This window comes from Kitasatospora sp. NPDC088351 (assembly GCF_040685575.1).
Lineage (GTDB): Bacteria > Actinomycetota > Actinomycetes > Streptomycetales > Streptomycetaceae > Kitasatospora.
On the sequence record NZ_JBFBIL010000062.1, the window covers coordinates 1 to 44,684 of the forward strand.

Sequence of the window (44,684 nt, forward strand, 5' to 3'; positions counted from 1 at the left end):
GTTGACTTTTGGCACGCTGTTGAGTTCTCAAGGAACGGACACTTCCTTCAGGCCGCCTTCCAGCGGGCCCTCCGGGCGCTTCGTTCTTTCGTGTTCCCAGCCTATCAGATCCGCGCTGCCGGTTTGACCGGCGTTTGTTTCCCTGAATTCCCGCTGGGGGGATTTCCTTCACTTCGCTCCGAAGCTTATCAAAGCTTTCGGTGTGCTCAGTTCCGGAATTTACCTCGTCGGAGGGAGCGCATTCGTAAAACACGCTGGCCTCGTTCGGCGGTGTCGTAGACACTAGCGCCCGAGCCCGACCGTTGTCCAGTCGGTCTCAACCGTTCAAACCTACTAGCCCACCGCCACCACGTCAATGGTTTTGCTGGGATGTGAGAACAGTACCAGGTCAGAGGCCTGTGGATCACATCGGCTCAGGCCGCGACCGGCTGCAGGTCCGCCCGGTCGGCCGCGTCCAGATCGCCGGTTTCGCCGGCCGCGGCGGCCTTCCGGCCCAGGACGAGGGCGTACAACAGGAACGCCACCTCCGCGGCGGCTCCGATCGCGATACGCGCCCAGGTGGGAAGGCCGGACGGGGTCACAAAGGCTTCCAGGACACCGGAGACGGCCAGAACGGTCGTCAGGCCGATGGCCATCCCGATGATGGACCGGCCCTGTTCGGCCAGCGCCGTCCCGCGGGTGCGCGGGCCCGGGTCGATGATCGTCCAGCCGAGGCGCAGGCCCAGGCCGCCGGCCACGAAGACGGCGGTCAGCTCCAGCAGGCCGTGTGGAATCAGCAGGCCGAGGAAGACGTCGAGCCGGCCCGCCGAGGCCATCAGGCCGATGCCGAGGCCGAGATTGAGGACGTTGGTCCACAGCACGAAGAGCACGGGGATGCCGAGCGCGATGCCGTAGAGCAGGCACTGCACCGCGATCCAGGCGTTGTTCGTCCAGACCTGCGCCGCGAAGGAACCGGCCGGGCGGTCCGAGTAGTACGCCTCGTACTCGCCGCCGGGCCTGGTCATCTCCCGCAGCGTCTCCGGCGTGGCCAGGCTGTTGCGGACCTCCGGGTGCGCGGCCACCCACCAGGCGACCACGGCGGTGGCGAGCAGAGAGAGCACGGCGACCGGCAGCCACCAGCGGCGCGAGCGGTAGAGCGCGGCCGGGAAGCTCACCGTGTAGTACCGCGCGACGTCCCGCCAGCCGCTGCTGCGGCTGCCCGTGACCGCGTCGCGGGCCCGGGAGACCAGGCTGGTGAGCCGGCCTTCGAGGGTGGGGTCGGGCGCGGCGGCCTGGACCTTGGCCAGGTGGCCGGTGGCGCGTTGGTAGAGGGTGACGAGCTCGTCGGCCTCCTCACCACTGAGCCGGCGGTTCCTGGCGAGGGCGTCCAGCCGGGCCCACTCCCCCTGGTGGGTGGCGACGAAGACGTCCAGGTCCATTCGGCGGCTCCAGGGTCGGCGCGGGGCGCGCGGGGCAGTCGGGTGCGGGTGCGGCCCAGCATGCCAGCCGACGGGGCCGCCCCGGCCGCCGGGACCTCACTTCCCGCACGGGTGCGCGGCCCCGTATGTTGACGACTGCAGATCGGGGTCGTGGGGGACGATCCGACGGACGTCCCCTCCCCCACGGACCACCAATGGGAACGGACGGGTGTCTTGAGCGACCTGGTGACGGGTGAGGCGGTCGTCCTCGGCCTGCGCACGGCGAAGCTTCCCAGCAGGGCGCTGGCCATCGCACTGGACCTGATCGTGCAGTCGGCCGCACTGGTGCTGTCGTCCCTGATCCTGGGCATCGTCCTCACCGGGCTCGACAGCGCGGCCTTCGCCGCCCTCACGCTCGGGCTGCTGGTGTTCTTCATGGTCGCCCTGCCCGTCATGGTCGAGACCCTCACCCGCGGACGTTCGCTCGGCAAGGCCGCCCTGGGCCTGCGGGTGGTACGCAGCGACGGCGGGCCGGTGCGGTTCCGGCACTCGCTGGTGCGCGGCCTGGTCGGCTTCTTCGAGATCGTCGCGCTGAGCGGGGTGCCGGCCGCGATCTGCTCGGCGGTGTCCTCGGACGGCAAGCGACTGGGCGACATCTTCGCGGGGACGCTGGTGGTCCGCGAGCGGGTGCCGGGCGGCGGCGCCGCGACCGCCCTGCCGGTGGTGCACCCGCAGCTGTTGCAGGCGATGGGCGCCGAGCTGGTCGCGATGGATCTCTCCGCCGTGCCGGAGCCGCTCTGGCTGGCGGTCCGCCAGCTGCTCGGGCGGATCGGCGAGCTGGACCCGGCGGTGGCGCACCAGATGTCCGCCCGGCTCGCCGACGACCTCTCCGCCCGCACCGGGCACCCGGTCCCGTACGGGCTGCACCCGGCGGCCTACCTCGGTGCGGTGCTGACCGAGCGGCAGCGCCGGGAGTGGACCAGGGCGCAGGGCCACGCGTCGTACCGGCAGCCGGCCCCGGCCGCCCCCGCGACACCCACCGCCGCTGCGGCTCCCACGGTGCCCAGCGCGACCGGGGCCCCTGCGGCGCCCGCCCCCGCCACCCCGGCGCCCGCCCCCGCCCCGCCGCAGTCCCCCGGCACGGGCTTCGCCCCGCCGGCCTGACGCCCCAGGCTCAACCGCTCAGCCCCCGAACTCGGCCGGCCAGGCGTTCGGCGGCGACGCCAGCTCCTCCAGCTCGACCCCGGCGGCCGCCAGCACCACGTCCCCCGCGAGGTGGACCACCTGCTGCTCGCCCGTCTCCAGGTCGGCCACCTGGTACCGCTCGACCAGCAGCGGCCCCGAGTCGGTCCGGTGCGTCTCCACCCCCTCCAGCAGCCACCCCTGGTCGAAGGTGCGCGGCGCCAGCACCGGTTCGGAGAACGCGACCAGCCGCACCCGCGCACTGGCCCCCTCCCCCAGCCGTAGCAGCCGGGCGGTCGCGACCAGGAAGGCCGGCGAGCGCCCGGTGAAGCCGTGCGCTCGGTCGTGGCCCTCCGTCGCGTGCTCCCCGGCCGGGTCCGCCGCGTCGGTGCGCACCCACGCCACCCCGTCGACGGCCCCGCCGCGCACCTGCCAGCCGCCCGCCCGCAGCTCCATCCGCAGCGGACGGCTGCGCGAGTCCAGCGTCAGGTCGACGGTGCCGACGACCTGGCCGTCCGGCCCGTACGTCTTGGAGACGTACCGCCAGCCGGCCGGCCCGGGCGCGCAGCTGAAGCGCTCCTCCCCGAGCAGCACGTGGTCATGGGTGTCGTGGAGCGAGTACCGGCCGTTGGGCATGGTCCGAAGCCTACGTGGGCGGTCCGGCCCGGTCGGCATGCAACGTTTACGGCGGGTGCCCGCATTAGGGGGGTGGGCGGCGCGGATCCGCGCCTCCGATCCGGAGGAAGGGGGGCGGGGATGGCGGGGCAGGCACGCGAAACGGAGTTCACCGAGTACGTGGCGACCAGGAGCGGCTGGCTGCGCAAGGTCGCCTATCTGCTGTGCGGGGACTGGCACCGCGCGGACGACCTGGTCCAGGAGAGCGTGACCAGGCTCTACATCAACTGGCCACGGGCCGGACGGATGGAGAACCTCGACGGCTACGCCCGCAGGGTGCTGGTCAACATCTTCCTGGCCGAGCAGCGCTCGCCCTGGTGGCGGCGGACCACCCGCAGCGGCACCGACCGGGAGCTGGACGCGGCCGCCGTCGGCCCCGACCTCGACGCCTCTCTCGACCTGCGGCAGGCCCTCGCCACGCTGCCCCCGCGCCAGCGGGCCACCGTGGTGCTCCGCTACTACTGCGATCTGACGGTCGACCAGGCGGCCGAGGCGATGGGCTGCTCGTCGGGCAACGTCAAGAGCCAGACCTCGCGCGGCCTCGCGACGCTCCGGCACACCCTCGCCGCCCTCCCCGTCGCCACCGAGAGGACGCCATGACGACCGACGAGCCTCGCGACCTGACCGAGCAGCTGATCGCCCTGGCCGACCAGCCCGCACCGCCCACCGCCCTCGACACCGCCTGGGCGATCGTCCAGGGCCGGGCCCGGCTGCGCCGCCGGCGGCGGGCCGCCGTCGGGGCTGCGGCCGCCGCCACGGTGGTGGCCCTGGCCGCCTCACTGCTCCTCCAGGCGCCCGGTGGCGCCCCGGCGCCCGCCGTGCCGGTCGTCTCCCCGTCACCGCCCATGACGTACCTCGGTGCCGACCCGCTCACCACGGAGGTCCGGTTCGGCTGGCTGCCGGACTGGGTCGGCGGCCGGACCGGCATCAGCTACAACCCGCCGGACGCCGAGATCATCGGCCCGTCCGACGCCGACGGCCACATCGCGGCCCGGGGCAAGGGGCCCGACGCCCCCCAGATCCTGCTCTCGCTCTACCCGGCCGGGTCCGAGCCCGTGGAGAGGGATCCGGGCGGATGGCCACTGGCCGAGGAGGAGGCCCCGCCGGTCAACGGGAAGAAGGCCTACTGGGCGCTCCCCCTCAGTGACCGGGAACCCAACGCCGTGATGCTGCGCTGGCTGACGCCCTCGGGTCGCTGGGCGGAGATCACGGCCCACGGCGGCCGGCCGGAGGACGTCTCCCGGGACGTCCTGCACCGGGTCGCGGCCGACGTCCGGTACGGGCACTGGGACGTCCCCCTGCCGCTGCGGATCACCGACCTGCCCGGCGTGGTCAAGGTGGCCGAGGCGCGCCTCCTGCGGTCGGATCCGGGCACGGACGACTGGTCGTTCGATCTGGTGCTCCGGGTCGACGGCCGGACCCTCGCGGTCACCCTGAGGCCGGACGTGCCCGGGCCGAGCCCCACTCCCACCACCCCCGGCAGCTACGGCCGCTACGTGCCGCTCTGTTCGGTCGACCGCGGCGTGCGGGTCTGCGCCCAGATGACGGAGGACCCGCCGCCGTCGCTGGAGCGGCTCGGCGGCGTACCGGCGGTGCTCGACCGCATCCAGGCGCTCGGGCTCGACGACAGCGCCTGGGTCACCGACGTCCTGCGCTGACACCCGCTGAACGCGGCCGCGGCCGGCACCCCTTGAGCAGGGGCACCGGCCGCGGCCGTCGGGTCAACGGATCAGTAGCGGTACTGGTCCGCCTTGTACGGGCCCTCGACCGGGACGCCGATGTAGTCGGCCTGGTCCTGGCTCAGGGTGGTCAGCTTCACGCCCAGCGCGTCCAGGTGCAGCCGCGCGACCTTCTCGTCCAGGTGCTTCGGCAGCACGTAGACGCCGATCGGGTACTGCTCGGTCTTCGTGAACAGCTCGATCTGGGCGATCGTCTGGTTCGCGAAGGAGTTGGACATCACGAACGACGGGTGGCCGGTCGCGTTGCCCAGGTTCAGCAGACGCCCCTCGGACAGCACGATGATCGTCCGGCCGTCCTCCTTGCGCCACTCGTGGACCTGCGGCTTCACCTCGGTCTTCACCACACCCGGCAGCTTCGCCAGACCGGCCATGTCGATCTCGTTGTCGAAGTGGCCGATGTTGCCCACGATCGCCTGGTGCTTCATCCGGGCCATGTGCGAGGCCATGATGATGTCCTTGTTGCCGGTCGTGGTGATGAAGATGTCGGCCGTCTCCACCACGTCTTCCAGCGTCGCGACCTGGTAGCCGTCCATCGCGGCCTGCAGCGCGCAGATCGGGTCGATCTCGGTGACGATCACCCGGGCGCCCTGGCCGCGCAGCGACTCCGCGCAGCCCTTGCCCACGTCGCCGTAGCCGGCGACGACCGCGACCTTGCCGCCGATCAGCACGTCGGTGGCGCGGTTGATGCCGTCGATCAGCGAGTGCCGGCAGCCGTACTTGTTGTCGAACTTCGACTTCGTCACCGAGTCGTTGACGTTGATCGCCGGGAACAGCAGGTTGCCGTCACGGTGCATCTCGTACAGGCGGTGGACGCCCGTGGTGGTCTCCTCGGTCACGCCCTTGATCGTGGCGGCGACCTCGGTCCACTTGTTCGGCGTCTCGACCAGGGTGCGGTTGAGCAGCTCCAGGATGATCCGGAACTCGTCGTTGTCCGCGGTCGACGGGTCCGGCGCGGCCCCGGCCTTCTCGAACTCCACACCCTTGTGGATCAGCAGCGTCGCGTCGCCGCCGTCGTCCAGGATCATGTTCGGGGTCTTGCCGTTCGGCCAGGTCAGCGCCTGCTCGGTGCACCACCAGTACTCGTCCAGGGTCTCGCCCTTCCAGGCGAACACCGGCACGCCCTGCGGGTTCTCCGGGGTGCCCTCCGGACCGACCGCGATCGCCGCGGCCGCGTGGTCCTGGGTCGAGAAGATGTTGCACGAGCACCAGCGGACCTCGGCGCCCAGCGCCGTCAGGGTCTCGATCAGCACCGCCGTCTGCACGGTCATGTGCAGCGAACCGGTGATCCGGGCGCCGGCCAGCGGCTGCGAAGCGGCGTACTCCGCGCGAATCGCCATCAGGCCGGGCATCTCGTGCTCGGCCAGCTGGATCTCCTTGCGCCCGAACGGCGCCAGGGAAAGGTCGGCGACCTTGAAGTCACCGGTGATGTCGGTCGACATGCGTCTGCTCCTCGCTGATGGGGTGGGGCATGGCCACGGTCCTGGCGTGCGTTGCGGCACGGCGGGGCTGCACGGGTGCGCGGCAACGCCGGGGTGCCCGGTCCGTGGAGGACCGGCTCCCTGCTGCGCAGCACAAACCGTCGGAGGACCTCTCTCCCTCGACCGGCGGGCACCCGCACGAGTGCGGACCGCCGATCGACCGCCATCAGCAGCGACGTTCTGGCTCTGGTGACGAATCTACACCGGCGGTCCGGACGGGCGGCTCGGGATGACCGTTTTTCGGCCGGGGGAGGCCCCGCTCTCCAGCGGAACGAGAGCCCGGCCCAAGGACTTTGGGCGAAATATCGTCAGTGCGCCGTGAGCCCCGGGCCGCCGGGGGTGGCCGCCGGGTCGTCGCCCTGGGCGGCCTTCTCGGCGCTGTAGACGTCCGGTTCCAGGTAGATCGCCCGGGCGATCGGGACGGCCTGGCGGACCCGTGCCTCGGCGGCGTCGATGGCCTCGGCCACCTGGGCGGCGGTGTCCTCCGCGTTCACCCCGATCTTGGCGGCGACCAGCAGTTCCTCCGGGCCCAGGTGCAGGGTCCGCATGTGGATGACCCGGGTGACGGAGTCGTGGTCCACCAGCGCCTCGCGGATCCTGCGGACCGAGTCCTTGTCGGCGGACTCGCCGAGCAGCAGCGACTTGGTCTCCAGGGCCAGCACCACGGCGATCACCACCAGCAGGATGCCGATGCAGAGGGTGCCGGCGCCGTCCCAGACGCCGTCCCCGGTGATCACGGTGAGCGAGACGCCCAGCAGCGCGAGCACCAGACCGATCAGCGCGCCGGCGTCCTCCAGCAGCACCACGGGCAGCTCGGGGGCCTTGGCGGTACGGATGAACTGCACCCAGCCCTGCCCGCCCTTGGCCTTCGCCGACTCGCGCATCGCGGTCAGGAAGGACCAGCCCTCCATCCCGATGGCGAAGAGCAGCACGCCGACCGCCCAGTACCAGGAGTCCAGCTCCTCCGGGTGGCTGATCTTGTGCCAGCCCTCGTAGATCGCGAACAGACCGCCGACGCTGAACAGCACGATGGCGACCAGGAAGCCGTAGATGTAGCGCTCGCGGCCGTAGCCGAAGGGGTGCTCCTCGTCCGCCTCCCGGCGGGCCCGCTTGCCGCCGATCAGCAGCAGCACCTGGTTCCCGGAGTCGGCGACCGAGTGCACGCCCTCGGCCAGCATCGAGGAGGAGCCGGTGAAGCCGAAGGCGGTGAACTTGGCCACCGCGATCGCGAGGTTCGCGGACAGGGCCGCGACCAGTGCCTTGGTACCGCCTTCGGTGCTCATGCTGAGGAGGGTCCCTCCGTCGGGGGGCCGTCCACACAGCCCGCGCTCCGCTCCGCCGGATCCGTCCCGGTCGGAGTCGTCGAGCGCATACGGTACCGGGCCACCGGGAACGGCCTCAGGACTGCACCGCCGCGAGCCCCAGGTAGACGGCGGCGAAGTCGGTGAGGGCCACGAGGTCGGCCAGCGCGTGCAGCGGATCGGGCCGGGTGCTGGCGTACTCGGTGAGCCGGACGTCGTGGGCGGCGGCCAGCCGGTGCGCCCGGGAGGCCCCGAACCCGCGCGGGCCCTCGTCGTCCTCCGGCACCTCGACCGGGCCGCCGCCGTCCTGCTCGCCGGGATCACCGGGACCGCCCGGACCACCGGACCCGCCCACGCCCCCGGGGACGTGGCGCAGCAGCAGGACCTGGAGGTGCAGCGGGTCCGGCTCGTCCACCCGGTCGCGGAAGAAGTCGTCGGGGTCGGCGCCCGCGCCGAGCTGGCCGGTGAACATGCCGCGGTGCGCGGTGAGCACCTGCGGCAGCGGCCCGGCCAGCGCCGGGCGCCCGGCCCGGTCGGCGAGCTGGGCGGCGAACCGGCCGGCGGCGGCCCCGGCCACCGGCCCCTCGGCCCAGAGCAGCGGGACGGTCCCGGCCAGCCGGGCGGCCAGGCTCTTGGCGGGGTTGGTGTACGCGGCGGCGTCCGGGCGGCAGCGGACGGCGGTCGCGTCGAGCAGGTCGGCGGTGGCCGGCAGCGCGTCGTACGGCAGCTGGGTGACCCCGAGCTTCTGGGCGAGCGCGAGCAGCGGGGTGAGGTGGGCCCAGAGCGCGGCCGGGTCCTCGGCCGGCAGGTCCGGCTCGGCGGACGGTCCCGGCGGCGTCTCGGCCTCGGGGAGGTTGGACGGCACGTACGGCAGCGGCAGCGCGCGCACCTGGAGGGCGGCCTCGGCCAGCGGGCTGCCGGCGGGGGCGGTGACGACGAGGGCGCAGCCCCGCGCGTACGCCTGCTCGGCGAGGCCGATCAGGCCCCGTTCGCCGCCGTCGGCGGAGCTGATGACCAACAGGTCCAGCGGCCCGACCCAGCCGGGGAGCTGCCAGGCCAGCCCGGCGGTGAAGACCGGCGGCGCGGTGGCGCGGTCCACCCGTGGCACGGCCGCGACGTCGGTCGGCGGCAGCGGGGCGACCAGGCTGGCGGTGCCCGCCAGGACGGCGAGGATCTCGCCCGCCGTCAGGGCGCTGCCGTGGCCGGCCACCAGGACGGCGCGCGGACGGCCGTCCGGGCGGAGCCGGTCGACGCCGGCCGCCTCGGCGAGCCGCAGCGCGGTGCGGACCCGGGCGCCGGAGCCGGCCAGGGCGAGCAGGGCCCGGTCGTGGTCGGCGCGCTGGAGGGCGGCCGGGTCGTCGAGCAGGGTGTCGTCGAGCATGCGGCGGGCCTCCGGCTGCTGGCTGGGCGCTGCGGGCTGAGCGGTGGTGCGGCCGACGGGTGCGGGCGTCCGCTCCCGGACCGTCCGCCCCGAGGTGTCCGCCCCAAGGATCAGGCCGGGCGGCGGGCCTCGTCCACCAGCAGCACCGGAATGCCGTCCCGGACCGGGTACGCCAGGCCGCAGGTCTCGCCGGTGCAGACCAGTTCGGGCTGCTCCTCGGTGCCGCCCTCGGTGAGCGCGGCCCGGCACTGCGGGCAGACCAGGATCTCCAGCAGGAAGGATTCGAGCTTCATGAGGTGTCGGGCTCCAGATCTCGGGGGTGGCACGGCGGTGCCCCGGCCAGGAGGAAACCCTACCGGCCGGGGCACGCGGGTTGTGCGTCAGGCGCGGACGATGGCGAGCACGCCGTCCCGCAGCTCGGCCATCCTGGCCGGATCCCTGGCCTCGACGTTGAGGCGAAGCAGCGGCTCGGTGTTGGAGGCGCGCAGGTTGAACCACCAGTCGGGGCCGGCGACGGTGAGGCCGTCCAGCTCGTCCACGGTGGTGCCCTCCAGGCCGGCGTACGCGGCGCGGACGGCGGCCGAGCGGTCGGCCTGGTCGGCGACGGTGCTGTTGATCTCGCCGGAGGCGGCGTAGCGGTCGTACTCGGCGGTCAGCGCGGAGAGCGTGCCGTCCTGCCCGCCGAGGGCGGCCAGCACGTGCAGGGCGGCGAGCATGCCGGTGTCGGCGCGCCAGAAGTCGCGGAAGTAGTAGTGCGCGGAGTGCTCGCCGCCGAAGACGGCGTCGGTGACGGCCATCTCCTGCTTGATGAAGGAGTGGCCGACCCGGGTGCGGACCGGCTTGCCGCCGAGCTCGCGGACCACCTCGGGGACGGTCCAGGAGGTGATCAGGTTGTGGATGACGGTCGGCTCGTCCTCGCCGGCGGCCTTCGCCCGGGCGATCTCACGGACGGCGACCAGCGCGGTGATGGCGGACGGGGAGACCGGCTCGCCGCGCTCGTCGACGACGAAGCAGCGGTCGGCGTCGCCGTCGAAGGCGAGGCCGAGGTCGGCGCCGGTCTCGCGGACCTTGGCCTGGAGGTCGACCAGGTTCTTCGGGTCGAGCGGGTTGGCCTCGTGGTTGGGGAAGGTGCCGTCCAGCTCGAAGTACATCGGGACGAGCTCGATCGGCAGGCCGTCGAAGACGGTGGGGACGGTGTGACCGCCCATGCCGTTGCCGGCGTCCACGGCGACCTTGAGCGGGCGGATCGTGCTGAGGTCGACCAGGCCGAGCAGGTGGTCGGCGTAGCCGCGCAGGGTGTCCTGCGCGGACAGGGCGCCGGGCTTGACGTCCACGGCCGGGACGGTGACGGTGTCGTCCTCGCCGGTCCAGGACTCGACCAGCTCGCGGATCTCGGCCAGGCCGGTGTCCTGGCCGACCGGGGCGGCGCCGGCGCGGCAGAGCTTGATGCCGTTGTACTGGGCCGGGTTGTGGCTGGCGGTGAACATCGCGCCGGGCAGGTCGAGCTTGCCGCTGGCGTAGTACAGCTGGTCGGTCGAGCAGAGGCCGATCTCGACGACGTCGGCGCCGTAGGAGGCGGCGCCCTCGCCGAAGGCCCGGCTCAGGGACGGCGAGGAGGGCCGCATGTCGTGGCCGACCACGATCGCGGTCGCTCCGGTGACCTGCACGAACGCGGCGCCGAAGGCGCGCGCGAGGGTCTCGTCCCACTGGTCCGGGACAACGCCTCGTACGTCGTACGCCTTCACGAGCTGCTTGAGGTCGCGCACTGCGGCTCCACCCTGGTCTCTGTCTGATCGGTGTGCGTGTGATCGGCGGGCTGGTCGCCCCCGGTCACGATAGGTCGGGGTACCGCGCCGTTCGGTCGGCGGTAGACGGGCAGCGTACCGGGGCCGGACCAACGGTCCGTGCGCGGTGTGGTCCGGGCCGGGCGTCAGTTGTCGGGCGAGCGCAGCACGCGGAGGTGGCCGCGGCGGCTGCCTTCGATGGATTCGCCTGCGGGCCCGCGGCCCTGACGGGGGGTCTGCGGGCGGGCGGCCTCGCGGACGGCGTTGGCGAGCGCTTCCAGGTCGTCGCTGCTGCGGCGCAGCGGCCCGGCCTCGGCGGCGAGCCGGACGACCTCCCAGCCGCGCGGGGCGGTGAGCCGCTCGGCGTGCTCGGCGCACAGGTCGTAGCAGTGCGGCTCGGCATAGGTGGCGAGCGGGCCGAGCACGGCGGTGGAGTCCGCGTAGACGTACGTCAGCGTCGCGACGGCCGGCCGGCCGCACGCGGTCCGCGAACAACGACGTACAGAGCTCACGAGGGTGGACGGTACCGCACTCCCCGCCGGGGAGCGAAGACCGCCTGCCCGGAGGGTGTGCCGTGTCGCGCTCCGCGCGCCCGTCCGTGCACCCGTCGCCCGGCGCTATTCGCTGTCGGAGTGGTCCACTTCCGACCGTCCAAGGACTACCCTCGGCAGTGATATGGACAGCTCTGCACCGCAGTCATCGACGGGGCCCTCGCGCCGCCCCCGGCACCGCGACCGGCACGGCAGGGGCCTGCGCGGCCCGCTGGCGCCGCCGCAGGTGCCGATCTCGCTCACCCGCTCCGAGTTGTTCGACGACTACGTGCGCGAGTCGGTGGAGCGTCTCGAACGGCGTTGGCCGCAGTTGATCGAGGTCGAGTTCGCCGTCCAGGAGGTGCCGCTGCACGAGGCGGACGGCGCGGACCCGGACGGCGGGGTGCCGCTGGGCCGGGTGTCGCCGGGCCGGCAGGGGCGCAAGAGCCAGATCGTGGTGTACCGGCGGCCGGTGGAGATCCGGGCGAAGTCGCGGGAGGACCGCGCGGCGCTGGTGCACGAGATCCTGATCGAGCAGGTGGCGGAGCTGCTGGGGCTGTCGCCGGACGCCATCGACCCCCGCTACGACGAGGACTGACAGCGCGAAGGGGCGGTACCCGGGTTCGTCCGGGTACCGCCCCTCGGTGTCGCGGGGTCAGCGCAGCACGACGTCCGGGTCCTGGGCGGCCTGCGGGACCTTGACGCTGCTGCGGTCGTCGCGCAGGGCCTGGACGGTGAACATCGGCACGTCCTTGGTGGGGATCGCGAGCATCCGGGCGGCCACCACCGGGCCGCCGGAGACGGTCTCCACGGTGAGCGCGAAGCTGCCGTTCAGCCCGCCGGGCTCGGGGGCCGGGAGGGCGACCGTGCCGCCGGGCGGGACCTCGACGTCCTTGGTGGCCGGGGTGCCGCCGCCGGTGCCCGCCGAGGCGGTGACCCGGACGGTGGCGGCGTCACCGGTGGAGGTGAGGAAGAGCGTGGACGCGCCCCCGCCGCGGTTGTCGGCCACGGTGGCGCGGGCGCCGACCGGCACGGTGCCGGTCAGCCAGGCGGCGTCCGACTTGCCGTTCTGGCCGGTGCGGTCGATCCGCAGGCCGGCCACGACCGGGGTGGGGTGCTTGTCGTCGCTGGGCGAGAGCCGCAGACCGGCCACCTCGTCGCGGGTGATCTTGCCGAGGTCGACGGCGGCCACCATGCCGGCCTTGACGTGGATGGACTCGTTGCTGGCCGGGGTGAACCAGCCGTTCTTGCCGGAGAGCTCGATCTTCAGGTCGGCGTCGTCCTCCGGCGGCGCCCAGACGATCAGGCGGGCGGCGGCGGTGTCGGCGGGCAGGCCGGGGAGCACCTGGGTGGGCGCCGGGTCGGCGGAGGCGGGGATCCAGTCGGCGCCCTTGCCGCCGTCGGCGGCGTGCAGGGCGGCGCCGATCCGGCCGCTGCGGGCGACCACGTGCACGGCGAGGTCGGTGACCGCGCCCTTGCTGATGGTCGGCAGCAGCACGGACTGCGAACTGCCGGGAGCGACGGTGATGCCGTTGGCGGCGTCGTTGTCGATCAGGCCCTTGTCGCCGTACAGCTTGATGTCCACGACGGCGGCGGTCGACTCGGTGTTGACCAGGCTGACGTAGTCGGTGCGGTCGCCGGCGGTGCTGGCCCCGGCGAACCAGAAGCCGGTGCCGGCCGGGGTGCAGGTGATGCCGGACAGGCCCAGGCCGCGCTGCTCGGTGACGGTGGTGGTCTGGGTGACGGTGAAGCCGGGCGCGAAGGCGCCGGTGGCGACGGCCCCGGCACCGGGGGCGGTGTCGCCGTTGGCGGCGGGGGCGGCCACGGGGGTGCCGGGCTTGGCCAGGTTCAGCCGGGCGTCGACGGGAGCGCCGCCCTTGTCCGGGCCGCCGGACGCGGCGGGCGCCGGGGTGGCGGCCGTGGTCGGGGCGGCGGACGGCGCGGCGGTCGGAGCGGTCGCGGGGGCCGCCGCGTCGGCCGCCCAGCCGGCTCCGCCGGTGGCGGCGCCGGTGCCGGGCGGGGTGTACGCGGTGAGGGTGGTCGAGCCGGTCAGGCCCTGGAGCGGCTGCGGGCAGACCACGGCCGTCCGCTCGACCTGCGCGGTACTGGCGGTGCCGCCCTGGTCGGCCTTGGCCGGCGCGGCCGGCGGGCGCAGCTCGGCGACCCCGAAGACCACCGCGAGCACGGCGGCGGCGGCCAGGAACGACTGGGTGGTCTTCGTTCCCCCCGAGGCCCGGGAGGGTCCGGAGGACCCCGACGACCCCGGGGCCCCCGCGGCCGTCCGGGCGGAACCCGAAGATCCGGCGGACCCGGCGGCCGCGGACTGCTCCGGGGCCCGGCCGTCGCCGGCCTCGGCCTTGGGCTTCTTCTTGAAGGCGGGCTTCTTCATCGCGGGTCAGCTCCCCGATCCGTGGTGGTGCGGGTACCGGCCCGGCCCGTTGGGGTTGTTCGGATCATTCGGGTCGTTCGGGTCGTAGTAGGGCTCGGCCTGCGGCTGCCCCGGTACCCACGGCTGCTGCTCGGCCTGCTGGTAGGGGTCGTAGGCGTACTGCTGGTCCTGCTGCTGGTAGGCGTCGTAGCCCGGCTGGCCGCCCTGCGGGTAGGCCTGCGGCTGGTAGCCGTCCTGGCCGTACCCCTGGCCCTGGCCCTGGCCGCCGTACGGGGCGGCCGCGGGCTGCTGGGCGGTGTAGGGGTCGTAGCTGTACGGGTCGGCCTGCTGGTACGTCTGGTACGGGTCGGCGTACGGCTCGGCGTCCTGGACGGCGGCGGCCGCCTCGACCGCCTCGACCGGCGCCTCGCCGGTGGCCTGGTGCGGGATCGCACCCGGCCGGCCCTCGTACACCCCGCCGTCGTCGGGGCCGCCGTCGCCGCCCTCGCCGCGTTCGGCCATCCGGCGGGCCCGGCGGCTGCCGGGGGCGGGCGCCTGCGCCTGGGCCGCGGCGGCCAGCGCGGCGGCGGCCACCACCTCCTCGGGCAGGTCGTCGTCCTTGTGGCTGCGGCGGCCGGGCAGGGCCAGCACCAGGACGGTCAGGCCGAGCAGCAGCTGGGCCCAGATCCAGCCGGTGTGCAGCAGGCTGCCCTCACGGGTGACGACCAGCTTGCCGCCGGCGGCCGGGAGCTTGAAGCCCTGCGCCCAGCCGTCGACGGTGGTGGACTCCAGCGCGGTGCCGTCCAGGGTGGCCTTCCACCCGGGGGCGGCCGCCTCGGCGAGGCGCAGCACCCGGCCCTCGGGGCCGGCCGGGACGGTGGTGTCGAGGTCGCGCTCGCCGGAGGGGACCACGACCGGGCCGGTGCCCGGGGCGGTGATCACGGCGCGGGTCGCGGGGGTGCCGCTGACCTGCCAGAGCGCGGCGGCGCCGTCCTGGTTGACCTTGACCAGGCCGGGGGTGGTGTCCAGGACGTCCTTGAAGGTGGCGATCACCGGCTGGTCCACCAGCACGTAGGCGATGCCGTAGCCGGCCAGCGCACCGGCCTGGTCGGCGCCGGAGCCGGCCAGCAGGCTGCCGACCATCTTGTCGAGGCCGCTCCCGGTGCCGGTGGCCGGGTCCACGGTGGACTCGGCCTGGCCCAGGGTCAGGCCGGCCCCGCGCACCAGGGCGTAGCGGACGGAGCCGCCCTTCGGGTCGCCGGTGACGAGCAGGGTGCGGGAGCGGTCGGTGGTGCCGGCCTCCTCCGCGATGAAGGCGGGCACCTGGGCGGACTGGGCGCGGTGCAGCGGTCCGGCGGCGCCGGTGACGGCCCACCAGATGCCGGTGCCCAGCGGGGCGAGCACGGCGGCGGCCACCACCAGCGCGGCGACCGGCTGGCGCCAGCCGAAGGCGATGCCGGCCACCCGGGCGTTGGCGCCGTCGGCGCCGATGGCCGCGGCGGCCAGCAGGGCGATGCCGGCGAGCAGGGTGGCCGGGCCTGCCCAGGCGGGCACGGCCGGGCCGCCGGAGGCGGGGGTGACGGAGGTACCGGCCACCACGACCGCGAAGACCATCCCGGCGCCGGCGGCGCCCCAGGCGGCGAGGACGGCGCGGCGGCGGTCGGCGCGCAGCAGGGCGGCCAGCGCGGCGAGCACCACGCCCGCCGACAGCCAGACCGGCGGCACCCCGGCGCCGCCGGGGTTGACCAGCACCAGGCCGAGCGCGTCGGCGCCGCTGCCGTGCAGTCCGGGCAGGCCGGCCTCCAGCAGCAGCCGCTGGGGGTGCGAGAGCACCTGCAGCGACCAGGGCGCGAGCACCAGGACCGGCACCCCGAGGATCAGCAGGACGCGCAGACCGAGCAGGCGCAGCGCGTCGAGGCCGGAGCCGAACGCCCCGCCGCGGACCACCGCGATGGCCAGCATGGCCAGGCAGAGCGGCACGGCCAGCGCCCAGACCAGCGGGACGAACGCGGTGGCCAGGGTGAGCAGCAGGACGGTCATCCAGGCGGGGCGCCAGCCGGGCCGGGCGCCCTTGGCGGCGGTCTCGGCGCGGATGCCGAGACCGGCGGCGATCGCGGCGGCGCGGGCCAGCGGCGGCAGCAGGACGGCGAGGACGGCGGTGCCGATCCGGCCCTGGGCGAGCGCGCCGGTGGCGGCGGGCAGCAGGGCGTAGGTGGCACTGGCCCAGGCCCGGACCAGCTTGGAGTCGAGCAGCGGCCGGGAGACCAGGTAGGCGCTGACGGCGGCGAGCGGCACCGAGAGGACGACCAGCAGGGTGACCGCGAGGTCGGCGTGGTCGAACAGGATCCAGGAGAGCACCGCCAGCACCCCGAGGTACGGGGGTGCGGCGGCGGTGGATCCGGTGCCGACGGGGTGCCAGGCGCCGGCGTACATGTCCCAGAGACCGGAGGCGCCGTCGGTGGCGGGCAGCAGGGCACCGCCGAACAGGGCACCGCCGCCGAACAGGCCGCGGCAGGCGATCAGGGCGAACACCAGCAGGGCGGCGAACAGGACCGGCGCCGGGCGCCGGGCCAGCTTCTTGATCAGCGTGAACTGCTCGACGACCAGGTCCTCGGACTCCTCGTCGCCCGGTCCGGCCTCGACCGAGCCGTGCCGGCCGGCCCCGGCGTCGTCGCCGCCGCCGATGCCGAGCGCGCCGACCATGCCCTCGACGGCGAGCCGGGCGGTGGCCCCGGGCGCCGGGAAGAGCGTCCGGTCGTCCAGGGCGTCGGCGGCCCGGGTGCGGGCGCGCCGTTTGCGGGCGGCCAGCAGCCGGGGCAGCCGGATCAGCTCGTGGCCGAGACCGGCGAGTTCGTCGAAGGCCTGCTTCGGGTCCTTGCCGAGCAGGTTGGCGACGACCCGCAGCAGGGTGCCGAGCACCAGCCGCAGCAGGACGTAGGGGAAGAGCAGGCCCCTGGTGTTGGAGAGCAGGGTGAAGACGGCGCCGGCCTTGTCCAGCCGGTGCGGGTGGGAGGGGCCGCAGTCGATGGCGCGGCGCTCGCGGCTGGCGGCCTCGGCGTGCCGCAGCACGGCGTCGGGGGCGACCACCACGCGGTGGCCGGCGGCGTTGACCCGCCAGCAGAAGTCGGTGTCGTCGCGCATCAGCGGCAGGGCCCGGTCGAAGCCGCCGAGCTCCTCGAAGACGTCGCGCCTGACCAGCATGCCCGCGGTGGAGACGGCGAGCACCGGGCGGACCTGGTCGTGCTGGCCCTGGTCCTGCTCGCGGCGGTCGAGCCCGGTCCAGCGGCGGCCGGAGCGGGCGATGGTGACGCCGACCTCCAGCAGCTGGCGGCGGTCGTACCAGCTGCGCAGCTTGGGGCCGACGACGGCGGCGCTGGGGGTGGAGTCGGCCACCTGGAGCAGTCGGCGCAGCGCGTCGGTCTGCGGTTCGCAGTCGTCGTGCAGCAGCCAGAGCCACTCGACCGGCTGGGTCTCGCGGGGGCCGCCGCGGCCGAGGTCGTCCTCGTGGCCGAGCGGGTCGCCGAAGTCGTCCCAGCCGCCGGTGACGGGGTCGTAGCCGGAGGGGTCGAGCCGGTACGGGAGGTCGTCCGGGCGCAGCGGCGCGGTGCCCGCGACGGCCTCGCCGACGGCGGTGCCGAAGCCGGCCCGGCGGCCGAGGATCAGTGGGCCGCTCTCGGGGAGCCAGTCGCCGAGGGTGTCGGCGAGCAACTGCGGAGAGTTGTCGGTGGAGCCGGTGTCGACGGCGAGCACGCGCTGGACCTGGCGGTCCTGGCCGAGCAGGCCGGCGAGGGCCTGCGGCAGCCAGCGGGCGCCGTCGTGCGAGACGATCACGGCGGTGACCAGGTGACGCGGATAGGCGGGCGGCCTGGCAGCGGTGAAGCCGCTCTGGTGGCTGTAGACGGTCATCGCGTGCGCGGGCCCCAGTTCTCGGTGGACACAGCCGGTGAACGGCAACCGGATGGCGCACCACACTAACGGCTCTCGATGGCCTCGTTGTTCGCGGTGTCCGTGCAGAGGCGGTACGCCCGGTCCGGCGGGGATGTCCGGAACGCGAAAGCGCCCCACCAGCACGGTGAGGCGCTCGTCCTGCTGTGCGGTTGTCGAAGAGTCAGAGAGGGTCAGGGGCCGACCCGGTCAGACCGCGCTCTTCTTGAGCCGACGGCGCTCGCGCTCGGAGAGGCCGCCCCAGATGCCGAACCGCTCGTCGTTGGCGAGGGCGTACTCCAGGCACTCGGAGCGGACCTCACAGGCGAGGCAGACCTTCTTGGCCTCGCGGGTGGAGCCGCCCTTCTCGGGGAAGAAGGACTCCGGGTCGGTCTGGGCGCACAACGCGCGCTCCTGCCAACCGAGTTCCTCTTCGTCCTCCTCGATGCCGTCACCGATCAACAGCTCAAAGAGCTCGCTCATGTGGCGCGCCTCCTCTGCCCCTATTGGCGTCCCCGTGGTTGCCGTTGCCTCGTGCGGCGGACGACACGAGTGAAATTACAGTTGCGTCACTCTGGCTCAGTCAAGCCGAGCTCTGGTATTGGGGCCAGGATTCACTCCCCGGCACCAAGCCATTACGAATAGTGTACATATCTGGACACATCGGACTTACCGCCCGAACGCCTCGGATGCCGAGGAACCATCCGCAACCATCCGCCGAGTGACACACGGTCATCGCCACAGGTCGGTCATCGGGCTGCCTTCCCGGCGATCTTCCCATCGAAACATAGAGGGTGATTTATCACCCCATCCGGTGGTTCGTGACTGATCTCGCCCGAATGTCCTAGCTCCCGAGTTGACACCGCCCCTAGGGATGCGGTCTCCTTTGTCCCATGTCAGAGTTCGCCAGCCCCCGGAGCGGTTCCGCGCTCCGCCCTGCCGTGAACTCCTGTTGTCGCCTCTGTTCCTGCTGTATCTAGGCGCCCGCAGTCCCACCGCGCGCCGCCCAGGAAGCACAGAGGCCGCCCGCGATTCCCACCCCAGGACATCCCGGATCCGGCTGATCCCCTGACGAACCAGCCGTATACGAGGACGACTCCCGTGCGTATGACCCGCATCCGCAAGCGGAACCGCGACCGCAACAAGCTCGCCCGCCGAGGCCTCGCGCCGACCACCCCGGCCCCCGCGCCCGGCGCCCGCCCCGCCCGCCGCTGGGCCGACGGCCTCAGCGACGTCTCCATCGCCGGCGACCCGCTCGCCTTCCCGCACCTGGCCCGCACCGATCTGCCCGGCCACCCCACCACCGTCGCCGGCTACGCCCAGCTGGCCCGCGAGATCGCCGCCGACCGCGCCCGCTGGGAGCCGCTGGTCCGCTACGACGCGCTCACCCGCTGGTACGCCCGGCTGGAGACCGGCCCCGGCTACGAGGTCTGGCTGCTCAGCTGGCTGCCCGGCCAGAGCAGCGGCTTCCACGACCACGGCGAGTCCTCCGGCGTGATGACCGTCGTCCAGGGCGAGCTGGTCGAGCGCTCGCTGACGCACGCCGGCGAGGGCGCGCGAACCCTGCGCCCCGGCGGGCAGCGGGTGTTCTCCTCCGGCTACCTGCACGAGGTGGTCAACGGCTCGCTGGAGCCCGCGGTCTCCATCCACGTCTACACGCCGGGCCTCACCGCGATGAACCAGTACGCGGCCACCGCCGTCCCCGAGCAGCAGGCCGAGCCGCGCACCCAGGCGGGCGCCGACGCCCACTGACGCCACGCCGCCGACCCGGCCGACGGACCGGGCTGACGGGCAGTCGGACCGTGGCAGGATGGGCGCATGCGCATCGTGGCACTGGCAGGCGGAATCGGCGGAGCGCGCTTCCTGCGCGGACTCCGGGAGGTCGTCGGCCCGCAGGACGAGATCACCGTCATCGGCAACACGGGCGACGACATCCACCTCTTCGGCCTCAAGGTCTGCCCCGACCTCGACACCGTGATGTACACCCTCGGTGGCGGCATCCACGAGGAACAGGGCTGGGGCCGGGCCGACGAGACCTGGTCGATCAAGGCCGAGATGAAGGAGTACGGCGTCGGCCCCGAGTGGTTCGGGCTCGGCGACCGCGACTTCGCCACCCACCTCGTCCGCAGCCAGATGCTCACCGCCGGGTACACCCTGAGCCAGGTCACCGAGGCGCTCTGCGTGCGCTGGAAGCCGGGCGTGCGGCTGCTCCCGATGAGCGACGACCGGGTCGAGACGCACGTGCGGATCACCGACCAGGACGGCACCCGGGCGATCCACTTCCAGGAGTACTGGGTCCGGCTGCACGCCGCGGTGGCCGCCGAGGCGATCATCCCGGTCGGCGCGGACACCGCCAAGCCCGCGCCCGGGGTGCTGGAGGCGATCGCCGCCGCCGACGTGATCCTCTTCCCGCCGTCCAACCCGGTCGTCTCGATCGGCACCATCCTCGCCGTGCCCGGCATCCGGGCCGCCGTGGCCGCCGCCGCCGCGCCCGTGGTCGGGCTCTCCCCGATCATCGGCGGTGCGCCGGTGCGCGGCATGGCCGACAAGGTGCTGGCCGCCGTCGGCGTCGAGGCCACCGCCGAGGCGGTGGCGCTCGACTACGGCTCCGCGCTCCTGGACGGCTGGCTGGTGGACACCGCGGACGAGGCCTCGGTCGCCGCGGTCGAGGCCGGCGGCATCGCCTGCCGGGCCGTCCCGCTGCTGATGACCGACCTCGCGGCCACCGGTGAGATGGCCCGGGCCGCGCTGGCGCTCGCCGAGCAGGTCCGCGCGTGAGCCTGCGGATCCTGCCCGTCACCGGTCTGCCCGAGGTCGAGGCCGGCGCCGACCTCGCCGTGCTGATCGCCAAGGCCGACAGCTACGAGGACGGCGACATCCTGCTCGTCACCTCGAAGATCGTCAGCAAGGCCGAGGGCCGGCTGCTGCACGCCGCCGACCGCGAGGCCGCGATCGACGCCGAGACCGTCCGGGTGGTCGCCCGGCGCGGCCCGGTCCGGATCGTCGAGAACCGCAACGGCCTGGTGATGGCCGCCGCCGGGGTGGACGCCTCCAACACCGCCCCCGGCACCGTGCTGCTGCTGCCCGAGGACCCGGACGCCTCCGCCCGCGCGCTGCGCGCCCGCCTCCAGCACCTCACCGGGCGAAGGCTCGCCGTCGTCGTCACCGACACCTTCGGCCGGCCCTGGCGCGACGGTCTCACCGATGTCGCCATCGGCGCCGCCGGGCTGTCCGTCCTGGAGGACCACCGGGGCCGGACCGACAGCCACGGCAACGAACTGGCCACGACCGTCACCGCCACCGCCGACGAACTCGCCGCCGCCGCCGACCTGGTGAAGGGCAAGGCCACCGGCGTCCCGGTCGCCGTCGTCCGGGGCCTGGCCCGGCTGGTCACCGCCGAGGACGGCGAGGGCACCCGGCCGCTGGTCCGCCCGGCCGCCGACGACATGTTCCGGCTCGGCACCTCCGAGGCGCTGCGGCAGGCCGTCACCCTGCGGCGGACCATCCGCTCCTTCACCGCCGAGCCGGTCGACGGGGCCGCCGTCCGCCGCGCGGTCGCCGCCGCCGTCACCGCGCCGGCCCCGCACCACACCACCCCCTGGCGGTTCGTCCTGCTGGAGTCCGCCGGGACCAGGACCGGGCTGCTGGACGCGATGCTCGCCGCCTGGCGGCGGGACCTGCGCGAGCTCGACGGCTGGGACGACGCGAAGATCGCCCGCCGCACCGCCCGCGGCGACGTCCTGCGCGACGCGCCCTACCTGGTGGTCCCCTGCCTGGTGATGGACGGCTCCCACGACTACCCCGACGAGCGCCGTGCCACCGCCGAACGTGAGATGTTCACCGTCGCCATCGGCGCCGCCGTGCAGAACCTCCTGGTCACCCTGGCCGGCGAGGGCTACGGCTCCGCCTGGGTCTCCTCCACGATGTTCTGCCGCGACACCGTCCGCGCCGCCCTGGACCTCCCGGCCGGCTGGGACCCGATGGGCGCCATCGCCGTCGGCCGCCCCGCCGAACCCCCGCGCGACCGCCCCGCCCGGCCCGCCGACGCCTTCATCGAGGTGCGGTAGGGCTCAGAGCCGGCGGTACACATCACGACGGTTGCCCACGTGCACGACGAGAATCACCAGCACCTCGCCGTCGATCTCGTAGATCACGCGGTAGTCGCCGGCTCTCAGCCGGTAGAGACCGTCGTGGCCACTCAGCTTCTTGACGTCAGGACCGTCGGTGCAGGGGTCGTCTCCCAGCGCGGTGAGCGCGGTGAGGATCCGCAGCACCTCGACCTGGCCGATCGTGCGCAACTGGCGCTGGGCATGCGTGGTGAAGCGGAACGCGTACTTCACGCGGCGCTCCCGGCGGAGCCCGGGGGCGAGTCGAACAGGTCCGCCAGCAGCTCGCCCATGCTCACCGTCGGATCGCCCCGGTGCTGCTCGGCCTCGCGGGCGGCGAGTTCGTCCGCGGCCTCCTCTACGGCGTCGAGGATCTCGATGGGTACCACCGCCCCGACGCGTTCGCCCTTGCGCGTGATCACGGTGATCTCGCCGGCCTCGGCCCTGGTGACGACCTCGGCGAGGTGGGCCCGGGCTTCACGGATGCTCAGTGCGTCAGCCATGCATCGAGCGTACACCCGCAGGTGTACACCGGAGGTTCCGTCGCCTATCGCCCCCGGTGGTCGTTGGGGGTCAGGCGGGGGCCGTAGCGGGGGGCGTGGGAGGCGGTGGCGAGGAGGAGGCGGCAGAGCCGGTGGCGGTGCGGGCGGTAGGGCTCCAGCAGGGCGAGCATCTGGGCGTCGTCGCTGCGGGGGCGGCCGGCCAGGGCCCAGCCGACCAGGTTGGGGAGGTGGTAGTCGCCGACCGAGACCGCGTCCGGGTCGCCGTTGCTGCGCTGGAGCGTCTCGGCGGCCGTCCAGAGGCCGATGCCGGGGACGGCGGTGAGCCGGGCGAAGGCGGCGTCGTGGCCGAGGGCGGACGCCTCCTCCAGCCGGGGTGCCAGCCGGACGGCGCGCTGGACGGTGGCGGAGCGCTTCGGGTCCACCCCCGCGCGGTGCCACTCCCAGCTGGGGACGAGCGCCCACTCGCGGGCCGACGGCGCCACCCGCATGCCCTCGGCGGGGCCGGGCGCCGGGGTGCCGAAGTCCCGCAGCAGGGTGCGCCAGGAGCGGTACGCCTCGTCGGTGGTCACCTTCTGCTCCAGGATCGCCGGCACCAGCGACTCCAGGACCAGGCCGGTGCGCCCGAGCCGGAGCCCGGCCGCCCGCCGCCGGGCCTCCCGCAGCGGGCCGGGCGGCAGCACCAGGCCCGCCGGTTCGTCCTCCGCGCCGAGCAGCGCGGGCAGCCGCTCCAGCAGCCAGTCGGCGCCCGGCCCCCAGGCCCGCGCCTCCACCTCGCCGTCGGCCGGGCGGGCCAGCACCCGCAGCGTGCCGACCCCGGCCGGGGTGCGGGAGGCCCGCCAGATCGCGCCGTCGCCGGTGGTCCGGTACGCCGGGTCGGCGGGGCCGCGCCGCAGTGGCAGCAGGGTGCGGGCCGCGTCCAGCGGGAAGCCCGGCCGCCAGCGCCGTACCGCCTCGCCCGTCACCGCCGTACGCCTCCTCCGCTGTCCCGCCCCACCGCCTTCCCCGACCATGGGGGTATGAACGATACGCGGCTGCCCGAACTGTCCCCCGGGGACCGGAGCGCGGTGCGCGCGCTCTACCACCGGGTGCTGGAGGGCTGGAACCTGCGCGACGGCCCGGCCTTCGCCGGACCGTTCGCCGAGGACGGGGAGGTGATCGGCTTCGACGGCACCCGGCACAGCGGACGGTCGGTGATCGCCGCCGAGCTGGGCCGGCTCTTCGCCGACCACGCCACCCCCGAGTACGTGGCGAGGGTGCACCGGGTACGGGCGCTCGGGCCGGGGGTGGCGCAGCTGGACGCCGTCGCGGGCCTGGTCCCGGACGACGCCGAGGACCTCGACCCGGCGCTCAACGCCCTGCAGACGGTGATCGCGGTCAACGCGGGCGCCGGCTGGCGGATCGCGCTGCTGCAGAACACCCCGGCCCGCTACGACCTGCGACCGGACCTCGCCCGGGAGCTGACCGCCGAGCTGCGCGCCCTGGTCGGGCGCGGCCCGGGGCCGGGTTAGCCCGCAGCCGGAGCAGGAGCAGGAGCTGCGTCCGGAGCAGGAGCCGGGGCCGAGTCCGGAGCAGGAGCCGGGCCCGAATCCGGAGCCGGGACTGGGTCCGGGGCCGGGGCGCCGTCGGCGTGCTGGAGACGGGCGGCCGCGGCACGGATGCCGGGGAGGCGCTCGTAGAGGACCGAACCGGGGCACTCGGTGTTGAAGCCGTCCCGGTGGCCGGAGACGGCGTCGAAGTCGGCCTTGCTGCCCTTGGGGTAGCGGCTGGCGGAGGACGCGGAGACCAGCTGGACGCGGCCGGCCGCGTCCTGGCCGGTGAGGCCGAGCTTCCAGGCGGCCGTCCGGGCGATCCCGTCCAGCAGGGGTTCCGGCGGGACGTCGGTGGTGAACGTGCCGATCGCCGCGACGCCCGCCGAGTCGGTGTTGAAGCCGAGGGTGTGCGCGCCCCGCACGGGCAGGCCGACGCCGCCCGCCCGGCCCTCGTAGACGGTGCCGCAGCGGTCCACCAGGAAGTTGTAGCCGATGTCCCGCCAGCCGTTGCTCTGTACGTGGTACTGGTACAGCGCCCTGATCACCCGGGGCGCGTCGGCGCAGTCGTACTCGGTGGCGGTGGCGGTGTGGTGGACGAAGACCGCCCGGACCGGGCCGGTGTAGACGAAGCCCTCTTCCCGCAGCGACTCGTCGGCGCCCCAGCCGGCCCGGGTGACGACGGTGGGGCGGGGGGCCTGGTGCCCGTCCGCCGGGCTCCCGGGCAGCACCTGGGCGGTGGCCGCGTCCGCGCCCTGCCCGGGGTCGACCAGTTCGACCCGCAGTCCGGGCGGCGGCCCGGCGGGGCCCGGGACGACCTCGACCGCGACACCGTCGCTCGGCCCGGTCCAGAGCGGCGCCGTCGCACCGTGCGGCGGCCCGTCGGGGCCGTCAGGGCCCTCGGCGCTGTCAGGGCCGTCGGGGCCGTCGGCGCCGTCCGTGTCCAGGTCGTGCCAGCCGCTCCAGGCGCCGGTGGCGGCGGACCGGACGCGCACCCGGACCGAGCCGTCCGCGAGCGCCGCCGCGGAGCCGTCCCAGCCGACCCCGAGCAGCTCGAACGGCCGGGTGGCGCGCGCCGCGAGGCCGCGTCCGGCGGGCCCGGCACGCCCGGTGGCCCCGGTGGATATCGCGGTCAGCGGGAGCGAGGTGACCGAGCCGCCGCCGGCCGGGGTCCGTGGCCGCGGGGCCGGTTCGGCGGCGGCGGTGACGGGCTGGAGGAGCAGGACGGCGGTGCAGCCGGCGAGAGCGGCGGCCGGAAGATGAAGGGTCATAGAAGGGATGTTCACCGCAAACAGACAGTGTCGCCACGTCACTCCCACCCGGCCCGCCTCCCCTCCCGGTGGCCCACCCGAAGGCCGTAGGCTGGGGCGCACCATGACTGCGCATTTCGCTGCCGATGCCCGAACCCCCGTCGAGCTGCTGCACGCATACCTGCGAGGTGGCACTCCCTCAGTCGACCCCGCCGCCCCGCTGGTCACCTTCTACGACGACGCGACCGGCGAACGGGTCGAGCTCTCCGCCCGGACCTTCGACAACTGGGTGGCCAAGACGGCCAACCTGCTCCAGGACGAGCTGAACGCCGGCCCGGGCGACCGCGCCGCCCTCCTCCTGCCCGCCCACTGGCAGAGCGCCGTCTGGCTGCTGGCCTGCTGGTCGGTGGGGGTGGCGGCCGTCCCGGGCGGCGAGCCCGGCACCGCCGACCTGGTGGTCAGCGGCCCGGACGGCCTGGCCGCCGCCCACGCCTGCGAGGGGGAGCGGGTGGCCCTCGCCCTGCGCCCGCTCGGCGGACGCTTCCCCCAGCGCCCGGACGGCTTCCTCGACTACGCCGCCGAGGTGCCCGGCCAGGGTGACCGCTTCGCGCCGTACTCCCCCGTCACCCCGGACGCGCCCGCGCTGGAGACCGAGGTCGACGGGCTGCCGCTGAAGCTGACCGGCGAGCAGACCGTCGCGCTGGCCCGCGAGGGCGCCGTCCGGCTCGACCTGGGGCCCGGCGACCGGGTGCTGTCCACGCTCTCGTACGACGACTGGACGGGCCTGGAGGCCGGACTGCTCGCGCCGCTGGCGGCCGGCGCCTCGGTGGTGCTCTGCCGCAACTCGCAGGACCTGACCGCCGAGCAGTGGGAGAAGCGGGCGGAGTCCGAACGGGTGACACTGCGCCTCGGGTAACCCCCGGGTCCGGCCCGGCGGGTAGGGATCCCTGCCATGGCCGAGGACGACACCGAGCACCCCCCGACCGAGCGCCCCCCGCCCGGGGCCTCCCCGACCCCGGGCCTCCCCGACCCGGACGCGCCGAAGCCGGACGTCCCCCGGCCGGGCTCCCCGACCGCACCCGGACGAGGGCGCCGGCGGTGGCTGATGATCACCGCCGGCGCCTTCGCCTTCCTGCTGGTCGCCTCCGGCGCACTGCTCTGGATCGCCTACCGCAAGCTCGACGGCAACATCGGCACCGACACCGCCACCGACCGGCTGCTGGCCCAGCTGGAGGCCGAGCGGCCCAGCCGGACCGCCGGGGCCAAGGGTGCCGAGAACATCCTGCTGATCGGCAGCGACGACCGGACGGGCGCGAACGCCTCGTACGGCGAGGCCGGCGGCCGGCGCTCGGACACCACGATCCTGCTGCACCTGGCGGCGGACCGGAAGCACGCGACGGCGGTCTCCATCCCGCGCGACGTCATGGTCACCGTCCCGGCCTGCGAGAAGCCGGACGGCACCCGGAACAAACCCGGGCTGATGCAGTTCAACTGGGCGTTCGAGATCGGCGGCGCGGCCTGCTCGATCCGCACCGTCGAGCAGCTGAGCGGCATCCGGATCGACCACCATGTGATCCTCGACTTCACCGGCTTCAAGTCGATGGTGAACGCCGTGGGCGGGGTCGAGGTGTGCGTCCCCCAGCCGATCCACGACAAGGACGCCAGGCTGGACCTGCCGGCCGGGCGGCTGACCCTGAACGGCGAGCAGGCGCTCGGCTACGTCCGGGCCCGGGAGACCCTCGGCGACGGCAGCGACACCCAGCGAATGGGGCGTCAGCAGCAGTTCCTGGCGTCGCTGATCCGCAAGGCGCAGTCGCAGGGCGTGCTGCTGAACCCGGCCAGGCTCTGGCCGGTGCTGGACGCCGCGACCTCCTCGGTGAAGGCCGACGGGGGCCTCTCCTCGCTGGGCGCGCTCTACGACCTCACCCAGGACCTGCGCGACATCCCCTCGGCGAACGTGGTGTTCCTGACCGCGCCGCGCCGCCCGTACCGCTTCGACTCGGACCGGGACGAGTTCGTGCAGCCGCAGACCACCCAGCTGTTCACCACGCTGCGCGACGACCGTCCGGTCGTCGTCCGCCCGCCGGGCTCCGTCACCGCCCGGGGCACCGGACCCGCCACCGGACCGGGCGCCGGGGCGACCGCGTCCGCCGCAGCCGGCTCGGACGGGACCGCCCAGACTGCCGAGGCGTCAGCCGACCCGTCCGCCTCGCCCACGTTCGAGGGACGCACCGCCGATGTGGACGCCTGCGCAGCGCACTGACCCGCCCGGCACCGGGCACTGATCGCAGGTCAGGGTCACTCTTTTGTGTGCGGATCATTCCTTCGAAGGCTTTCGAGGGAAATTCCCGGACCCTGATTTACCTGGTGAATTGACGCCCGGGAACATGGCGGAGATCACATCAGGAACAATTCCCCCACGCGACTCGTCTAGTGTGTCCGGGTCGGCGCGCGGCATCCGCGCACCGGCCCGTGGACCGGTCGGAGGGAGGGAAGCCCCGTGCAGCAGGACCAACAGGAGGTCGACCCCGCCGACCAGTGGGTGCTCGATCCGGAGACCGGGCAGTACCGGCTCGACCCCGCCGCCGCCATCCCGCCGCAGCGCCGCCGGAAGCCCGCCCCGGAGCCGTCGGCGGCCGCCGCACCCCCGCCGGGCCGTCGCGACGGCGGCGGCCGGGCCGCCCACCGCAGGGCCGGCGCCGCCAAACGGAGCCGTCGGCGGCGGGTGCTGAAGTGGACGGCCGGGATCGGCGCGATGGTCCTGGCGGCCGGCTGCGGCGGCGCGTACTACGTGTACCAGCACCTCAACAGCAACATCACCGCCGTCAAGGTGCAGCTGGGCAGCGAGGAGGAGCGGCCCAAGGCGGCCGGCGACGCGCTGAACATCCTGGTGCTCGGCACCGACAGCCGGGAGGGCCTCGGCCGCGAGTACGGCGACGAGGGCAGCGCCGGACACGCCGACACCACCCTGCTGTTCCATGTCGCCAAGGACCGCAGCAATGCGACCGTGATCAGCATTCCGCGCGATCTGATGGTGCCGATCCCGGAATGCCAGAGCGGTGACGGCAAGAAAATCCCGGGCTCGACGCGCGCGATGTTCAACACCAGTCTCGGTCAGGACGGCCGTGACCCGGGGTGCAGCTGGAAGACCGTCGAGAAGGTGACGGGCATTCGGGTCGACCACTTCGTGATGGTCAACTTCGAAGCCGTGAAGACGCTCTCCGCCGCCGTCGGCGGGGTCGAGGTGTGCGCGGCCAAGGACATCAACGACCCCGACTCGCACCTGAAGATGAGCAAGGGCCGGCACGTGGTGCAGGGCGACGAGGCGCTGGCCTTCGTCCGCACCCGGCACGCCGTCGGCCTGGGCGGGGACCTCACCCGGATCCCGCTCCAGCAGCAGTTCATCAGCTCGATGATCCGCGCCGTCAAGAGCGGCGACACCCTGACCAACCCGGCCAAGCTGTGGAAGCTCGCCGACGCCGCCACCAAGGCGCTCACCGTGGACTCCGGGATCGGCAGCGTCGACAAGCTGAAGGACCTGGCGCTGGACGTCAGCAAGGTGGACACCAAGAACATCACCTTCGCCACCGTGCCGGTGCTGGACGACCCCAAGGACAAGGACCGGCTGGTGCTCAAGCAGCCGGACGCCGGGCAGCTGTTCTCGATGATCGCGAACGACCGCTCGCTGACCGAGACGGCCACCCCGGCCGCCCCCGCCACGCCCGGGGCCGGCGCCCCGACCACCCCCGCCCCCGGGCCGACGGCCACCACCCCGGCCGTGGACACCAAGGGCCTCCGGGTGACGGTGCGCAACGGCAGCGGGACGCCCGGGCAGGCCCAGCAGGCCGTCGACAAGCTCCAGGCGAAGGGCTTCACCAGGGCCGCCACCGGCGCCAACATGCCTGCCACACCGGCCAGTTCGGTGTCCTACCCGGCCGGCCGGTCGACCGAGGCGGCCGCGCTGGCCGCCGCCCTCGGCCTGCCCGCCGACGCGGTCAGGGAGGACCCGAAGGCCGGCACCAGGGACGCTCTGGTGCTGGCCCTCGGCAAGGACGTGCTGGCGGCTCCCGCGAACCCGGCCGCCGTGCCGACCGAGGCACCCAAGGACCTTCAGCGCGTCCAGGCCGACGACACCGACGCCTGCGCCAAGTAGGCCGCTCGGGCCTCGGCGAGGAGGCCGCCCGTCTCCCGGCACTCCTCGCCGGTGCGCGGGCAGCGCCAGCGGCCGGGGCCGTCGGGCTCCAGCGGCTCGCCGGCCCGGCCGACCCACTTGATCCGGCGGGCCGGTACACCGGCGACCAGGGCGAAGTCCGGGACGTCCCGGTGGACCACGCCGCCCGCCGCCACCAGCGCCCGGCGGCCGGCCGTCACCCCGGTGACCAGGACGGCGCGGCCGCCGGCCGAGCAGCCCTCGCGGAGCGTCACGCCCTGGGCGTGCCAGTCGTCCCCGCGCTTCAGCCGGCCGTCCTCGACCACCGACCGGGGGTGGAGGTCGTTGGTGAGCACGGCCGCCGGGCCGATGAACACCCCGTCCTCGGCCATCGCGGGTTCGTGGACCAGCGCGTGGTTCTGGAGTTCGACCCGGTCCCCGATCCGCACGCCGGGGCCGACGTGGGCGCCGCGTCCGATGACGCGGTCGGCGCCGATCACCGCGTCCTCGCGCACCTGGGCGAGGTGCCAGACCGTCGTCCCGGCGCCGAGCACCGCCCGTCCGTCCACGTCCGCGCCCGGCTCGACACGGGCACCGACGACGGACCCGCCCTCGACTGTCCCCATGGCGACCGGCGATAGCGCCGGGCGGCGGGTCAGGAGGGCGGGTCGGTGGGATCGGCCGGACTGCGGTCGGCCGGGCTGCGCCGGGTCAGCGGCCCTCGGTCACCACGTCCGTGGCGGACGGGGCGCGGCTGCCGATCACCCGGCGGGCCAGCGAGCTCGGCGAGGTGAGGAAGCCGAAGCCCCAGCTGAGGTGCATGGTCGCGAAGGCCACCGGCAGCATCGCCTTCGCCTTCGGCGCCAGCCCGCGGCCCTCGACCAGCGCGCCGCCGACGATGCCGAGCAGGTAGGCGCCGGGCACCGCGAGGAAGACCGGGTGGACGGCGGCACCGAGCACCAGCCCGAGCGTCACGCCGACGAAGGCGGCCGGCGGGGCGAGGTAGCGGAGGTTGACCGAGCCCTTGTGGTAGCGGGTGACCACCCGGCGCCAGCGGCCGTAGTCCTTGTACTGCTTCGCCAGCGCCCGCACGCTCGGCCGGGGCCGGTAGGTGACCCGCAGCTGCGGGGTGAACCAGACCAGTCCGCCGTCCTGGCGGATGCGGTAGTTGAGCTCCCAGTCCTGGGCGCGGACGAACTCCTCGTTGTAGCCGCCCAGCTTCTCCAGCACCTCGCGCCGGAACACCCCGAGGTAGACGGTGTCCGCCGGGCCGGCCAGGCCTCCGGTGTGGAAGGCGGCGTTGCCGACGCCTATCTTCGAGGTCATCGCGGCGGCGACCGCGTTCTCCCACTCGGTCTCGCCCTCGGCGTGCATGATGCCGCCGACGTTGGCGGCCTCCATCTCGCCGAGCAGCCGGACCGCGGTGGTGATGTACCCCGGGGTGAGCAGGCCGTGCCCGTCGACGCGGACCACGATCGGATGGCTGGAGCCGCGGATCGCGGCGTTCAGCCCGGCGGGGGTGCGGCCGGTGGGGTTCTCCACCGTCCTGACCCTCGGGTCCTCGGCGGTCAGCTCGGCGGCGATCTGCGCGGTGCGGTCGGAGGACGGACCGAGGGCGATCACCACCTCCATCGGCCCGGCGTAGTCCTGTTCCAGGATGTGCCGGACGGCCGTGCGCAGGTGTCGTTCCTCGTTGAGCACCGGCATGATCACGGAGACCGCCGGCAGCTCCTCAGCAGCCTTGGTGTTCATCGGGGCCAACCGTACCGGTGCGGGCGGGTCGCCGTCTTGTCCCGGTCTGGGCGGCTCCTCGTACCCCTCGCTGAAGGAACGTTTCGCCAATCAGGCCCACCGTACTACCCACCCCCGGCGCGCCCTCACCCGGCCTAGTGCGAGCCACCCCTACCATCCGAGAGATGCCCGTCTCCCCCCTCTCCGCCCGTCCCCGGCGGCGCCGCTCCTGGCCCCGCCGGCTGGCCGCAGGCATCGCCTTCGCCGTCCTCACCACCTCCTGCGGCGGCTGGGCGGTGCTGCACGGCCTCGGCTCGATCGACCGGGTCGACGCCTTCGGCGGCGACCAGGCCAGACCGGCCGACGACGGGGCCACCACCTTCCTGGTGGTCGGCACCGACGACCGCTCGGGCATCCCGGAGAAGACCCTCAAGGAGGTGCTGCACGCCGGGGGCGAGTCCTGCCGCTGCACCGACACCATGATGATCGTCCAGCTCGCCAGGGACGGCGCCCGGGCCAGCGTGGTCAGCATCCCGCGCGACTCCTACGTGGACATCCCCGCGCACCGCGACCCGGCCACCCGCAAGGAGGTGCCGGCCGGCAAGGGCAAGATCAACGCCGCGTACGGGATGGGCGGGCCGCAGCTCACCGTCGCCACCGTCGAGCAGAACACCGGGCTGCGGATCGACCACTACCTCCAGGTGGACTTCGCCGGGTTCGTCTCCGCCGTGGACGCCGTCGGCGGGGTGCGGGTCTGCACCGCCAAGCCGCTGAAGGACGAGTACTCCGGGCTCGACCTGCCGGCCGGCACCAGCACCCTGGACGGCGCCGGGGCGCTCAAGTACGTCCGCGCCCGGCACGTCGACGGCAGCTCCGACCTCGGGCGGATGCACCGGCAGCAGCGGCTCGTCGCCCAGCTGATGCACCAGGTGACCAGCGGCGGCACCCTGCTCAACCCGGTCCGGCTGGCGCGGGTCACGGACAGCCTGCTGGGCTCGGTCAAGGCCGACAAGGACCTCACGGCGGACGAACTGATCACCCTGGCGACCAGGATGAAGGACCTCTCGGCGGGCAAGGCGGACTTCGCCACGGTGCCGCTGGCGCAGCTGGACCACCAGGTGAACGGCTGGGGCTCGACGGTGCTCTGGGACCAGGCGGGGGCCAAGGCCCTGTTCGACGCCGTCCGGGACGGGCGGCCGCTGGACGAGGCGGTTCCCACGGCGGCGCCCACCGCCGCCCCCACAGCGGTTCCCCCGACGGCCCCCGCCACCGCGCCGGCCGCCAAGCCCGCCGTGACGCCCGAGCAGGTGCACGTCCAGGTGTTCAACGCGGCCGGGACCGCCGGGCTCGGCTCCCGGGTCGACGGCGACCTGCGACGGGCGGGCTTCGCGACCACCGGCGCGCCGTCCAACGCCCCGGCGGGCGGGCCGGCCGCGCGGACGGCGATCCGGTACGACCCGCGCTGGGACGAGTCGGCCCGGACGCTGGCCGCCGCCCTGCCGGGCGCCGAGCTGACGGCCGTCGCGGGGCTCGGGCCCACCCTCCAGGTGTACGCGGGCACCGCCTACCAGACGCCCCCGAGCCCCACCACCGGCCCGGCCGCCGGCGCACCGTCGGTTCCCCCCGCTCCCCCGGTGCCCTCCGCCGCCACGACCGTGACCGCCGACAAGGCGGCGGACATCCTCTGTCCCTGACCGCCCCGGATCGCCCCGACCTCCCCGACCGTCCCGGCCCGGGCCGGACACGCCGCGGGGGCCGGATGCGGTGTCGCACCCGGCCCCCACGGTCCCCCGTCCCCCCGGTTCCCCCCGTTCCCCCTGCCCCGCCCATGCCCTCCCCGGCGCTGTCCCCCGGCCGGGAAGGCCCCCGTGGCGGGGTCAGTCCGTCGCGATCGCCGCGAGGACGTTCATCCGCCCGGCCCGGAAGGCCGGGACGAGAGCGGCCAGCAGACCGATGACCACCGAGGCGGCCAGCGTCGCGACGATCGTGCCGACCGGCACGGCCAGCGTCGCCAGCCCCTGGTCCTTCAGCACCTGCTGCCCGGTGATGCCCCAGGCCAGGCCGAGGCCGGTGCCGAGGACGGCCCCGAACAGGGCGATGACCACGGACTCCAGCCGGATCATCCGGCGCAGCTGGCGGCGCGAGAGGCCGATCGCCCGCAGCAGGCCGATCTCCCGGGTGCGCTCGACCACCGACAGCGCCAGGGTGTTGACCACGCCGAGCACCGCGACCACGATCGCCAGGCCGAGCAGGCCGTAGACCATGTAGAGCAGGGTGTTGACCTGGCCCTGCACGAGGTCCTTGTAGCCGGCCTGGTCCTTGATGCCGAGCTGCGGGTACTCCTTGAGCGAGTCCTCCAGCGCGGCGAGCGTCCTGGTGATGTCCGCTCCGGCGGCGGCCGTGCCGTAGACCGAACTGTCGAGCGGCAGCTCGGCCGCCGGGACGGCCTTGGCGACGGTGTCGATGGCCACGAAGACGGCGCCGTCGAAGAGCGAGCCCTTGGCCAGCACGACCCCGACCGGCAGCGACTGGACGTGGCCCTTGGCGTACTCGACCTTGATGGTGTCGCCGACCTTGAGGTTGCGCTCCTTGGCGTACTCCTCGCCGACCGCCAGCGAGCCCTGCTGGACCGAGGCCGCCGTACCGGACGTGACCGGGAGCCGGAAGTCGTCGGTGAAGCGCTCCGACACCGCGGCGAGGAAGGACTTCGTCGTGTTGCCGTCCGGCGTGGTGAGCTTCGCCGGCATGTTCTTCTGCTCGGTGACGTGGTCCAGGCCGGGGGTGTTCCGCGCGGCGGTGACCATCTCGGCGCTGAGGCCGGTCCGGCCGCCCGAGATGATGTAGTCCGCGCCGACCGACTTGTCGATCTGCTCGGTGGAGGACTTGACCATCGAGGAGGTGAACACCGAGGCGCCGATCACCAGCGCCAGCCCGATCATGAGCGCGCCGGCGGTGGCACCGGTACGCCGCGGGTTGCGCATCGCGTTGCGCTGGGCGAGCTTGCCGGACGGGCCGAACAGGGCGGGCAGCAGCGCGCCGAGCACCCGGATCACGGCGGTGGCCAGCAGCGGGCCGAGGACGACGAAGCCGAGCAGGGTGAGCAGGACGCCCAGGCCCAGGTACGCCCCGCCGGTGGCCGCCTTGTCGGCCTTGGCGGCCAGCACCAGCAGTCCGCCGCCACCCGCCGTCAGGACGAGGCCGATCACCGTGCGGACGGTGTTGGACCGGCCCTCGGCCGGGGTGCCGTGGTCGCGCAGGGCGGCGATCGGCGCGATCCTGCTGGCCCGGCGGGCCGGGAACCACGCCGCCACCAGGGTGACCCCGACGCCCAGCAGGTAGCCGTACACCACCGCGTCCGGCCCGATCTGCAGGTCGTCGGTGTTGAGGTTCATGCCGACGGCCTTCATCAGCTGCATCAGGCCGACGGCGAGGCCGAGCCCCGCGCCGATGCCGATGGTGGAGCCGAGCACGCCGAGGATCAGCGCCTCCACCAGCACCGAGCGGTTCACCTGCTTGCGGCTGCCGCCGACGGCGCGCAGCAGCCCGATCTCCCGGGTGCGCTGGGCGACCAGCATGGAGAAGGTGTTGACGATCAGGAAGCCGCCGACCAGCGCCGAGACGACCGCGAAGCCGAGCATCGCGTTCTTCATGAAGCCGAGGAAGGAGCCGATGCTCTTGTTGTTCTCCTCCTTCTGCTCCGCCGCCGTCTTGATCTGGTAGCCGCCGCCCGTCGTGCCGGCCGCGTCGGCCTTGAGCTGGTCGTTGCTGCGGCTGCCGTCGCCGAAGACCTCGACGGAGGTGTACGCGGTGGTGCCGAGCAGGACCTGCTGCGCGGTGGCGGTGTCCAGGAAGGCCAGCGCCGCGCCCGGGTTGGTGGTCTTGAAGGAGACGATGCCGACGATGGAGAAGTCGTGCTTGCCCTCGACGGTGATGACGCGGAGCCTGCCGCCGAGGCCGAGCCCGGCCTTCTTGGCCGTGTCGGCGTCCAGCACGATCTGGTCGGGGCCCTGCGGCGCATGGCCGCTGGTGACCTCCACCGAGCTGCGCGGGGTGTCCGTCCAGCTGCCGGTCAGGGTCGGCGCACCGCTGGTCGGGCCGACGGCCTTGTTGGTGACCGGGTTGACCAGGGTGGCGTTGGCGATCATGATCTGGCCGATGGCCTGCTTCACGCCGGTGGTGGCGGCCACCTTCTGGACGACGTCCACCGGCAGGGTGGCGGTCCTGCCGCGCGCGTCGTCGTCCTCCTCGCCGTCGAGGCCGGTCTTGGCGGGCTGGACGGATATGTCGGAGGCGGTCGAGGCGAAGAGCCGGTCGAACGTGCCGGTGGCGGTGTTGGAGAACACCAGGGTCCCGGAGACGAACGCGACCGACAGGACGACCGCGATCAGGGAGAGTGCCATCCGCCCCTTGTGGGCGAAGAAGCTTCTCAGTGAGGTCTTGAGCAGCATGGTTCCGGTTCCCCGCTCAGCTCGTGCGCTTGCCGTCGAAACGGCGCATGCGTTCGAGGACGGAGTCGGCGGTGGGGGCGTACATCTCGTCGACGATCACACCGTCGGCGAGGAACAGCACGCGGTCCGCGTAGCCGGCGGCGACCGGGTCGTGGGTGACCATGACGATGGTCTGGCCCAGTTCGTCCACCGAGCGGCGCAGGAAGGTCAGCACCTCGGCGCCGGCCCGGGAGTCGAGGTTGCCGGTGGGCTCGTCGCCGAAGATGATCTCGGGGCGGGCGGCCAGCGCCCGGGCCACCGCGACGCGCTGCTGCTGGCCGCCGGAGAGCTGGGTCGGACGGTGCTTGAGGCGGCCCGCCAGGCCGACGGTCTCCACGACCTGCTCCAGCCAGGCGGTGTCCGGCTTGCGGCCGGCGATGTCCATCGGGAGCGTGATGTTCTCCAGCGCGTTCAGCGTCGGGAGCAGGTTGAAGGCCTGGAAGATGAAGCCGATCTTGTCCCGGCGCAGCCTGGTCAGCTGCTTGTCCTTCAGGCCGGTGATCTCGGTGTCACCGATCCAGATCCGGCCCTCGGTGACGGTGTCCAGGCCGGCCAGGCAGTGCATCAGGGTCGACTTGCCGGAGCCGGAGGGGCCCATGATCGCGGTGAAGCGGCCGCGCTGGATGTCGACGTCCACCGCGTCCAGCGCGGTGACCCTGGTCTCGCCCGAGCCGTAGGCCTTGGTCACCTGCCGGGCCGAGGCCGCGACACCGGCGTCGCCGGCGGGAAGCTGGGGGTCGTACACGGCTGCTGCTGCCGTCGTCACTGAAGTCTCCTAAGAAGTGGGCCCACCCGTTGCCCCCAGCCTCGCCGCCCCCGCCTGTCCTGCGACATGGCGGAGGCGGTAGTCCTCGACCGGGAGTTAGCACCACCCATCGCGTGTGGCCGGCTCCGGTTCCGCTGAGCCTCGCCCTCGTTCGCACGAGTGGGGATAAGGACAACGTTAGGAGCGGCCCGCGGATCACTCGTCATCCGCCGGGATGAAGCGGCCCAACCGGAGATGTACGGGGAGGGGCGCCCCTCCCCCTAGGGGTAGCGGCGCCCCTCCTCAGGGTCGGCCCGTACGGGAGAATTCCTGACGGTGCGTCAATTATCCTCAGGCGGTGAGGGCGGGTGCGGCGAGCCGCTCCAGCGCGGTCGCGAACGCCTCGACCACCGGCGTGAGCAGCACGTCCGTCTCCCGCTCGATGGTGGTGCCGCCGTCCTCCCCGACGGTGATGTGGCGGTCGAGCACGAACCAGCCCTGGGTGATGTGGCCGGCGCCCATCGAGCTGAGCACCGGGCGCAGCGCGTAGTCCACCGCCAGCACGTGCGCGGCGGAGCCGCCGGTGGCCAGCGGCAGGACGGCCTTGCCGGTCAGCGCGTACTGCGGCAGCACGTCGAGCAGGGTCTTCAACAGGCCCGAGTAGGCCGCCTTGTAGACCGGGGTCCCGATGACCACGCCGTCCGCCCGCGCGAACAGTTCGGTGGCCGCGACTATGTCGGGGTGGGAGAAGTCCCCCGAGAGCAGGGCGTGCGCGGGCAGGCTGCGCACCTCGAACGGGACGACGTGGTGGCCCCGGGCTTCGAGCCGCGCGTCGACGTGGCGCAGCAGGCGGGTGGTGCGGGAGGTCGCGGACGGGGAGCCGGAGACGGACAGGACGGTGGCCATGGGGTTCACCTCGGGGCAGGAAGCGGGGACGGCGCTACGACGGCGGAGCGTCGGGAAGGACGGAAACGGCGCAACGCTGAAGCCGCCGCAAGGCGGCGGCGGAGCGGGGAGGACGGAGAGGGTTCGACGGGCGCGCGTCAGCCACGACAGAGGGAGCAGGACACACGCTGAAGGTCGACGTGACGCCGACGCGTGAGAGTCCATCGCTGATCCATGGCAGTCATGCAAACACGCAGCGTTCCGGCCGGTCAAGGATCGTTCCGGCTGGTGAACACAGGGTGAGACGCATGGTGAGACGGCCGCGGCCGCACCGGGCCGGGCCGCGGACCCGGTCGGGGCCCGGCCGCGGGCGCTTCGGGACGATGCGGTGGAACGATCCGGCCCGTGCATCAAAACCGCCACAAGGGGCCTGGTGGGGGCCCCGGGGGGAGTCACCGCGGCCGGCGTCGGGCATCCTCTCCCACATGAACACGTGGCAGGAGGGCCGCCCGGGGGGCGGCGGGAACCCGTACGGCGGCGGCAACGGTGGTGGCGGCGGCGCGTACGGGCGCGGCGGCGGCTCGGGGGCCGAGCCGCCGCTGCCGTCGTCGCTGAACCCGCGCGGCCCGGGCGCTCCGGCGCCGCGCCGGCCGCAGCCGGCCGGGCAGCCGGCCCGGACGCCCGCGCAGTCGCCAGTGGCCCCGCAGGGCTACGGGCCGCCGCCGCAGGGGTACGGGCAGCCGGCCCGGCCCGGGGGCGTACCGCCGCAGGGTCCGGGGGCGCCCGGCCGGCCTGGTCCGGGCGGGCCGGGCGGGCCCGGCGGTCCGATAACCCCGGGCGGCACCCGTCCGCCCGCCACCCCTGGCCCGTCGCGCTGGCCCCGGCGCCGCATCGTCAAGTGGTCGGTCTTCGGCGTCCTGACCGCCCTGATGGTCACCTCGGTCTCCACCTGGTTCTGGGCCGACTCCAAGCTGAACCACGAGAACGTGCTCGCCGACTACCCCGGCCGCCCGGCCGCCGGGAAGGGCACCAACTGGCTGATCGTCGGCTCCGACAGCAGGGACGGCCTCTCCGACTCCCAGGAGGAGGACCTGCACACCGGTCACGCGGGCGGCAAGCGCAGCGACTCGATGATGATCCTGCACGTCGGGGACAACGGGAACACCCTGATGAGCATCCCCCGGGACTCCTGGGTGCCGATACCGGAGCACCCCGGCGACAACGGAAAGACCGTCAAGTCGTCGACGGCGAAGATCAATTCGGCCTTCGCGGCCGGTGGCGGAAAGCTGCTCACCCAGACCGTCGAAACGAACACCGGCATCCACATCGACCACTACGCCGAGATAGGCTTCGCCGGCTTCGTCGGCATCGTCGACTCGATCGGCGGCGTGGACATGTGCATCGAGCAGGACGTCAAGGACAAGGACTCCGGCCTCGACCTCAAGGCCGGCTGCCAGAACCTCACCGGCACCCAGGCCCTCGCCTTCGTCCGGCAGCGCCACCAGATGGCCGACCAGGACCTCGGCCGCATGCGCAACCAGCAGAAGTTCCTCGGCGCCCTCGCCAAGCAGGCCGCCTCCCCCCTCACCGTGCTCAACCCGTTCACCTTCTACCCGCTGGTGGACTCCGGCCTCGGCACCCTGATCGTCGACGACGACGCCGGTCTGACCGACCTCGGCTCCCTCTTCCTCGCGATGAAGGACGTCAACGGCGGTGACGGCAGGAGCATCACCGTCCCGATCGCCGACCCGAACTACCGCACCAACACCGGTGAGTCCGCGGTCAAGTGGGACACCGCCAAGGCCAAGCAGGTCTTCGACGCCTTCAAGAACGACACGGCGGTCCCCGAGTTCAAGTGACCGTTCCCGGGTCCGGGTGACCGACAGACGTGACGCCGGGTGACCGCACGGACACAATGGGTGGATGTCTCTCGTCACCGCACTCATCTACCGCCGCCGCCACCGCCTCCTGGGCCGCCTGGTCCAGGAGGCGCTCGCCCTGTACGGGGTGGAGGTGCCCGCGGCGGTCGACATCGGGCCCGGGCTGGCGGTGTTCCACCGCGGCTTCGGCACCGTCCTGCACCCGTACACCACGCTCGGCGCCGGCGTGACGCTCTACAACGGCGTGACGATCGGCCGGGCCGACCCGTGGGTGCCGCAGGAACTCAGCGCGATGCGGCGGGTGGTGGTCGAGGACGGCGCGGTGCTGTGCGCGGGCGCCAAGGTGGTGTGCAAGGCGGGCGTGCTGACCGTCGGCGCCGGCACCGTCGTCGGCGCAAACGCCGTCCTCACCCGCTCCACCGGCCCCGGCGAGATCTGGGCGGGCGCCCCGGCCCGCAAGGTGGGTGTACGCGAAGGGACCTGGGCCCCGGCCGCCACTCCCTGACCGCACCCCGCGCCCCGGGCCGGCCCGCACGGGACGGTCGGCATGCGGCGGGGCGGGCCCACCCCAGCGGACCCGCCCCGATCACCGGACGCGGCCTCGGACCCGAGGCCCGGGGTCACTTGATGTAGACGCTGGCCCCGAACTCGAAGGTGCGCTCCTCGCCCGGGCGGACGATGCCCAGCACCCGGCCCCGGCAGTCCGCGTGCTCGTAGACGTAGGCGACCTCGTTGGTGTCGTTGGTGACCGACAGCGGCCAGCGCTCGCTGTCGTAACAGCCGCTCGGGTTCTGGTACCGGTGGCCGCTGACGTACAGGTTGCCCGACGCGGCGAGGGCGGCGGCGGGGACGGCCAGGGCCATCGCTCCGGCCGCGGCGAGGGTGGCGCACACGGTTGCGAGACGTCGCATGGTCGATACCTCCGGGGAAGGGGTGACGAAGGAACGGGGGCTCCCGTCTTCGTGGCAGTCCGTACCCGGGTCGCCACGTTCCGAAAGCACAGGTCACCCGCACGCGCATCTCGAACCCGGGGACGTACGGCCGACCGGCCCACCGACGGCGCCCAGCCAGTGCCCAGGCGGTGCCCAGCCCGTGCCCAGGGAGGGATTACCGGCTGGTCCGTATGCAATTCACCAAAACGGGGGAATTGCTTATCCAGAAGTTTGCCGAGTTCCCGGGTGACCGTCCGGACGGCCAATCGGCCTAACCCTCCACCTGTGCGGGGAATGTGAACTTCCATTCGATTTTTCGTGCGGTTCCAGTGTGTCGTCCGCGTGTTCACACGCCGAAACACGGTCCCCACCTGCGGATTCACCAATTCGGCCGAGTGGCCGACTCCCCCAGGCCAATGGTCGGGATGGATGATGAGAATTTCCTTTGGTCTCGCCATTTCCGCATCCGCGCACGCCCGGGGCGAGTCATGGTGAATGGGCGCGGCATCCGTCCGATACCCCCATCGAGATCGTCGCGCGCTGCCGCTCCCGTGCGGGGGAACGGCTCATCCGCGTCGTCATTCTGTACACGGATCTGAGGAAGAAACTCCTATGGACGCACACGAGAACACGGGCGGGGCGGGCACCTTGCGCCGACCCGCGCCGGGCCGTGCAGCCGGCTGGCCGGTGGCCGAAGCGCCGGAGCCCCGCAGCCTGCTGGACATCCTCGCCAGAACCGCCGGAACCCACCCGCACGCGCCGGCGCTGGACGTCGGCGGAACGGCCCTCGACTACCGGGCGCTGCTGCACGAGGTCGAGCGGTTCGCCGACCGGCTGGCCGCGCACGGCATCGGCACCGGCGACCGGGTGGGCGTCCGGGTCCCCTCGGGCACCGCCGACCTGTACGTGGCGATCCTGGCCGTGCTGCGGACCGGCGCCGCCTACGTCCCGGTCGACGCCGACGACCCGGACGAGCGGGCCGAGTTGATCTGGCAGGACGCCCGGGTCTGCGCGGTGATCGGTGCGGGCGGGCAGCTGACCGCCGATCCGCGGTGCGCGCCCGGCGGCCGGCCCGGACGCCCCTCCCCCGCCGACGACGCCTGGATCATCTTCACCTCCGGCACCACCGGCCGGCCCAAGGGCGTCGCGGTCACCCACCGCTCGGCCGCGGCCTTCGTGGACGCCGAGGCCCGGATCTTCCTGCGGGAGCGCCCGCTCGGCCCCGGCGACCGGGTGCTGGCCGGTCTCTCCGTCGCCTTCGACGCCTCCTGCGAGGAGATGTGGCTGGCCTGGCGGCACGGCGCCTGCCTGGTGCCCGCGCCCCGCTCGCTGGTCAAGGCCGGGACGGACCTCGGCCCGTGGCTGGTCGAGCGCGGCATCACGGCGGTCTCCACCGTGCCCACCCTGCTGGCGCTCTGGCCCGACGAGTGCCTGGACGCCGTCCGGCTGGTCATCGTCGGCGGCGAGGCCTGCCCGGCCGAGCTGGTCGAGCGGCTGGCCGCGCCCCACCGCGAGTTCTGGAACACCTACGGCCCCACCGAGACCACCGTGGTCGCCACCGCCGCCCGGCTGCTGCCCGGCGAGCCGGTGCGGATCGGCGCCCCGCTGGACGGCTGGGAGATCGCCGTGGTGGACGCCACGGGCCACCCGGTGGGCTGGGACGAGACCGGCGAGCTGCTGATCGGCGGCGTCGGCACCGCCCGCTATCTGGACCCGGCCAAGGACGCCGAGAAGTTCATCGCGCATCCGCGGCTCGGCAGCGCCCGGGTGTACCGCAGCGGCGACCTCGTCCGCAACGACCCGCGCGGCCTGGTCTTCGTCGGCCGCGCCGACGAGCAGGTCAAGCTGGCCGGCCGCCGGATCGAGCTCGGCGAGGTGGACGCCGCGCTCCAGGCGCTGCCCGGGGTCCGGGCGGCCGCCGCCGCGGTGCGGACCACCCCGGCCGGGGGCCAGCTGCTGGTCGGGTACCTGGTACCGGGCCCGGGCGGCACGCTCGACCTCGCCGCCGCCCGCCGCACCCTGCTGGAGCGGCTGCCGCAGTCCCTGGTACCGGTGCTGGCGGTGCTGGACGACCTGCCCACCCGCACCTCCGGCAAGGTCGACCGGAACGCGCTGCCCTGGCCGCTCGCCCCGGCCGGCCCGCAGCCGGAGGCCGGGCCCCGCCCGGACGGCACGGCCGGCTGGCTGGCCGGGCAGTGGGAGGCGCTGCTCGGCCAACCCGTGGGCGCCGACGGCGACTTCTTCGCCCTGGGCGGCACCAGTCTGGCCGCCGCCAAGCTGGTCTCCGTGCTGCGCGCCCGTTACCCCGACGTCTCGGTCGCCGACCTCTACGCCCACCCCACCCTGCCCGGTCTCGCGGCCCGGCTGGACGAGCTGGGCGGCGGTCCACACGAGGAGCGCCGGGTGCGCCCCACCCCGCTGCGCGCGGGTCTCTGGCAGACCCTGGTGCTGGCCGCGCTGTTCACCCTCGGCGGGCTGCGCTGGGTGCTGGCCCTGGCCGCGCTCGACAACCTGACCGGGGGCAACCTGACCTGGGCCCCGAAGACGTCCTGGTGGCTCGTCATCACCGGGCTGCTGCTGCTCTCCAGCGCGCCCGGCCGGATGGCGCTCGGCGCCGGTACCGCCCGTCTGCTCACCGCCGGTCTGCGGCCCGGGAGTTACCCCCGGGGCGGCGCCGTCCACCTGCGGGTGTGGACGGCCGAGCGGGCGGCGGTCGCGTTCGGGGTGGCCGGTCTCTCCGGCACACCGTGGGCCCGGCACTACGCGCGGGCCCTGGGCTGCGAGGTCGGCGAGGGCGTGGATCTGCACACCCTGCCGCCGGTGACCGGCCTGGCCCGGCTGGGCGCGGGCTGCACCGTCGAGGGCGAGGTCGACCTGGCCGGCTGGTGGCTGGACGGCGATGTGCTGCACCTCGGAACGGTGGAGATCGGCGAGGGCGCCCGGATCGGCACCCGGTCCACCCTGATGCCCGGCGCCCGGGTCGGGGCCGGTGCGGACATCGCCCCCGGCAGCTGCGTCCTGGGCGTCGTCCCGGCGGGCGGGTTCTGGCACGGCTCCCCCGCCCGGCCCAGCACCGAACCGCGCCCGGCCTGGCCCGCGCCGAACGGGCCGCGGCTGCGCCGCCGCGCCCGTTCCCGCCGCTGGGACCTGGCGTACGGGCTGGGGCTGCTCGGCCTCGGCCTGCTCCCGGTGGTCGCCGCCGCCCCCGCGCTCGTCCTGCTCTACTCGATCATCGACGGTGACCGCACGCTCGGCGGCGCGCTGATCCAGCTCCTGCCCGCCAGCGTGCTGCTGACCGTGGTGACGGTCGCCTGCTACGCCGGACTGGTGGCGCTGCTGGTCCGGCTGTTCAGCCGGCCGATCCGGCCCGGCTTCCACCCGGCACACGGCAAGGTGGCCTGGTGCGTCTGGGCGGTCAGCCGGCTGACCGACACCGCGCGCCGCTCGCTCTTCCCGTTCTACGCGAGCCTGTTCACCCCGGTCTGGCTGCGGATGCTCGGCGCCAAGGTCGGCCGCCGGGTGGAGGCCTCCACCGTGCTGGCGCTGCCCGGGCTGATGCAGGTGGACGACGGCGCGTTCCTGGCCGACGACACGCTGATCGCGCCGTTCGAGCTGCGCGGCGGCTGGCTGCGGGTCGGCCCGGCGCGCGTCGGGCGCCGGGCGTTCGTGGGGAACTCCGGCATCGTCGGCCCAGGCCGCACCCTGCCCGACCACGCCCTGGTCGGCGTCCTCTCGGACGCGCCGGTGCGCAGCCAGCCCGGCTCCTCCTGGCTGGGCCGCCCCGGTTTCGCCCTCCCCCGGGTGGCGGACGCGGGCGAGGACAGCCGCACCTACAACCCGCCGCGCCGGCTGGTGCTGGCCCGGGCGGCGGTGGAGCTCTGCCGCTTCATCCCGCTGGCGCTCGCCGTCGTCCTCGGCAACCTGGTCTTCGGTGCGCTCCAGGAGCTGCGGGACCGCTACGGGCTGGCCGTCTCGCTGGCCGGCGGCGGCGTGGTGCTGATCGCCGCCGCGATCGCCGCCTGCCTGGTCACCACGGTGGCGAAGTGGCTGCTGGTCGGGCGTTTCAAGGCCGCCGAGCACCCGCTCTGGTCCAGCTTCGTCTGGCGCAACGAGCTGTACGACACCTTCGTGGAGGATCTCGCCATGCCGTGGGGCGGGCAGACGCTGACCGGCACGCCGTACCTCAATTTCTGGCTGCGGAGCCTGGGTGCCGAGATCGGCCGCGGGGTCTGGTGCGAGACGCACTGGCTGCCGGAGAGCGACCTGGTCGCGGTCGAGGCGGGCGCGAGCGTCAACCGGGGCACGGTGCTGCAGACCCATCTGTTCCACGACCGGGTGATGCGGCTGGACGCCGTGCGGCTGCGGGCGGGCGCCACCACCGGCCCGCACAGCATCGTGCTGCCGGGCTCGACGCTGGGCGCCGGCACCACGGTCGGGCCCGCCTCGCTGGTGATGCGCGGTGAGAAGGTCCCGGACGGGGGGCGCTGGCTGGGCAACCCGATCGCCGCCTGGCCGGTGGCCGCGGCCACCGCCGCGGCCGTGGCGGAACCGCCGGAGACGCCGCGTCGGGCCGCGGCGGAGGCGGAGTACGTCAGGGTGCGGTAGTCGTCACGGACGGCACGACGCACCGGGTGTCGGCCGCCGTAACCGCGCTTGGCGACCAGCCGTAGTCCCGTTTCGAAGTCGAAGACGCCGGCCGCGAGCAGGGCGTTGTACTCGCCCAGACTGTG

Annotated in this window: 37 protein-coding genes; 15 read left to right on the forward strand and 22 right to left on the reverse strand. The window is 74.0% G+C overall.

All coding sequences use genetic code 11. From position 1 onward, the window contains the following. Positions 1-413 precede the first annotated feature (413 nt). Positions 414-1,418, reverse strand: coding sequence for a stage II sporulation protein M (locus AB0P06_RS30755; RefSeq protein ID WP_363613092.1), 1,005 nt, complete (start codon positions 1,416-1,418; stop codon positions 414-416). Between the two features lie 213 nt (positions 1,419-1,631). On the opposite strand from AB0P06_RS30755, the gene AB0P06_RS30760 reads away from it, so the two are divergent. Next, positions 1,632-2,561, forward strand: a complete 930-nt coding sequence (locus AB0P06_RS30760) for an RDD family protein (protein WP_363613094.1) — start codon at positions 1,632-1,634, stop codon at positions 2,559-2,561. An 18-nt stretch (positions 2,562-2,579) separates the two neighbouring features. Here AB0P06_RS30760 and AB0P06_RS30765 read toward each other — a convergent pair whose 3' ends face one another. Beyond that, positions 2,580-3,215, reverse strand: a complete 636-nt coding sequence (locus AB0P06_RS30765; protein WP_363613096.1) for a hypothetical protein — start codon at positions 3,213-3,215, stop codon at positions 2,580-2,582. A 120-nt stretch (positions 3,216-3,335) separates the two neighbouring features. Between AB0P06_RS30765 and AB0P06_RS30770 the strand changes: the two genes are divergently transcribed. Together AB0P06_RS30770 and AB0P06_RS30775 are read left to right on the forward strand one after the other, a co-directional pair. Further along, positions 3,336-3,854, forward strand: a complete 519-nt coding sequence (locus tag AB0P06_RS30770) for a SigE family RNA polymerase sigma factor (RefSeq protein WP_363613098.1) — start codon at positions 3,336-3,338, stop codon at positions 3,852-3,854. Beyond that, a complete protein-coding gene (locus tag AB0P06_RS30775) occupies positions 3,851-4,912 on the forward strand; it encodes a hypothetical protein (RefSeq protein WP_363613099.1) in 1,062 nt (353 codons plus the stop codon). The genes AB0P06_RS30770 and AB0P06_RS30775 overlap by 4 nt, the downstream gene beginning before the upstream one ends. 71 nt (positions 4,913-4,983) lie before the next feature. Here AB0P06_RS30775 and ahcY read toward each other — a convergent pair whose 3' ends face one another. The 6 genes from ahcY to AB0P06_RS30805 form a co-directional block, all read right to left on the reverse strand. Continuing rightward, positions 4,984-6,432 carry an adenosylhomocysteinase gene (gene ahcY, locus AB0P06_RS30780; protein ID WP_363613101.1) on the reverse strand — a complete coding sequence of 483 codons (1,449 nt, stop codon included), beginning with the start codon at positions 6,430-6,432 and terminating at the stop codon, positions 4,984-4,986. 347 nt (positions 6,433-6,779) lie between these two features. Then, on the reverse strand, positions 6,780-7,754 hold the full coding sequence (locus tag AB0P06_RS30785) for a cation diffusion facilitator family transporter (RefSeq protein ID WP_363613103.1): 975 nt from the start codon (positions 7,752-7,754) through the stop codon (positions 6,780-6,782). A gap of 115 nt (positions 7,755-7,869) precedes the next feature. After that, positions 7,870-9,153 carry an SIS domain-containing protein gene (locus AB0P06_RS30790; RefSeq protein WP_363613105.1) on the reverse strand — a complete coding sequence of 428 codons (1,284 nt, stop codon included), beginning with the start codon at positions 9,151-9,153 and terminating at the stop codon, positions 7,870-7,872. Positions 9,154-9,263: 110 nt separating this feature from the next. After that, positions 9,264-9,446, reverse strand: coding sequence for a Trm112 family protein (locus tag AB0P06_RS30795; RefSeq protein ID WP_363613107.1), 183 nt, complete (start codon positions 9,444-9,446; stop codon positions 9,264-9,266). A gap of 87 nt (positions 9,447-9,533) precedes the next feature. Further along, positions 9,534-10,919 (reverse strand): phosphomannomutase/phosphoglucomutase, encoded by a 1,386-nt coding sequence (locus AB0P06_RS30800; RefSeq protein ID WP_363613109.1) that lies wholly within the window; start codon positions 10,917-10,919, stop codon positions 9,534-9,536. Positions 10,920-11,083: 164 nt separating this feature from the next. Beyond that, positions 11,084-11,449, reverse strand: coding sequence for a DUF3499 domain-containing protein (locus tag AB0P06_RS30805; RefSeq protein ID WP_363613111.1), 366 nt, complete (start codon positions 11,447-11,449; stop codon positions 11,084-11,086). 163 nt (positions 11,450-11,612) lie between these two features. Between AB0P06_RS30805 and AB0P06_RS30810 the strand changes: the two genes are divergently transcribed. Beyond that, positions 11,613-12,065 carry a metallopeptidase family protein gene (locus AB0P06_RS30810; protein WP_363613113.1) on the forward strand — a complete coding sequence of 151 codons (453 nt, stop codon included), beginning with the start codon at positions 11,613-11,615 and terminating at the stop codon, positions 12,063-12,065. 57 nt (positions 12,066-12,122) lie between these two features. Here AB0P06_RS30810 and AB0P06_RS30815 read toward each other — a convergent pair whose 3' ends face one another. From AB0P06_RS30815 to AB0P06_RS30825, 3 genes are all read right to left on the reverse strand, one after another. Next, positions 12,123-13,856, reverse strand: coding sequence for a DUF5719 family protein (locus tag AB0P06_RS30815; RefSeq protein WP_363613115.1), 1,734 nt, complete (start codon positions 13,854-13,856; stop codon positions 12,123-12,125). 6 nt (positions 13,857-13,862) lie between these two features. After that, positions 13,863-17,741, reverse strand: coding sequence for a glycosyltransferase family 2 protein (locus AB0P06_RS30820; protein WP_363613119.1), 3,879 nt, complete (start codon positions 17,739-17,741; stop codon positions 13,863-13,865). A 228-nt stretch (positions 17,742-17,969) separates the two neighbouring features. Next, positions 17,970-18,242: a WhiB family transcriptional regulator gene (locus tag AB0P06_RS30825; protein WP_238862849.1), complete on the reverse strand. Its 273-nt coding sequence runs from the start codon at positions 18,240-18,242 to the stop codon at positions 17,970-17,972. A gap of 618 nt (positions 18,243-18,860) precedes the next feature. Here AB0P06_RS30825 and AB0P06_RS30830 point away from each other — a divergent pair. The 3 genes from AB0P06_RS30830 to AB0P06_RS30840 all read left to right on the forward strand — a co-directional run bounded on the left by AB0P06_RS30830 (position 18,861) and on the right by AB0P06_RS30840 (position 21,826). Next, positions 18,861-19,511: a cysteine dioxygenase family protein gene (locus AB0P06_RS30830; RefSeq protein WP_363613121.1), complete on the forward strand. Its 651-nt coding sequence runs from the start codon at positions 18,861-18,863 to the stop codon at positions 19,509-19,511. Between the two features lie 66 nt (positions 19,512-19,577). Then, positions 19,578-20,537, forward strand: a complete 960-nt coding sequence (cofD, locus tag AB0P06_RS30835; protein WP_363613123.1) for a 2-phospho-L-lactate transferase — start codon at positions 19,578-19,580, stop codon at positions 20,535-20,537. Further along, on the forward strand, positions 20,534-21,826 hold the full coding sequence (locus AB0P06_RS30840; RefSeq protein WP_363613125.1) for a coenzyme F420-0:L-glutamate ligase: 1,293 nt from the start codon (positions 20,534-20,536) through the stop codon (positions 21,824-21,826). The genes cofD and AB0P06_RS30840 overlap by 4 nt, the downstream gene beginning before the upstream one ends. A 3-nt stretch (positions 21,827-21,829) precedes the next feature. Here AB0P06_RS30840 and AB0P06_RS30845 read toward each other — a convergent pair whose 3' ends face one another. The 3 genes from AB0P06_RS30845 to AB0P06_RS30855 are packed head-to-tail and all read right to left on the reverse strand — an operon-like array spanning position 21,830 to position 23,330. Then, positions 21,830-22,099, reverse strand: a complete 270-nt coding sequence (locus AB0P06_RS30845) for a type II toxin-antitoxin system RelE/ParE family toxin (protein ID WP_363613127.1) — start codon at positions 22,097-22,099, stop codon at positions 21,830-21,832. Next, positions 22,096-22,368 carry a type II toxin-antitoxin system prevent-host-death family antitoxin gene (locus tag AB0P06_RS30850; protein WP_363613129.1) on the reverse strand — a complete coding sequence of 91 codons (273 nt, stop codon included), beginning with the start codon at positions 22,366-22,368 and terminating at the stop codon, positions 22,096-22,098. The genes AB0P06_RS30845 and AB0P06_RS30850 overlap by 4 nt, the downstream gene beginning before the upstream one ends. A gap of 44 nt (positions 22,369-22,412) precedes the next feature. Continuing rightward, the gene (locus AB0P06_RS30855; protein ID WP_363613131.1) at positions 22,413-23,330 is read right to left on the reverse strand and encodes a DNA-3-methyladenine glycosylase 2 family protein; all 918 of its coding nucleotides are present in this window, start codon (positions 23,328-23,330) and stop codon (positions 22,413-22,415) included. 54 nt (positions 23,331-23,384) lie between these two features. Here AB0P06_RS30855 and AB0P06_RS30860 point away from each other — a divergent pair, with 54 nt between their 5' ends. Continuing rightward, positions 23,385-23,876 (forward strand): SgcJ/EcaC family oxidoreductase, encoded by a 492-nt coding sequence (locus AB0P06_RS30860; RefSeq protein ID WP_363613133.1) that lies wholly within the window; start codon positions 23,385-23,387, stop codon positions 23,874-23,876. On the opposite strand, the gene AB0P06_RS30865 is transcribed toward AB0P06_RS30860, so the two are convergent. Further along, positions 23,873-25,165: a peptidoglycan recognition protein gene (locus AB0P06_RS30865; protein ID WP_363613135.1), complete on the reverse strand. Its 1,293-nt coding sequence runs from the start codon at positions 25,163-25,165 to the stop codon at positions 23,873-23,875. The two genes, AB0P06_RS30860 and AB0P06_RS30865, sit on opposite strands and share 4 nt — an antisense overlap. 103 nt (positions 25,166-25,268) lie before the next feature. Here AB0P06_RS30865 and AB0P06_RS30870 point away from each other — a divergent pair, with 103 nt between their 5' ends. The 3 genes from AB0P06_RS30870 (at position 25,269) to AB0P06_RS30880 (ending at position 29,297) form a co-directional block, all read left to right on the forward strand. Further along, the gene (locus AB0P06_RS30870) at positions 25,269-26,060 is read left to right on the forward strand and encodes a TIGR03089 family protein (RefSeq protein ID WP_363613137.1); all 792 of its coding nucleotides are present in this window, start codon (positions 25,269-25,271) and stop codon (positions 26,058-26,060) included. 36 nt (positions 26,061-26,096) lie between these two features. Beyond that, positions 26,097-27,407, forward strand: a complete 1,311-nt coding sequence (locus AB0P06_RS30875; RefSeq protein ID WP_363613139.1) for an LCP family protein — start codon at positions 26,097-26,099, stop codon at positions 27,405-27,407. Positions 27,408-27,644: 237 nt separating this feature from the next. Then, on the forward strand, positions 27,645-29,297 hold the full coding sequence (locus AB0P06_RS30880) for an LCP family protein (RefSeq protein ID WP_363613141.1): 1,653 nt from the start codon (positions 27,645-27,647) through the stop codon (positions 29,295-29,297). Here the strand turns inward: AB0P06_RS30880 and AB0P06_RS30885 are convergent. Together AB0P06_RS30885 and AB0P06_RS30890 are read right to left on the reverse strand one after the other, a co-directional pair. Continuing rightward, on the reverse strand, positions 29,255-29,920 hold the full coding sequence (locus AB0P06_RS30885) for an N-acetyltransferase (RefSeq protein ID WP_363613143.1): 666 nt from the start codon (positions 29,918-29,920) through the stop codon (positions 29,255-29,257). The two genes, AB0P06_RS30880 and AB0P06_RS30885, sit on opposite strands and share 43 nt — an antisense overlap. An 85-nt stretch (positions 29,921-30,005) precedes the next feature. Next, entirely contained in the window at positions 30,006-31,046 is a 1,041-nt protein-coding gene (locus tag AB0P06_RS30890) for a glycosyltransferase family 2 protein (protein ID WP_363613145.1), read from the reverse strand. A gap of 164 nt (positions 31,047-31,210) precedes the next feature. Here AB0P06_RS30890 and AB0P06_RS30895 point away from each other — a divergent pair, with 164 nt between their 5' ends. Beyond that, a complete protein-coding gene (locus AB0P06_RS30895; RefSeq protein ID WP_363613147.1) occupies positions 31,211-32,719 on the forward strand; it encodes an LCP family protein in 1,509 nt (502 codons plus the stop codon). 183 nt (positions 32,720-32,902) lie between these two features. On the opposite strand, the gene AB0P06_RS30900 is transcribed toward AB0P06_RS30895, so the two are convergent. The 4 genes from AB0P06_RS30900 to AB0P06_RS30915 all read right to left on the reverse strand — a co-directional run bounded on the left by AB0P06_RS30900 (position 32,903) and on the right by AB0P06_RS30915 (position 37,387). Next, positions 32,903-35,473: an FtsX-like permease family protein gene (locus AB0P06_RS30900; protein ID WP_363613149.1), complete on the reverse strand. Its 2,571-nt coding sequence runs from the start codon at positions 35,471-35,473 to the stop codon at positions 32,903-32,905. Positions 35,474-35,489: 16 nt separating this feature from the next. Continuing rightward, complete coding sequence (locus AB0P06_RS30905) at positions 35,490-36,257, reverse strand: ABC transporter ATP-binding protein (protein WP_363613161.1); 768 nt, start codon at positions 36,255-36,257, stop codon at positions 35,490-35,492. Between the two features lie 351 nt (positions 36,258-36,608). After that, a complete protein-coding gene (gene ssuE, locus AB0P06_RS30910) occupies positions 36,609-37,163 on the reverse strand; it encodes an NADPH-dependent FMN reductase (RefSeq protein ID WP_363613151.1) in 555 nt (184 codons plus the stop codon). Positions 37,164-37,300: 137 nt separating this feature from the next. Then, complete coding sequence (locus AB0P06_RS30915; protein ID WP_352297720.1) at positions 37,301-37,387, reverse strand: putative leader peptide; 87 nt, start codon at positions 37,385-37,387, stop codon at positions 37,301-37,303. A gap of 240 nt (positions 37,388-37,627) precedes the next feature. Here AB0P06_RS30915 and AB0P06_RS30920 point away from each other — a divergent pair, with 240 nt between their 5' ends. Together AB0P06_RS30920 and AB0P06_RS30925 are read left to right on the forward strand one after the other, a co-directional pair. After that, positions 37,628-39,001, forward strand: coding sequence for an LCP family protein (locus AB0P06_RS30920; protein ID WP_363613153.1), 1,374 nt, complete (start codon positions 37,628-37,630; stop codon positions 38,999-39,001). A gap of 64 nt (positions 39,002-39,065) precedes the next feature. Beyond that, positions 39,066-39,527 carry a hypothetical protein gene (locus AB0P06_RS30925; protein WP_363613155.1) on the forward strand — a complete coding sequence of 154 codons (462 nt, stop codon included), beginning with the start codon at positions 39,066-39,068 and terminating at the stop codon, positions 39,525-39,527. Positions 39,528-39,642: 115 nt separating this feature from the next. Here the strand turns inward: AB0P06_RS30925 and AB0P06_RS30930 are convergent, their stop codons facing one another. Beyond that, the gene (locus tag AB0P06_RS30930; RefSeq protein WP_363613157.1) at positions 39,643-39,933 is read right to left on the reverse strand and encodes a hypothetical protein; all 291 of its coding nucleotides are present in this window, start codon (positions 39,931-39,933) and stop codon (positions 39,643-39,645) included. A gap of 633 nt (positions 39,934-40,566) precedes the next feature. Between AB0P06_RS30930 and AB0P06_RS30935 the strand changes: the two genes are divergently transcribed. Further along, positions 40,567-44,559, forward strand: a complete 3,993-nt coding sequence (locus tag AB0P06_RS30935; RefSeq protein ID WP_363613159.1) for a Pls/PosA family non-ribosomal peptide synthetase — start codon at positions 40,567-40,569, stop codon at positions 44,557-44,559. Positions 44,560-44,684 lie beyond the last annotated feature (125 nt).

Bases quoted from the DNA above. Each gene is read 5' to 3' on its own strand.
- AB0P06_RS30755 (WP_363613092.1), bottom strand. From the start codon at position 1,418: ATGGACCTGGACGTCTTCGTCGCCACCCACCAGGGGGAGTGGGCCCGG.
- AB0P06_RS30765 (WP_363613096.1), bottom strand. From the start codon at position 3,215: ATGCCCAACGGCCGGTACTCGCTCCACGACACCCATGACCACGTGCTG.
- AB0P06_RS30770 (WP_363613098.1), top strand. From the start codon at position 3,336: ATGGCGGGGCAGGCACGCGAAACGGAGTTCACCGAGTACGTGGCGACC.
- AB0P06_RS30775 (WP_363613099.1), top strand. From the start codon at position 3,851: ATGACGACCGACGAGCCTCGCGACCTGACCGAGCAGCTGATCGCCCTG.
- ahcY (WP_363613101.1), bottom strand. From the start codon at position 6,432: ATGTCGACCGACATCACCGGTGACTTCAAGGTCGCCGACCTTTCCCTG.
- AB0P06_RS30785 (WP_363613103.1), bottom strand. From the start codon at position 7,754: ATGAGCACCGAAGGCGGTACCAAGGCACTGGTCGCGGCCCTGTCCGCG.
- AB0P06_RS30790 (WP_363613105.1), bottom strand. From the start codon at position 9,153: ATGCTCGACGACACCCTGCTCGACGACCCGGCCGCCCTCCAGCGCGCC.
- AB0P06_RS30795 (WP_363613107.1), bottom strand. From the start codon at position 9,446: ATGAAGCTCGAATCCTTCCTGCTGGAGATCCTGGTCTGCCCGCAGTGC.
- AB0P06_RS30810 (WP_363613113.1), top strand. From the start codon at position 11,613: ATGGACAGCTCTGCACCGCAGTCATCGACGGGGCCCTCGCGCCGCCCC.
- AB0P06_RS30815 (WP_363613115.1), bottom strand. From the start codon at position 13,856: ATGAAGAAGCCCGCCTTCAAGAAGAAGCCCAAGGCCGAGGCCGGCGAC.
- AB0P06_RS30820 (WP_363613119.1), bottom strand. From the start codon at position 17,741: ATGACCGTCTACAGCCACCAGAGCGGCTTCACCGCTGCCAGGCCGCCC.
- AB0P06_RS30825 (WP_238862849.1), bottom strand. From the start codon at position 18,242: ATGAGCGAGCTCTTTGAGCTGTTGATCGGTGACGGCATCGAGGAGGAC.
- cofD (WP_363613123.1), top strand. From the start codon at position 19,578: ATGCGCATCGTGGCACTGGCAGGCGGAATCGGCGGAGCGCGCTTCCTG.
- AB0P06_RS30850 (WP_363613129.1), bottom strand. From the start codon at position 22,368: ATGGCTGACGCACTGAGCATCCGTGAAGCCCGGGCCCACCTCGCCGAG.
- AB0P06_RS30860 (WP_363613133.1), top strand. From the start codon at position 23,385: ATGAACGATACGCGGCTGCCCGAACTGTCCCCCGGGGACCGGAGCGCG.
- AB0P06_RS30865 (WP_363613135.1), bottom strand. From the start codon at position 25,165: ATGACCCTTCATCTTCCGGCCGCCGCTCTCGCCGGCTGCACCGCCGTC.
- AB0P06_RS30870 (WP_363613137.1), top strand. From the start codon at position 25,269: ATGACTGCGCATTTCGCTGCCGATGCCCGAACCCCCGTCGAGCTGCTG.
- AB0P06_RS30875 (WP_363613139.1), top strand. From the start codon at position 26,097: ATGGCCGAGGACGACACCGAGCACCCCCCGACCGAGCGCCCCCCGCCC.
- AB0P06_RS30885 (WP_363613143.1), bottom strand. From the start codon at position 29,920: ATGGGGACAGTCGAGGGCGGGTCCGTCGTCGGTGCCCGTGTCGAGCCG.
- AB0P06_RS30890 (WP_363613145.1), bottom strand. From the start codon at position 31,046: ATGAACACCAAGGCTGCTGAGGAGCTGCCGGCGGTCTCCGTGATCATG.
- AB0P06_RS30895 (WP_363613147.1), top strand. From the start codon at position 31,211: ATGCCCGTCTCCCCCCTCTCCGCCCGTCCCCGGCGGCGCCGCTCCTGG.
- AB0P06_RS30900 (WP_363613149.1), bottom strand. From the start codon at position 35,473: ATGCTGCTCAAGACCTCACTGAGAAGCTTCTTCGCCCACAAGGGGCGG.
- ssuE (WP_363613151.1), bottom strand. From the start codon at position 37,163: ATGGCCACCGTCCTGTCCGTCTCCGGCTCCCCGTCCGCGACCTCCCGC.
- AB0P06_RS30915 (WP_352297720.1), bottom strand. From the start codon at position 37,387: ATGACTGCCATGGATCAGCGATGGACTCTCACGCGTCGGCGTCACGTC.
- AB0P06_RS30920 (WP_363613153.1), top strand. From the start codon at position 37,628: ATGAACACGTGGCAGGAGGGCCGCCCGGGGGGCGGCGGGAACCCGTAC.
- AB0P06_RS30925 (WP_363613155.1), top strand. From the start codon at position 39,066: ATGTCTCTCGTCACCGCACTCATCTACCGCCGCCGCCACCGCCTCCTG.
- AB0P06_RS30930 (WP_363613157.1), bottom strand. From the start codon at position 39,933: ATGCGACGTCTCGCAACCGTGTGCGCCACCCTCGCCGCGGCCGGAGCG.
- AB0P06_RS30935 (WP_363613159.1), top strand. From the start codon at position 40,567: ATGGACGCACACGAGAACACGGGCGGGGCGGGCACCTTGCGCCGACCC.